Source organism: Micromonospora sp. NPDC050980, assembly GCF_040653835.1.
Lineage (GTDB): Bacteria > Actinomycetota > Actinomycetes > Mycobacteriales > Micromonosporaceae > Micromonospora.
The window spans coordinates 57152-114402 of sequence record NZ_JBFAGS010000013.1; the positions used below are offsets into that span (position 1 = coordinate 57152).

Annotated in this window: 50 protein-coding genes and 5 pseudogenes (2 of these 55 running past the window's edge); 33 read left to right on the plus strand and 22 right to left on the minus strand. The window is 71.6% G+C overall.

Annotated elements, in window-relative coordinates:
• The 7 genes from AB0H28_RS20055 to AB0H28_RS20085 form a co-directional block, all read left to right on the plus strand.
• Positions 1-670 carry the final stretch of a Na+/H+ antiporter subunit D gene (locus tag AB0H28_RS20055; protein WP_358042033.1) on the plus strand. Its footprint begins 836 nt before the window's first position, so only the last 670 of its 1506 coding nucleotides appear in the window; its start codon lies beyond the left edge, outside the window; the stop codon is at positions 668-670.
• A 5-nt stretch (positions 671-675) separates the two neighbouring features.
• Entirely contained in the window at positions 676-1290 is a 615-nt protein-coding gene (locus tag AB0H28_RS20060; protein ID WP_358042036.1) for a Na+/H+ antiporter subunit E, read from the plus strand.
• Positions 1287-1550 carry a monovalent cation/H+ antiporter complex subunit F gene (locus tag AB0H28_RS20065; RefSeq protein ID WP_358042039.1) on the plus strand — a complete coding sequence of 88 codons (264 nt, stop codon included), beginning with the start codon at positions 1287-1289 and terminating at the stop codon, positions 1548-1550. The genes AB0H28_RS20060 and AB0H28_RS20065 overlap by 4 nt, the downstream gene beginning before the upstream one ends.
• 180 nt (positions 1551-1730) lie before the next feature.
• Positions 1731-2066 carry a monovalent cation/H(+) antiporter subunit G gene (mnhG, locus tag AB0H28_RS20070; RefSeq protein WP_358042042.1) on the plus strand — a complete coding sequence of 112 codons (336 nt, stop codon included), beginning with the start codon at positions 1731-1733 and terminating at the stop codon, positions 2064-2066.
• Between the two features lie 163 nt (positions 2067-2229).
• Positions 2230-3585, plus strand: coding sequence for a hemolysin family protein (locus AB0H28_RS20075; protein WP_358042045.1), 1356 nt, complete (start codon positions 2230-2232; stop codon positions 3583-3585).
• Positions 3582-4646, plus strand: coding sequence for a hemolysin family protein (locus tag AB0H28_RS20080; protein ID WP_358042047.1), 1065 nt, complete (start codon positions 3582-3584; stop codon positions 4644-4646). The genes AB0H28_RS20075 and AB0H28_RS20080 overlap by 4 nt, the downstream gene beginning before the upstream one ends.
• A gap of 151 nt (positions 4647-4797) precedes the next feature.
• Entirely contained in the window at positions 4798-5721 is a 924-nt protein-coding gene (locus AB0H28_RS20085; protein WP_358042050.1) for a sporulation protein, read from the plus strand.
• An 83-nt stretch (positions 5722-5804) separates the two neighbouring features.
• On the opposite strand, the gene AB0H28_RS20090 is transcribed toward AB0H28_RS20085, so the two are convergent.
• A complete protein-coding gene (locus tag AB0H28_RS20090; protein ID WP_358042052.1) occupies positions 5805-7043 on the minus strand; it encodes a bifunctional pyridoxamine 5'-phosphate oxidase family protein/GNAT family N-acetyltransferase in 1239 nt (412 codons plus the stop codon).
• A 38-nt stretch (positions 7044-7081) separates the two neighbouring features.
• On the opposite strand from AB0H28_RS20090, the gene AB0H28_RS20095 reads away from it, so the two are divergent.
• Entirely contained in the window at positions 7082-8419 is a 1338-nt protein-coding gene (locus tag AB0H28_RS20095) for an aminotransferase class I/II-fold pyridoxal phosphate-dependent enzyme (RefSeq protein WP_358042054.1), read from the plus strand.
• A gap of 85 nt (positions 8420-8504) precedes the next feature.
• Complete coding sequence (locus AB0H28_RS20100) at positions 8505-9203, plus strand: UdgX family uracil-DNA binding protein (protein ID WP_358042057.1); 699 nt, start codon at positions 8505-8507, stop codon at positions 9201-9203.
• 227 nt (positions 9204-9430) lie between these two features.
• Here the strand turns inward: AB0H28_RS20100 and AB0H28_RS20105 are convergent, their stop codons facing one another.
• Positions 9431-10078: a 4a-hydroxytetrahydrobiopterin dehydratase gene (locus AB0H28_RS20105; protein ID WP_358042060.1), complete on the minus strand. Its 648-nt coding sequence runs from the start codon at positions 10076-10078 to the stop codon at positions 9431-9433.
• Positions 10079-10160: 82 nt separating this feature from the next.
• Here AB0H28_RS20105 and AB0H28_RS20110 point away from each other — a divergent pair, with 82 nt between their 5' ends.
• The 10 genes and pseudogenes from AB0H28_RS20110 to rny all read left to right on the plus strand — a co-directional run bounded on the left by AB0H28_RS20110 (position 10161) and on the right by rny (position 20080).
• Positions 10161-10688, plus strand: a complete 528-nt coding sequence (locus AB0H28_RS20110; RefSeq protein ID WP_358042063.1) for a hypothetical protein — start codon at positions 10161-10163, stop codon at positions 10686-10688.
• 92 nt (positions 10689-10780) lie between these two features.
• Positions 10781-11923 carry an acyl-CoA dehydrogenase family protein gene (locus AB0H28_RS20115; RefSeq protein ID WP_358042066.1) on the plus strand — a complete coding sequence of 381 codons (1143 nt, stop codon included), beginning with the start codon at positions 10781-10783 and terminating at the stop codon, positions 11921-11923.
• Between the two features lie 67 nt (positions 11924-11990).
• Positions 11991-13295: an MFS transporter gene (locus AB0H28_RS20120; protein ID WP_358042069.1), complete on the plus strand. Its 1305-nt coding sequence runs from the start codon at positions 11991-11993 to the stop codon at positions 13293-13295.
• Positions 13296-13299: 4 nt separating this feature from the next.
• Complete coding sequence (locus tag AB0H28_RS20125; RefSeq protein WP_091072521.1) at positions 13300-13500, plus strand: DUF3046 domain-containing protein; 201 nt, start codon at positions 13300-13302, stop codon at positions 13498-13500.
• A 185-nt stretch (positions 13501-13685) separates the two neighbouring features.
• Positions 13686-14300 (plus strand): annotated as a pseudogene (gene recA, locus AB0H28_RS20130) (recombinase RecA); the annotation flags it as partial.
• Positions 14301-14303: 3 nt separating this feature from the next.
• Positions 14304-15152 (plus strand): annotated as a pseudogene (locus tag AB0H28_RS20135) (recombinase RecA); the annotation flags it as partial.
• A 171-nt stretch (positions 15153-15323) separates the two neighbouring features.
• Entirely contained in the window at positions 15324-15827 is a 504-nt protein-coding gene (locus AB0H28_RS20140; protein WP_358042290.1) for a hypothetical protein, read from the plus strand.
• Positions 15828-15838: 11 nt separating this feature from the next.
• Positions 15839-16525, plus strand: coding sequence for a regulatory protein RecX (locus AB0H28_RS20145; protein ID WP_358042071.1), 687 nt, complete (start codon positions 15839-15841; stop codon positions 16523-16525).
• 194 nt (positions 16526-16719) lie between these two features.
• Complete coding sequence (locus AB0H28_RS20150) at positions 16720-17424, plus strand: 3-keto-5-aminohexanoate cleavage protein (protein WP_358042073.1); 705 nt, start codon at positions 16720-16722, stop codon at positions 17422-17424.
• An 889-nt stretch (positions 17425-18313) separates the two neighbouring features.
• Positions 18314-20080 carry a ribonuclease Y gene (gene rny / locus AB0H28_RS20155; RefSeq protein WP_358042075.1) on the plus strand — a complete coding sequence of 589 codons (1767 nt, stop codon included), beginning with the start codon at positions 18314-18316 and terminating at the stop codon, positions 20078-20080.
• A gap of 118 nt (positions 20081-20198) precedes the next feature.
• Here the strand turns inward: rny and AB0H28_RS20160 are convergent, their stop codons facing one another.
• The 12 genes from AB0H28_RS20160 to AB0H28_RS20215 form a co-directional block, all read right to left on the minus strand.
• Positions 20199-20726: a hypothetical protein gene (locus AB0H28_RS20160; protein WP_358042078.1), complete on the minus strand. Its 528-nt coding sequence runs from the start codon at positions 20724-20726 to the stop codon at positions 20199-20201.
• Positions 20727-20881: 155 nt separating this feature from the next.
• Positions 20882-21226: a hypothetical protein gene (locus AB0H28_RS20165; RefSeq protein WP_358042081.1), complete on the minus strand. Its 345-nt coding sequence runs from the start codon at positions 21224-21226 to the stop codon at positions 20882-20884.
• Between the two features lie 4 nt (positions 21227-21230).
• A complete protein-coding gene (locus tag AB0H28_RS20170) occupies positions 21231-23603 on the minus strand; it encodes a glycoside hydrolase domain-containing protein (RefSeq protein ID WP_358042084.1) in 2373 nt (790 codons plus the stop codon).
• Positions 23604-23658: 55 nt separating this feature from the next.
• Positions 23659-24834 carry an ABC transporter permease gene (locus AB0H28_RS20175; RefSeq protein ID WP_358042087.1) on the minus strand — a complete coding sequence of 392 codons (1176 nt, stop codon included), beginning with the start codon at positions 24832-24834 and terminating at the stop codon, positions 23659-23661.
• Positions 24835-24893: 59 nt separating this feature from the next.
• Positions 24894-25556 carry an ATP-binding cassette domain-containing protein gene (locus AB0H28_RS20180; RefSeq protein WP_358042090.1) on the minus strand — a complete coding sequence of 221 codons (663 nt, stop codon included), beginning with the start codon at positions 25554-25556 and terminating at the stop codon, positions 24894-24896.
• Positions 25557-25558: 2 nt separating this feature from the next.
• Complete coding sequence (locus tag AB0H28_RS20185; RefSeq protein WP_358042093.1) at positions 25559-26767, minus strand: hypothetical protein; 1209 nt, start codon at positions 26765-26767, stop codon at positions 25559-25561.
• The gene (locus AB0H28_RS20190; protein ID WP_358042096.1) at positions 26764-27648 is read right to left on the minus strand and encodes a hypothetical protein; all 885 of its coding nucleotides are present in this window, start codon (positions 27646-27648) and stop codon (positions 26764-26766) included. The genes AB0H28_RS20185 and AB0H28_RS20190 overlap by 4 nt, the downstream gene beginning before the upstream one ends.
• Before the next feature lie 119 nt (positions 27649-27767).
• Entirely contained in the window at positions 27768-28166 is a 399-nt protein-coding gene (locus AB0H28_RS20195) for a hypothetical protein (RefSeq protein WP_358042099.1), read from the minus strand.
• Between the two features lie 670 nt (positions 28167-28836).
• A complete protein-coding gene (locus tag AB0H28_RS20200; protein WP_358042102.1) occupies positions 28837-29712 on the minus strand; it encodes an amino acid ABC transporter permease in 876 nt (291 codons plus the stop codon).
• On the minus strand, positions 29712-30386 hold the full coding sequence (locus AB0H28_RS20205; protein WP_358042105.1) for an amino acid ABC transporter permease: 675 nt from the start codon (positions 30384-30386) through the stop codon (positions 29712-29714). Before AB0H28_RS20205 ends, AB0H28_RS20200 begins: the two co-directional genes overlap by 1 nt.
• Before the next feature lie 81 nt (positions 30387-30467).
• Entirely contained in the window at positions 30468-31331 is an 864-nt protein-coding gene (locus AB0H28_RS20210) for a glutamate ABC transporter substrate-binding protein (protein WP_358042108.1), read from the minus strand.
• A gap of 59 nt (positions 31332-31390) precedes the next feature.
• The gene (locus AB0H28_RS20215) at positions 31391-32137 is read right to left on the minus strand and encodes an amino acid ABC transporter ATP-binding protein (RefSeq protein ID WP_358042111.1); all 747 of its coding nucleotides are present in this window, start codon (positions 32135-32137) and stop codon (positions 31391-31393) included.
• A 182-nt stretch (positions 32138-32319) separates the two neighbouring features.
• Here AB0H28_RS20215 and selD point away from each other — a divergent pair, with 182 nt between their 5' ends.
• From selD to miaB, 3 genes are all read left to right on the plus strand, one after another.
• Entirely contained in the window at positions 32320-33309 is a 990-nt protein-coding gene (selD, locus tag AB0H28_RS20220) for a selenide, water dikinase SelD (protein WP_358042114.1), read from the plus strand.
• Between the two features lie 202 nt (positions 33310-33511).
• Positions 33512-33991: a hypothetical protein gene (locus tag AB0H28_RS20225; protein ID WP_358042118.1), complete on the plus strand. Its 480-nt coding sequence runs from the start codon at positions 33512-33514 to the stop codon at positions 33989-33991.
• A 52-nt stretch (positions 33992-34043) separates the two neighbouring features.
• Entirely contained in the window at positions 34044-35576 is a 1533-nt protein-coding gene (miaB, locus tag AB0H28_RS20230; RefSeq protein WP_358042121.1) for a tRNA (N6-isopentenyl adenosine(37)-C2)-methylthiotransferase MiaB, read from the plus strand.
• Positions 35577-35671: 95 nt separating this feature from the next.
• Here miaB and AB0H28_RS20235 read toward each other — a convergent pair whose 3' ends face one another.
• Both AB0H28_RS20235 and AB0H28_RS20240 read right to left on the minus strand, forming a co-directional pair.
• A complete protein-coding gene (locus AB0H28_RS20235; RefSeq protein ID WP_358042124.1) occupies positions 35672-37306 on the minus strand; it encodes a cellulase family glycosylhydrolase in 1635 nt (544 codons plus the stop codon).
• A gap of 362 nt (positions 37307-37668) precedes the next feature.
• Complete coding sequence (locus tag AB0H28_RS20240) at positions 37669-38877, minus strand: DUF349 domain-containing protein (RefSeq protein ID WP_358042127.1); 1209 nt, start codon at positions 38875-38877, stop codon at positions 37669-37671.
• A 201-nt stretch (positions 38878-39078) separates the two neighbouring features.
• Between AB0H28_RS20240 and AB0H28_RS20245 the strand changes: the two genes are divergently transcribed.
• From AB0H28_RS20245 to dapF, 3 genes are read left to right on the plus strand one after another with little or no spacing between them, the layout of a single operon-like run.
• Entirely contained in the window at positions 39079-39798 is a 720-nt protein-coding gene (locus AB0H28_RS20245) for a hypothetical protein (protein WP_358042130.1), read from the plus strand.
• Between the two features lie 52 nt (positions 39799-39850).
• Complete coding sequence (miaA, locus tag AB0H28_RS20250; RefSeq protein ID WP_358042133.1) at positions 39851-40792, plus strand: tRNA (adenosine(37)-N6)-dimethylallyltransferase MiaA; 942 nt, start codon at positions 39851-39853, stop codon at positions 40790-40792.
• A gap of 7 nt (positions 40793-40799) precedes the next feature.
• Entirely contained in the window at positions 40800-41645 is an 846-nt protein-coding gene (gene dapF / locus AB0H28_RS20255; RefSeq protein ID WP_358042136.1) for a diaminopimelate epimerase, read from the plus strand.
• A gap of 331 nt (positions 41646-41976) precedes the next feature.
• Here dapF and AB0H28_RS20260 read toward each other — a convergent pair whose 3' ends face one another.
• Complete coding sequence (locus AB0H28_RS20260; RefSeq protein ID WP_358042139.1) at positions 41977-43449, minus strand: NAD-dependent malic enzyme; 1473 nt, start codon at positions 43447-43449, stop codon at positions 41977-41979.
• Positions 43450-43648: 199 nt separating this feature from the next.
• Here AB0H28_RS20260 and hflX point away from each other — a divergent pair, with 199 nt between their 5' ends.
• Positions 43649-45112 carry a GTPase HflX gene (gene hflX, locus AB0H28_RS20265; protein WP_358042142.1) on the plus strand — a complete coding sequence of 488 codons (1464 nt, stop codon included), beginning with the start codon at positions 43649-43651 and terminating at the stop codon, positions 45110-45112.
• 50 nt (positions 45113-45162) lie between these two features.
• Positions 45163-46932: a hypothetical protein gene (locus AB0H28_RS20270; RefSeq protein WP_358042146.1), complete on the plus strand. Its 1770-nt coding sequence runs from the start codon at positions 45163-45165 to the stop codon at positions 46930-46932.
• Between the two features lie 55 nt (positions 46933-46987).
• Here the strand turns inward: AB0H28_RS20270 and lexA are convergent, their stop codons facing one another.
• Together lexA and AB0H28_RS20280 are read right to left on the minus strand one after the other, a co-directional pair.
• Positions 46988-47770, minus strand: coding sequence for a transcriptional repressor LexA (gene lexA / locus AB0H28_RS20275; protein ID WP_358042149.1), 783 nt, complete (start codon positions 47768-47770; stop codon positions 46988-46990).
• A gap of 203 nt (positions 47771-47973) precedes the next feature.
• Complete coding sequence (locus tag AB0H28_RS20280) at positions 47974-48969, minus strand: aminoglycoside phosphotransferase family protein (RefSeq protein WP_358042152.1); 996 nt, start codon at positions 48967-48969, stop codon at positions 47974-47976.
• 344 nt (positions 48970-49313) lie between these two features.
• Here AB0H28_RS20280 and nrdR point away from each other — a divergent pair, with 344 nt between their 5' ends.
• The 4 genes and pseudogenes from nrdR to AB0H28_RS20300 all read left to right on the plus strand — a co-directional run.
• Complete coding sequence (gene nrdR / locus AB0H28_RS20285; RefSeq protein ID WP_358042155.1) at positions 49314-49814, plus strand: transcriptional regulator NrdR; 501 nt, start codon at positions 49314-49316, stop codon at positions 49812-49814.
• Positions 49815-49847: 33 nt separating this feature from the next.
• Positions 49848-50333 (plus strand): annotated as a pseudogene (locus AB0H28_RS20290) (vitamin B12-dependent ribonucleotide reductase); the annotation flags it as partial.
• Between the two features lie 9 nt (positions 50334-50342).
• A pseudogene (locus AB0H28_RS20295) lies at positions 50343-51212 on the plus strand (LAGLIDADG family homing endonuclease); the annotation flags it as partial.
• A gap of 189 nt (positions 51213-51401) precedes the next feature.
• Positions 51402-53828: pseudogene (locus tag AB0H28_RS20300) on the plus strand (vitamin B12-dependent ribonucleotide reductase); the annotation flags it as partial.
• A gap of 123 nt (positions 53829-53951) precedes the next feature.
• On the opposite strand, the gene AB0H28_RS20305 reads toward AB0H28_RS20300, so the two are convergent.
• Positions 53952-54134, minus strand: coding sequence for a DUF397 domain-containing protein (locus tag AB0H28_RS20305; RefSeq protein ID WP_358042158.1), 183 nt, complete (start codon positions 54132-54134; stop codon positions 53952-53954).
• A gap of 18 nt (positions 54135-54152) precedes the next feature.
• Entirely contained in the window at positions 54153-55004 is an 852-nt protein-coding gene (locus AB0H28_RS20310) for a DUF5753 domain-containing protein (protein ID WP_358042161.1), read from the minus strand.
• Positions 55005-55307: 303 nt separating this feature from the next.
• Here AB0H28_RS20310 and AB0H28_RS20315 point away from each other — a divergent pair, with 303 nt between their 5' ends.
• Together AB0H28_RS20315 and AB0H28_RS20320 are read left to right on the plus strand one after the other, a co-directional pair.
• Positions 55308-55487, plus strand: coding sequence for a hypothetical protein (locus AB0H28_RS20315; RefSeq protein ID WP_358042163.1), 180 nt, complete (start codon positions 55308-55310; stop codon positions 55485-55487).
• 439 nt (positions 55488-55926) lie between these two features.
• A complete protein-coding gene (locus tag AB0H28_RS20320) occupies positions 55927-56862 on the plus strand; it encodes a DUF2332 domain-containing protein (RefSeq protein WP_358042293.1) in 936 nt (311 codons plus the stop codon).
• A 4-nt stretch (positions 56863-56866) separates the two neighbouring features.
• On the opposite strand, the gene AB0H28_RS20325 is transcribed toward AB0H28_RS20320, so the two are convergent.
• Positions 56867-57251: the 3' portion of a hypothetical protein gene (locus AB0H28_RS20325; protein ID WP_358042166.1), read on the minus strand. It continues 149 nt past the right edge of the window; 385 of the gene's 534 nt are visible here — the last part of the coding sequence; its start codon lies beyond the right edge, outside the window; its stop codon occupies positions 56867-56869.

Below are 57251 nucleotides of genomic sequence, written 5' to 3' on the forward strand. Positions count from 1 at the left end.
GGCCGGTCTGACCATGGTGGTGGGGATCCTCGGCGCGGTGGCCCAGTCGGACATGAAGCGGCTGTTCTCCTTCACCCTGGTCAGCCACATCGGCTACATGATCTTCGGGGTGGCGTTGAGCAGCGTCGCCGGGCTGTCCGGGTCGATCTTCTACGTGGTGCACCACATCACCGTCCAGACCACCCTCTTCCTGGTCGCCGGCCTGGTGGAGGAGCGGGCCGGCAGCACCGACCTGCGCCGGCTCGGCGGGCTGGCGCGGGTCACCCCGGTGATCGCCGTGCTCTTCTTCGTCCCGGCGATGAACCTGGCCGGCATCCCGCCGTTCTCCGGCTTCCTGGGCAAGCTCGGCCTGCTCCAGGCCGGTGTGGCGGCCGGCGGCACCCTGCCCGCCGTGCTGGTCGCCGCGGGCACGGCGACCAGCCTGCTCACCCTCTACGTCGCGTCCCGGGTGTGGAACATCGCGTTCTGGCGGGCGCCGAGACTGGCCACCACCACCCCGGTCGCCCGGCTGCCCGGCCTGATGGTCGGCGCCACCGCCGCGCTGGTGGCGCTCGGCGTGCTGCTCACACTGGTGGCGGGCCCGCTGTTCCAGGTCACCGCGGACGCCGCCGCCGACCTGCGCCAGCGCACCCCGTACGTCCGGGCGGTCCTGCCGCGGGACATGCCGTGACCGGCGTGCCGCCCCCGGACCGGGGCGCCACCGAACGGCCGCCGGCGGGCGGGCCGCCGTGGGTGGGTCGGGGCGGGCGGTGGCGCGACCAGGCGATCGCGCTCGGCTGGTTGCTCGTCGCCTGGCTGCTGCTCTGGGGCGAGGTGTCCTGGGGCAACCTGCTCGGCGGGCTGGTGATCGGCGCGGCGGTGCTGTTCTTCTTCCCGCTGCCGCCGGTCACCTTCGGCGGCCGGCTGCGACCGGGTCCGCTGCTGGTGCTCGCCGGCAGGTTCGTCGCGGAGCTGGTCAGCGCCAGCGTGCACGTCGCCGCCGTGGCGTTGCGTCCCGGCTACCGGCCGCGCGGCGCGATCATCGCGGTTCCGCTGCGGGTCCGCACCGACCTGAACCTGGCGCTCACCGCCGAGGTGATCTCGCTGGTGCCGGGCACCCTGATCCTCGACATCGACCGCGCGCGGGGCGTGCTGTTCGTGCACCTGCTCGACGTGCGCGCCCCGGCGGACCTGGCCGGCGGGCGCGACCGCGTGCTCGCCGTCGAACGGCGCATCGTCCGCGCCGTCGGCTCGCCCACCGAGGTACGCCAGCTCGACCTCGAACCCGTCGAACGGAGGAACGACCCGTGACCGTCCTGCTCGCCCTCGCGCTGACCCTGCTGCTCTCGGCCACCGCGCTGCTCGCCCTGCTGCGGATCTACCGGGGCCCGTCGCTGCTCGACCGCGTCGTCGGCGCCGACCTGCTGCTGTCGGCCATGCTCGCCGCCGTGGCCACGGAGGCCGCGGTGAGCCGGCACGCCACCACGTTGCCGGTCCTGGTGGTGCTCTCGATGCTCGGCTTCGTCGGCTCGGTCTCCCTGGTCCGCTTCGCCGTCCGGGCCGAATCGTGAGCGCGAGGAGTGAGCCGGGGTTGCGAGCCCCGCAGTCGGGAACCGACACCAGCTTCGTGAGCGCGAGGAGTGAGCCGGGGTTGCGAGCCCCGCAGTCGCGAACGAGAGGGGGCTCAGCGTGAGCGCGAGGAGTGAGCCGGGGTTGCGAGCCCCGCAGTCGCGAACGAGAGGGGGCTCAGCGTGAGCGCGGGTGCGGTGGCGGACTGGGCGGGTGGTTTCCTGCTGTTGGGTGGGGCGTTGCTGAGCCTGGTCGCCGGCATCGGGCTGGTGCGTTTCCCGGACACCCTGGCCCGGATGCACGCCGCCACCAAACCGCAGGTGCTCGGCATGCTGCTGCTCCTGGCCGGGCTGGCGTTGCGCCTGCGTACCGGGTCGGACCTGGGCATGCTGGTGCTGGTGGCGATCTTCCAGCTCGCCACCGCGCCGGTCGCCGCGCAGATGATCGGGCGGGCCGCCTACCGGGCCGGGCGGGTGGACCGTTCGCTGCTCGACGTCGACGAGCTGGCCGAGCCGTGAAACGGGACGTGGGGGAGGGTTCCCGGCACCTTCAGCGGGCGTCCAGCGAGCACCGATAAAATGGCGGCATGATCGACTCTCCTGCCCCGGAGGGCAGCAGTAGCCGGCCGGGTCGTACCCGGCATCTTTCCTTCCCGACGACCCCGGGAGCCCTGAACCTCCCGTGTTGATCCTCGTCGGTCTCCTTCTCATCACCGTGCTCACCGCCGCCACCGGCTACTTCGTGGCGCAGGAGTTCGGCTACGTCGCGGTGGACCGCGGCAAGCTCAAACACCTCGCCGACGGTGGCGACCGGGCCGCCGCCCGGGCCCTGGAGGTGACCGGGCGGCTCTCCTTCATGCTCTCCGGCGCCCAGCTCGGCATCACCGTGACCGCCCTGCTGGTCGGTTACGTCGCCGAGCCCTACCTGGGCGCCGGGCTGGCCGACCTGCTCGGCCTCGCCGGGGTGTCCGGCGCGGTCGCGCTGCCGCTGTCGGTGGCGCTGGCCCTGGTCATCGCCACAGTGGTGCAGATGGTCCTGGGTGAGCTGGCCCCGAAGAACCTGGCCATCGCCCGGGCCGAGCCGCTCGCCCGGGCGCTGTCCCGGTCCACCCTGATCTACCTGCGAGTCGCCGGCCCGCTGATCACGCTCTTCGACCGGGCCGCCGTGCGGCTGCTCCGCCGCGTCGGCATCGAGCCGATCGAGGAACTGCCCAGCGGCGCCACCCCGGCCGACCTGGAACAGATCATCGCCGAGTCCCGCGAGGAGGGGCACCTCGACGCGGAGATGTCCGACCTGCTGGACCGGGGGCTCGACTTCCGGGAACTGACCGCGGGCGAGGCCATGGTGCCCCGGGTGGACGTGCACACCGTCCGCGCCGACGAGCCGGTCAGCCGGGTCGTCGAGATGCTCGACACCGGCCACTCCCGCTTCCCGGTGCGCGGGGCCGAGGGCGTCGACGACCTGATCGGCGTGGTCGGCATCGCCGACGTGCTGGGGGTGCCGCCGGCCGAGCGCTCGCGTACCCGGATCGGCGCGGTCGCCGTACCCCCGTTGCTGGTGCCGGAGACGCTGCCGCTGCCGACGGTGCTGGACCGGCTCCGGTCCGGGCACCGGCAACTGGCCTGCGTGGTCGACGAGTACGGCGGGTTCGCCGGCGTGATCACGTTGGAGGATCTCGCCGAGGAACTGGTCGGCCCGATCCGCGACGAGGACGACCCGCCGGAACGCGCGCCGGCCCGGCAGGAGGACGGCTCCTGGGTGGTGCCGGCCCGCTGGCGGATCGACGAGGTCGCCGACAGCACCGGCATCGAGCTGCCCGAAGCGCCCGAGTACGACACGCTCTCCGGCCTGGTGATGCGGGAGCTGGGCCGGGTCCCCGAGGTCGGGGACCGGCTGGAGATCGCGCCGGCCGGTGACGGTGACGAGCCGTCCACCGGCCCACGGGTGCTGGTCGAGGTGCTGGCGGTGGACCGGCACGTGGCCGACTCGGTCCGGCTGCGGTCGACCGCCGACGTGGCCGGGGAGGGTGCGGCATGAGCCCCGGGTTCGCGCTCATCTTTTCCGTGGTGCTGCTGGCGCTCAACGGGTTCTTCGTGGCGGCCGAGTTCGCCCTGGTCGCGGCGAAGCGTTACCGGTTGGAGCAGTCGGCCGCCGGTGGTGGCCGGGCGGCCCGCGCGGCGCTGGACGGCGTCCGCGAGCTGAGCCTGATGCTGGCCGGCGCGCAGCTCGGCATCACGCTGTGCACGCTGGGTCTGGGCGCGCTGGCCGAGCCGGCCATCGAGCACCTGCTCAGCCCGCTGCTGCACGCGGTCGGCCTGCCCGACGCGGCGAGCCACGTGGTCGCGCTGGTGTTCGCGCTGGGTCTGGTGACGTTCCTGCACCTGGTGGTCGGTGAGATGGCGCCGAAGTCCTGGGCGATCACCGACGCGGAGCGTTCGGCGATGCTGCTGGCGCTGCCGTTCCGGGCGTTCGCCCGGATCGCCCGCCCGGTGCTGTCGCTGCTCAACGGCCTGGCCAACGCGATGCTGCGGCTGGTCGGGGTGCAGCAGCAGGACCAGCTCGCCCAGGTGCACGGCCCGGACGAGCTGCGCATCCTGCTGGAGCAGTCCCGGGAGCACGGGCTGCTCGGCGCCGAACAGCACCAGTTGCTGACCAGCATGCTGGAGTTGCAGGGCACCACCGTGGCGCAGGTGATGGAGCCGTTCGACCGGATCGTCACGGTGCGCCGGGACGACACGGCCGACCGGATCGAGCACGTGTCCCGCGACAGCGGCCGGTCCCGGCTCGCCGTGGTCGATGCCGGTGGCGAGGTGTGCGGCCTGGTGCACGTACGCGAGGCGGTGCGCGCAGTCACCACCGGCCGGCCGGCGACAGCCGGTGAGTTGATGACGAGCGCGTTCACGCTGCCCGCCGAGGCATCGGTGACCGAGGCGGTGGCCGCCATGCGGGGCCGGCAGGCGCAGCTCGCGCTGGTGCGCAACGGCGGCGGCCCGACCCGCCCGATCGGCTTCGTCGCCCTCGAAGACCTGCTGGAGGAGGTCATCGGCGAGTTCGACGACGAAACCGACCCGGTCCCGCGGGGCCGCCGCCTGCGCTGACCCACCCACCCACCCACCCACCCACCCCCCTTCGCCGCAGATTCACGGAAACAGGGGCTGTCCGAGCTCGGACAGCCCCTGTTTCCGTGAAACAGGCGTGCGATCGGGGGGCGGGGGGGCATGCGGCGGCGGGGAAGGGGAATGTCGCGATATGCGGGTGACGGGGGTGTCGAGGGGACCGGCCTGGACCGGGCTCTCGGTGAGCACCACCCTGCCCAACCCGAGCACCCGCCCGGGCCTGCGCCTGCCGGGACGGGTGACGCTGCGCGCCGACGGCGAGGACATCGTGGTCCGGCACATCCGGCTGGGACTTGTCGCGCAGGTCGAGCCGGAGGATCCGGGAGCGTCACGCCGGCTCGTGCAGTATCACCAGTGGCCGATCGCGGGCCGGTTCGTGGTGCCGGCGGGTCGGCGGCGGGCGGTCGACTTCGCCGTGCCGCTGCCCTGGGAGACGCCGGTGACGGTGTTCGGCGGGGTGCCGTTGCTGACCCTGCGCACCGGCTTGCGGACCGAGGTGTCCGTCGATCCGGACCTGGACCAGGGCGAGATGGTGCCGGTCCTGGTCCACCCGTTGCCCACCCAGCAGCACCTGCTCGCCGCGCTGGACACGCTCGGCTTCGTGATGCGGCAGGCCGGGCTCCAGCAGGGCCGGCTGCCGCAGGTGGCGCAGACGCTGCCGTTCCAGCAGCGGCTCGGCTTCTGGGCCGCGCCGCTCTACGCCGGGCCGATGACCGAGCTGGAAGTGATCATGTGGACGGACCCGGCCGGCATGGAGGTGCTGTTCTGGCTGGACCGGCGGCTCTCCCTGGCCGGGGTGACCCACCAGAGCATCAGCCGGTTCCGGGTCTGGCACGCCGGGGCGGACCGGCGGGACTGGGTGTCGACGGTGGACGGCTGGCTGCGGCACGCCATCGACCGGCACGCCGCCGCCGCCGCGCATGCGGACTGGTCGGCCACGGTCCGGGAGTCGGCGCACGTCAGCCGCCATCCCGACCAACCCGTCGCACCCGGGTACGGGCTCGGCGGCACGGCCGGCAGCGGCGGCGTCGGTGGCGGTGGCGGCGACGGCACCTGAGCACCGCGCTGCCCACCACACGGGGCGGTGAGAGGGGGCCCCTTCTCTACCGGAGGCGTTAACCGGGGGCCCCTCCTTACCCCTCAGCCGGCGGCGAGCTTGAGGCGCTCCCGGAGCTTGAGCTGGGCGGTCGGCCACTCGTCGGCGAGCATCGAATAGAGCGCGGACTGCCGCCAGGTGCCGTCGGCACGCCGCCGGTTGGACCGCAGCGTCCCCTCCCGCACCGCGCCGAGCCGCTCGACGGCCCGCTGGGAGCGTTCGTTGAGCGTGCTGGTCTGCCAGGTGACCCGCACCGCGTCCAACTCCTCGAACGCGCGGGTGAGCAGCAGCAGCTTCGCCTCGGTGTTGATGCCGGTGCGCCACCAGGCCCGGCCGAGCTGGGTGTGGCCGATCTCCACCGCCCGCAGGTCGGCGTCCGGCTCATGGTAGGACGTGGTGCCGACCACCGCCCCGGTGGCCGCGCAGCGCTGCACCCAGGGCGTCCGCACGCCCCGCGACCAAGCGTCCAGGGCCGCGCGGATCAGCGCGGCGGTGTCGTCCACGCTGGTCGGGCGACGGCTGCCCACGTGCCGCCAGACCTCCTCGTCGTCGAGTGCGGCGTGCAGCTCCTCGGCGTGGGCGAGGTCCAGCGGCTCCAGCAGCACGTGCTCGCCGCGCAGCACCACCGGGTCCAGCCAGGGGGACCGCGTCGGCCGCAGGTACGCCGGGACCGGCGCGGTGACGCCCGGGGCCGGCTCGGGCAGCCCGGGCGTGAGCCGCAGCGGCAGCACCCCGGCCCAGTGGGGCAGCCTCTCGTCCGCCGGCTCGTCGTTGACCCCGCCGGTCCGGGTGCGAACCGAGACCTCGCGCAGCGGCAGCGCCAGCACGGCGGTCTCGGCCAGCTCGCGGCGGTTCGGCGGCCGGCTCTCGGCGGACCGGCCGCTCGCCACCTTCTCCACCAGCGCGGTCAGCGCCCGGGCCTTCTCGTCGGGGTCGTCGACCAGCCGGGCGGTGCCGTGGGCGACCACCGAGCGGTAGTTGGCGCTGTGGTGGAACTGGGAGCGGGCGTAGACCAGCCCGTCGAGGTGGGTGACCGCGACGCAGACCGGCAGCCCGGCCTCGCCCCGGGCGGCCAGCATCGGCCGGCTGCCGGTGGAGCCGTGCAGGTAGAGCGTGTCGTCGACGCGGAGGTGCAGGGTCGGCAGGATCCGTGGCTCACCGTCCACCACGAACGTTAGCGCGCAGTGGTACGCCTCGTCCAGCAGCGCGTGGACGGTGGCCCGGTCGTAGCGCATCCGGTCCCGGGTGCGGGTGGCGGTGGTGCGTGCGGTCGCGGGGTACATCCGGCATCCCACCTTTGTTCTAGTACAATCCGTAAATTGTGGCAGCACGTTATCAGGTCAGCGGGTCCACCTCGGCGGCCATTTCGACGAGCGTGGAATCCGGCATCCGCGCCGGCACGCTCGTCCCCGGCGACGCCCTGCCGGCGGTCCGGGCGCTCGCCGGCGAGCTGGGCGTCAGCCCGGCCACGGTCGCGAAGGCGTACCAGGACCTGCGGCACCGCGGCCTCGTCGCCACCGCCGGCCGGCACGGCACGAGGGTCCGGCCCCGCCCGCCGGTGGCCACCCGCCGCGCCGCGCTCGCGCCCCCGCCACGACCCGGCACCCGCGACCTCTCCGCCGGGCACCCCGACCGGCGGCTGCTGCCCCCGCTCGGGCCGCACCTGGCCGCGCTCGCCGCCGAGTTCGGGTCCCCGACCGGGTACGCGGACGCCGCCGTCCTGCCCGAGCTGGCCGCGGTGGCCCGGGAACGCCTCACCGCCGACGGCGTGCCGGCCGCCGAGCTGACCGTCACCGGCGGCGCGCTCGACGGCATCGAGCGGCTGCTCGCCGCGCACCTGCGCCCCGGCGACGCGGTCGCGGTGGAGGACCCGGGCTGGGCCAACCTGCTCGACCTGGTCGCCGCGCTCGGGCTGCGTACCGTCGGGGTGCCGGTGGACGACGACGGCCCGAGCGTGGCCGGGGTGCGGGCCGCGCTGGCCGCCGGGGTCCGCGCGCTGGTGGTGACCAGCCGGGCGCAGAACCCGACCGGCGCGGCGGTCTCCGCCGAGCGGGCCGCCGCGCTGCGCACGCTGCTCGCCGGCCGGGCCGACCTGCTGCTGATCGAGGACGACCACGCCGCCGAGCTGGCCCGCGTACCCCTGCACCCGCTCGCCGGAGCGACCCCGGCGTGGGCCTTCGTCCGGTCGGTGAGCAAGCCCTACGGACCCGACCTGCGGCTCGCCGTGCTCGCCGGGGACGAGGCCACGGTGGCCCGGGTGGCCGGCCGGGCCCGGGTGGGCGCCGGCTGGGTGTCCACCGTGCTGCAACGGCTGGTCCTGTCGCTGTGGCGCGACCCGGCCACCGCGAAGCTGGTGCGGCGCGCGGCGGACGGCTACGACCGGCGGCGCGACGGGCTGGTCGCGGCGTTGGCCGCGCGCGGGGTGGTCGCGCACGGCCGCACCGGGATCAACGTCTGGGTGCCGGTGCCCGACGAGACGGTCGCGGTCACCGCGCTGCGCGACGCCGGCTGGTCGGTGGCGCCCGGCAGCCTTTACCGGATCGCCGCCGCCCCCGCGATCCGCCTGACCGTGAGCTCCCTCGACGAGCCCGACCTCCCCGCTCTCGCCGACGCCGTCGCCCGCGCCACCCACCCGGTGCAAGGCCGGGCCCCCTATTAACGCCTCCGGTATAGGAGGGAGCCCCGCTTAACACGCGCCGGGGAGATGCCGCGTGCCGGACGGCGGACGGGGTAGAACGGTCCGCATGGCCGAAACCGAGAGCGCCCCCGGAGCGCAGGAGTTCATCCCGCCGGAGGCGGACACCATCGACGCGCTGCGCGCCGCGGCGGCCGGTTGCCGGGGCTGCGAGCTCTATCGGGACGCGTCGCAGACGGTCTTCGGCCGGGGCGACGAGAGCGCGAGGGTGGTCTTCGTCGGCGAGCAGCCCGGCGACGTGGAGGACCAGCAGGGGCCGCCGTTCGTCGGCCCGGCCGGGCGGCTGCTGCGCAAAGCGGTCGACGACGCCGGCCTCGACCCCGGCCAGATCTACCTGACCAACGCGGTCAAGCACTTCCGCTTCGAACTACGCGGCAAACGACGCATCCACCAGACCCCCGACCGGGTGCACATCACCGCCTGCCGGCCCTGGCTGGTCGCCGAGTTCGCCCGGCTGCGCCCACAGGTCGTGGTGGTGCTCGGCGCCACCGCCGCCAAGGCGCTGCTCGGCCCGACGTTCCGGGTGACGAGACAACGCGGCGACCTGCTGCCCTGGCCGGCCGCCGCGCAGCATCCGGAGGACTTCGCGCGGGTCCCGGTGGACCGCGCCGGCGCGGTCGCGGACGCGCCGGACACCCGGCTGCTGGCCACCATCCACCCGTCCGCCGTGCTCCGCGCGGACAACCAGGACATCGCGTACGAGGGCCTGGTCGCCGACCTCAAAGTGGCGGCCGGCGCGCTGCGCTGAGTCGGCCCCTCCTTGGTCGCGGCAAGGAAACGTCTCGCCGGCCCCCGCTTGTGTCCTTGCGGTCTCGCCGTCAGCCGACCCTCCGGCGGGTGTCAGCGGCGCCCTGACGCACCCATGGTGTTCCACTCGTGAGCTGGGTGAGGCGTGGGTGGAACGCTATGGGTGTCTTCGGCGCCTTGAGGCACCCATGGTGTTCCACTCGTGGCGACGGCTCCCGGCCCGCTGGCTCAGCCGCGCCCCTGCCAGGTGCAGAGGCAGACCCGGTTGCCGTCCGGGTCGGCGAGCACCCAGAAGTTCGGGGCCTCCGCGTCGCTGACCAGTGTGCCACCGGCCGCCAGCGCGGCCTCCAGCCGGGGCTGGACCTCGGCCGGGTCGACCCAGACGTCCGGGTGCCAGTGCTGCCGGGGCTCGTCGCGCCCCGAGCCCTGGAACCAGATCGTCGGCAGCGCCCCGGCCGGGTCGCGCACCTCGTCGTCGCCGGGTCGTGCCTGGTCCCCGGCCAGCACCGCCCGCCAGAACGGCGCCACGGCGGCGTGCTCCGGGCTGTCCAGCGCCAGCTCCAGGCGGGACAGTCCGGCGTACGACGGGGTGAGCCCGGCCTCGGCGGCGAGCGCCGTGACGGCCCGGGCCAGCCGCAGGTCCCGCCCGGTGACGCCGCCGACGTCGTGCGACCACAGCCGCACGTCCACGAACGTGTAGCGCAGGTCCAGGTCGGGATGGTGGTCGACCCGCTCGGCCTCCGCGCCGACGGCGGCCACCAGCGCCAGGCCGGTCGCGAAATCCGGGGTACGGATGCGGGTGTGCAACGCGCCGAGCAGGAACGTCCACCCGTCCAACCCGGCGTCGGCGATCTGCTCTCCGGTCAACGTGCCCATCCGGCCATCCTGACGTGTCCCGGCCCGGCCGGCCAGCGTCCACACCGGATTGCCGAGCGACCCGCCCGGGTACGGTCCCGGCATGTCCGCCGACGACCGCTCCGCGTCCCTGGTGCGGCTCGGCCCGCCCGGACCGTACGTGATCTTCATGATCGTCGCCACGCTGTGCTGGCTGCCGCTGCGGCTCTGGGAGGAGCGGGACGGCTCCGTTTCGGTCGCGGTCGTCCGGGCCGGCCTGGGCGGCGTGATCTGGGGGATCTTCCTCCTGGTGCTGAGCCGGACCGGCTGGATGAGCCGGAAGCGGCGTACGCCGGCCGAGTCGGAGCGGACCGCCGGCTGGCGGATCACCGAGGTCGCCCTGCGGCGGGGCGCGGCGCCCACCGACGAGGCCGGCCGCACGGCGGTCACCGACGACCTGCCGGCGGTACACCGGGGAGCGCTGGGCGCAGCGGTCGCGGCCACGCTGTTCCTCGGTCCGCTGATCGCGCTCGCCGTTGGCGTCGGCCGGACATCCACCGCGATCGGGTTCGGGATCGTCCTGGTCGCGGTGCTGGCCGCCGCCGCGCTGACCGCGCGCCGGGAGCGCCGGTTGCGAGCGCGGCTGTACTGACCGGGCATGCGCTCACGGCCCTCGCTCCGCTCGGTGCGTTCGCTCATGCCGCCCCTGTCCAGGCCCGGGTGAGCGGTGCCAGACTGGCCGCCATGGAGCAGCATCTCTACCAGCCCGTCCACGAAGAGTTCCGGGACCTGTGCCGCCGGTTCCTCGCCCGGGAGGCGGTGCCGCACCACGAGCGGTGGGAGGCCGAGGGCATCGTCGACCGGGAGGTGTGGCGGGCCGCCGGCGCGGCCGGGCTGCTCGGCCCCGACGTCGACCCGGCGTACGGCGGTGGCGGGCAGCGCGACTTCCGGTTCAACGCGGTGCTCGACGAAGAGATCGTCGCGAGCGGCTGCACCGGTCTCGGGTTCGGGCTGCACAACGACGTGGTGGCGCCGTACCTGACCGAGCTGACCACCGACGACCAGCGCAAGCGCTGGCTGCCGGGCTTCTGCTCCGGGGATCTGGTCACCGCCATCGCGATGAGCGAGCCGGGCGCGGGCAGTGACCTGGCCGGTATCCGCACCACAGCGGTCCGCGACGGCGACACGCTCGTGCTCAACGGCCAGAAGACGTTCATCACCAACGGTGAGCTGGCCGACCTCGTGGTGGTGGTGGTCAAGACCGCTCCGGAGCAGGGCGCGCACGGGGTGAGCCTGGTGGCGGTGGAGCGCGGCACCCCGGGGTTCGACCGGGGACGCCGGCTGGCGAAGGTCGGTCTGAAGGCCAACGACACCGCCGAGCTGTTCTTCGACGACTGCCGGGTGCCGGCGGAGAACCTGGTCGGCGTCGAGAACCAGGGCTTCTACCACCTGATGGCGAACCTGCCCCGGGAGCGGCTGAGCATCGCGGTCGGCGCGGTGGCGGCCTGCGAGAAGCTGCTCGCGCTCACGCTGGAGCACGCCCGGTCCCGGGAGGCGTTCGGTCGGCCGATCGGCCGGTTCCAGCACAACCGGTTCCTCCTGGCCGAGCTGGACACCGAGGTCACCATCGCCCGGACGTTCGTGAACCACTGCGTCGAAGAGTACGACGCGGGCCGGTTGTCGGTGACCGACGCGGCGAAGGCCAAGTGGTGGACCACCGAGTTGCAGAACAAGGTCGCCGACCGGTGCGTGCAGTTGCACGGCGGCTACGGCTTCATGCTGGAGCACCCGGTGGCGAAGGCGTGGTTGGACAGCCGGGTGCAGACCATCTACGGCGGCACCACCGAGATCATGAAGGAGATCATCGGCCGCGGGCTCGGCCTGTAGCGAAACCGGTTGCGGGGCGGCCGGCCCGGTGCGCGACGATGAGGCACCCGTCCTCACCAGGAGCACCATGGCCACCGATCTGACCGCGCCGGCCCCGCCCCGGCCCGACGTCGCCGACCTCCAGCGGCGCACCCTCCGGCTGCTCTTCCTCACCCAGATCGTCGGCGGCGTCGGCGTCGCCATCGGCATCTCGGTCGGTGCGCTGCTCGCCGCCCGGGTCGCCGGCACCGCCCTGGCCGGGCTGGCGCAGAGCGCCGGCGTGGTCGGCGCCGCGCTGCTCGCCGTACCGGTGACCCGGCTGATGGCGGCGCGCGGACGGCGACCCGGTCTGGTCCTGGCCTATCTGGTCGGCGCGGTCGGCGGCGCGCTGGTGGTGGTCGCCGTCGTGGCCGACCGGGTGCCGCTGCTCTTCGCCGGCATGCTGCTGTTCGGCGGCGGCACGGCGGCCAACCTCCAGGCCCGCTACACAGCCGTCGACCTGGCCGAGCCGGCGCGCCGGGGCCGGCAGTTGTCGCTGGTGGTCTGGGCCACCACGATCGGCTCGGTGGCCGCGCCGAACTTCGCCGCGCTCGCCGACGGCGTCACCCACGGCTGGGGCCTGCCGCTGCTGGCCGGCCCGTTCCTGGTCAGCGCCGTCGCGTTCACGCTGGCCGCCGGCGTACTCCTGGTCCTGCTCCGGCCGGACCCGCTGCTCACCGCGCGCCGGCTGGCGGCGGCCGAGTCGGTCCGCACCGCCGGCTCCGGCCCGCAGGTCACCCACCGCGGGGGGATGGCCGCCGCGTGGCGCACGGTACGCCGCCGGCCGGCCGCCCGGCTCGGCATCGCCGCGGTCGCGGTGGGGCATCTGGTGATGGTCGCGGTGATGTCGATGACGCCGGTGCACCTCGACGAGTGGCACTCCGACGCGGACCTGCTGCGCGTGGTCGGCGTCGTGCTCAGCCTGCACATCGCCGGCATGTACGCGTTCTCACCGGTGACGGGCTGGCTCACCGACCGGCTGGGCCGGCGGCCGGTGATCCTCGGCGGCGTGGCGTTGCTGCTGGCCGCGTGCGCGGTCGCCGGCACGGCCGGGCACCGCACCCCGGCGCTCTCGGTGGGGCTGGCGCTGCTCGGGCTGGGTTGGTCGGGCACCATGGTGGCGGGCTCGACGCTGCTGTCGGAGTCGGTGCCCACCGCCGACCGGCCCGGCGTGCAGGGCCTGTCCGACCTGCTCATGGGGCTGGCCGGGGCGGGTGCGGCGGCGGTGAGCGGGTTCGTCATGGGGGCCGTGGGGTACCCGACGCTCACCCTGCTGGCGGCGATCGCGGTGGTGCCGCTGGTGGCGCTCGCGCTGCGGCGTCCCGGTGCGGAACCACTCGACGAGGAGGAGTGAACAGGTGCGGCTGACCGACTTCTGGGCGCGGCTGGAGGAGGCGTTCGGGCCGGGGTACGCGGCCAGCATCGCCAGCGACCAGGTGCTGTCCCAGCTCGGCGGGCGGACCGTCGAGCAGGCGCTCGCGGCCGGTGAGGAGACGCACGTGGTGTGGCGCGCGGTGGTCGCCGCGTATCCCGACCGGGTGCCTGCCCGACTACGCTGAGCAGCCTTTTCGTCGGCCCCGCGTGTCGCTTGCCCAGTCGTACACCTGTTCGGCTATTGTCCACAGCGGGGTGCTCGTCCACAGTTCGCGGCCCGTCGGCTGGTTTTCTGTCGGACCCAGCGCCTAGCGTGTCCCGCGTGACGCGAAGCTCAGGAAAGACGCCGGCGAAGGCAGGGGTGGCAACGATGGCGGCAGGTCCTGACCGGGAGAAGGCGCTCGACCTTGCTCTCGCTCAGATCGACAAGCAGTTCGGCAAGGGTTCGGTGATGCGGCTGGGGGAGCGGCCCGTCGTGCAGACGGCGGTCACGCCGACCGGTTCCATCGCGCTCGACGTGGCGCTCGGCGTGGGCGGGCTGCCCCGCGGCCGGGTCGTCGAGATCTACGGTCCGGAGTCCAGCGGTAAGACCACTGTCGCCCTGCACGCGGTGGCCAACGCCCAGCGGGCGGGCGGCATCGCCGCGTTCATCGACGCGGAGCACGCGCTCGACCCGGAATACGCCAAGGCGCTCGGCGTCGACACCGACGCCCTGCTGGTCTCCCAGCCGGACACCGGCGAGCAGGCGCTGGAGATCACCGACATGCTGGTCCGCTCCGGCGCGATCGACATCATCGTGATCGACTCGGTCGCCGCGCTCGTGCCGCGCGCCGAGATCGAGGGTGAGATGGGCGACAGCCACGTCGGTCTCCAGGCCCGGCTGATGAGCCAGGCGCTGCGGAAGATCACCGGCGTGCTCAACAACACCGGCACCACCGCGATCTTCATCAACCAGCTCCGCGAGAAGATCGGCGTGATGTTCGGCTGCATGTCGTATTCGACCAGGGTCACCCTGGCCGACGGCACGCAGGAGAAGATCGGCAAGATCGTCAACCAGCGGATGGATGTCGAGGTCCTCTCCTACAACCCGGACACCGACCGGGTGGAGCCCAAGCGGATCACCAACTGGTTCAACAACGGGCCGGCGGAGCAGTTCCTCCAGTTCACCGTCGCCAAGTCCGGCGGCAACGGTCGTGCCCAATTCGCCGCGACCGCCAATCACATGATCCGGACGCCCGGCGGCTGGCGGGAGGCGGGCGAGTTGATCGCCGGTGACCGGGTCATGTTGGCCGAGTCTCGTCGTCTCAGCGAGCAGCAGTGGCAGGTCGTGCTCGGTTCGCTGATGGGCGACGGGGCGCTTTCGCCGAACCGGCGAGACCGCTCCGGCGTCCGCTTCCGGCTGGGGCACGGTGCCCAGCAGGTCGCCTACCTCGACTGGAAGGTCTCCCTGCTGGGCAACATCAGCCATGCCCGCCGCACCGACGCCCGTGGCGCGAGCTTCGTCGACTTCACGCCGCTGCCCGAGTTGGACGAACTGCGTCGCGCGGTCTACCTCGGTGACGGCAAGAAGCATCTCAACTGGGACTACCTCAAGGCGCTCACCCCGCTGGCGCTCGCCGTGTGGTTCATGGACGACGGCTGCTTCACGCTGCGTTCCAAGGGCCTGCAGGAGCGAACGGCCGGTGGTTCGGGTCGGATCGAGATCTGCGTCGAGGCGATGGCGGAGGGGACCAGGACCCGTCTGGTCGACCACCTGCGCGACGCGTACGGCCTGGACGTGAAGCTGGCGGCCCGTGGCGCGCGGCGGACCGCGTCGATCGTCTTCACCACCGATGCGTCGGCGAGGTTTCAGGCGCTCGTCGCGCCCTACGTGCCGGTCGCCATGGAGTCGAAGCTCCTGGCCAGATTCCGCGGGCAGTGCGCGGTGGAGCCGCAGTTCGTGCCGGAGGAGCTCACGCCGGTGCCGGCGCGGGTCATCGACGTGCGGGTCAAGCCCCGGACCCGATCGATGAACCGGTTTGACATCGAGGTGGAGGGCAACCACAACTACTTCGTCGATGGCGTCATGGTGCACAACAGCCCGGAGACCACGACCGGTGGTCGGGCGCTGAAGTTCTACGCCTCGGTCCGGCTCGACGTGCGCCGCATCGAGAGCCTGAAGGACGGCACCGACGTGGTCGGCAACCGCACCCGGGTCAAGGTCGTGAAGAACAAGGTCGCGGCGCCGTTCAAGCAGGCCGAGTTCGACATCATGTACGGCAAGGGCATCTCCCGTGAGGGCTCGCTGATCGACGTCGGCGTGGAGCAGGCGATCATCCGCAAGTCCGGCGCCTGGTACACCTACGACGGCGACCAGCTCGGTCAGGGCAAGGAGAAGGCTCGCGAGTTCCTCCGCGAGAACCCGGACGTCGCGGCCGAGATCGAGAAGAAGATCCTGGAGAAGCTCGGCGTCGGCACCGGTGGTGCGGGCGACGCCACCGGCGGCCCGGAGTTGCCGCCGGTCGACTTCTGATCCGCTGACCTGTGGCAGGACGACGCGCCCGCACGGGGCGGGGCTGGGATGCCGGCCCGCCCCGTGCGGGTGACGCTACCGGCACGCCCCAGCCCCGCCGTGGCCGTCGCGCTGCGGAGCCCGACCCGGGGGAGGCTCCGGCCCCGCCGCGCGACGAGGCCGAGCTGGCCCGGGAGATCTGCCTGCGGCAGCTCGCCACCCGGCCGCGCACCCGGGCCGAGCTGGCCGGCGCGCTGGCCCGGCGAGGCATCTCCGAAGAGGTGGCCGAGCAGGTGCTCGACCGCTACGACGAGGTCGGCATCGTCGACGACGCGGCCTTCGCCCGGGCCTGGGTGAGCAGCCGGCACAACGGCCGCGGGCTGGCCCGCCGGGCGCTCGCCAACGAGCTGCGCCAGAAGGGTGTGGACGGCGAGGTGGCCGGCGCCGCCCTCGACGGGCTCGACGAGGAGACCGAGGCGGAGACGGCCCGGGCCCTGGTGGACCGGAAGCTGCGCACCGCCCGCGGCGAGCCCGACGCGGTGTTCCGGCGTCTGGTCGGCATGCTGGCGCGCAAGGGCTACCCGGCGGGCGTGGCGATCCGTGCGGTCAAGGACGCGCTCGCCGCGCAGAGCGCCGAGGCGGCCGAGTTCGCCGAGCACATCGACGCCGACGCCCTGGCCGACGCCGAGAACGACCTGGACGCCCGCCGGCACGACTGACCCGTCGCGGCCCGCCCGCTGTCCCGGTCGTCCTCTGTCGTGGCCGGCCCTCGTCGCGGTCGGCCCCTGTCGCGGTCGGCCCCTGTCGTGGCCGGCCCTCGTTGCGGCCAGCCCCTGTCGCGGTCGGCCGCTGTTCTGGGCCGCCCGGTTCGGTCCGTCGTCGTCGCGGACGGCGTTGAGGAGGGTGCACACCGATGCTCAAGGCGTGTCTCAACGGTGGCCGGCGGCGGGACGAGCACCCGGCCGTGCCGCTCACCGCGGCCGAGCTGGCTGCCGACGCCGTCCGCTGCGCGAACGCCGGGGCGACGGCGGTGCACGTGCACCCGCGTGACGACGGCGGCGCCGAATCGCTCGACCCGGCCGTGGTCGCGGCCGCGGTGGCCGCCGTCCGGGCCGCCTGTCCCGCCCTGCCGGTCGGGGTGAGCACCGGAGCGTGGATCGTCCCCGACCCGGCCGAGCGGGTGGCCGCCGTCCGCGCCTGGCCGGTGCTGCCCGACTTCGCCTCCGTCAACGCCCACGAACCCGGCGCTGCGGCGGTCGCCGCGGCCCTGCACGAGCGCGGCGTCATGGTGGAGGCGGGCCTCTGGACGGAGGCGGCGGTCGACGCCTGGCGCCGCTGGTCGACGCCCGCCGGGCGGGTCCTCATCGAGTGCATGGCCGAGGCGGCCGAGGCGGCGCTCGCCGACGCCGCCGCGATCCTCGCCGCGCTGCCCGACCGACGCCCGCCGGTGCTGCTGCACGGCGAGGGCCCGGCGACCTGGCCGGTGTTCGCCGAGGCGGTGCGCCGCGGCCTGCCCGTCCGGATCGGCCTGGAGGACACGCTGCTGCTGCCGGACGGCGCCACCGCGCCGGACAACGCCACCCTGGTCGCCGCCGCGCTGGCCCTGGGCGCCCGCTGATCGAGGTGTTCTGGACGCCCGCTGAACGTGGCCGCCCGGTTGCCGGTTGCCCGTGGCCGCCCCGGTCGCCCGCTGACCGAGGTGTTCGGGTCGCCCGCTGAACGTGGTCCTCCCGGCCGGGCCCGGCGGCCACGCCTGCGGCGTGATCGACACCAGTTCGGGGGAGCGGTGGGGTCGCGGGTCGTCGGATGCCACCACTTCGACGAAGTGGAGTGGATCATTCGTGCGTGGCCCCGGCGCAATGCCGTGCTCGTGCGATGGCAGGGCACCTGAGCAGGCCGAGAAGGTCACGCTGCGGTGAAGGCCGGCGAGGTTTGTCCAAGCCTGTCCGGCATATTCTCACCACTGCGTGACGGAGCAACTTCTCTCCGTCCGGGTGGTTTGATCATGACTCCTTGACCGAACGGTCCCTCGCGACCTAGCCTCGCCATACAGGCTCACTTTGCCCGACCAACGCAGGCTAAGCGCACAACATAGATCTCGTAACAGAACAGCATCACTTTGGCCAGCTTCACCGGCCCTTGACGGTCGCTCCGGCCCTGTCCGGCGCGTCCGACAACTGCAACCGGCCGCCGGCGGTGCCCAACGAGGGGCCACCGCCGACGGAAAGCTGCCCACAGCCAGCCGCTCCGGTCGGGCGTCCAGAGCCGCAGGCGCGTGCCCTTCGCGCGTCCTGCGGCGCCGACGTTTCAGGGGAGGCGGCCATGGCGGGGCGGCACAGGTTCACCGGCGGTCTGCCACACGGTCCCGGCCGCTCCTCGCCGGGCGGCGGCGCGGCATCGGCCGGTGGGGCGCGGGCCGGCGCGGCGTCGGCCGGTGCGGCGTCGGCCGGTGCGGCGTCCGCCGGTTCGGCGCGGCCGGTCGGCACCTACCGGTGCGGAGCGGTGGCATGAGCGCCTTCGACGTCGTCCTCGTCGTGGTGGTGCTGCTGCTCGTCGCGGTGGTGGTCGGGGCCGTGCTGTTCGGCGTACGGACGCTCAAGCGCCTCAGCCTGGCCCCCGCGCCGGAGGACCCGGCCTTCATCGCGGAGAAGGACCGGCAGGAGCAGTCCCTGGCCGCGCTGCGCACCGCGGCCGACGAGGTGAACAGCACCATCGACGTGGCCAAGTCGGCCGCCTCCGCGGCCCGTGCGGAGGCGGCCGCCGCGAAGGCCGAGGCGAAGGCCGCCCGGGCGGAGGCGCGGCGGGTGCTCGACGACGCCCGCGCCGAGGCGGACACCGTGCTGGAACGGGCGCACAAGCAGGCCGAGGCGGACGCCGAGCAGCTCCGGGCGACCGCGCGGCGCAGCGGCGAGCGCGAGGTGGCGGTGCTCGCCGCCACCACCCGGGAGCAGGCCGCCGAGGTCGAGCGGCGGGCGGCCCGGATGGACGAGCGGGAGCGGTTGCACACCGAGGAGGTGGAGCGGCTCGCCGAGCGGGAGCGGCAGCTCACCGCCGCCACCGCCGCGCTCGCCGCCCGGGAGGCCGCGCTGGTCGAGCGGGAGCGGGAGCTGACCGAGGTGGAGGAGCGGCGTCGCCGCGAGCTGGAGCGGGTGGCCGGGCTGACCGCCGACGCCGCCCGCGCGGAGCTTGTCGAGTCGATCGAGAGCCAGGCCAAGCGGGAGGCCGCGCTGCTGGTCCGGGAGATCGAGTCGGAGGCGCGGGGCACCGCCGAGCAGCGGGCCCGGCACATCGTCGTGGACGCCATCCAGCGGGTCGCCAGCGAGCAGACCGCGGAGAGCGTGGTCAGCGTCCTGCACCTGCCCGGCGACGAGATGAAGGGCCGGATCATCGGCCGGGAGGGGCGCAACATCCGCGCCTTCGAGTCGGTCACCGGCGTCAACCTGATCATCGACGACACCCCCGAGGCGGTGCTGCTCTCCTGTTTCGACCCGGTACGCCGGGAGGTCGGCCGGCTCACCCTGGAGAAGCTGGTGCTGGACGGCCGGATCCACCCGCACCGGATCGAGGAGGTCTACGACCTGGCCCGCCACGAGGTGGAGGAGCTGTGCCACCGGGCCGCCGAGGACGCCCTGGTCGAGGTGGGGATCACCGAGATCCACCCGGAGCTGGTCACCCTGCTGGGCCGGCTGCGCTACCGGACGTCGTACGGGCAGAACGTGCTCAAGCACCTGGTCGAGACCGCGCACATCGCCGGCACCATGGCCGCGGAGCTGCGGCTGGACGTGCCGACCATCAAGCGGTGCGCGTTCCTGCACGACATCGGCAAGGCGCTCACCCACGAGGTGGAGGGCAGCCACGCGATCATCGGCGCCGACCTGGCCCGCAAGTACGGCGAGGCCGAGGACGTGGTGCACGCCATCGAGGCGCACCACAACGAGGTGCCGCCGCAGACCATCGAGGCGGTCCTCACCCAGGCGTCGGACGCCTGCTCGGGCGGGCGGCCCGGGGCGCGGCGGGAGAGCCTGGAGGCGTACGTCAAGCGGCTGGAGCGGATCGAGGAGATCGCGGCCGGCAAGCTCGGCGTGGAGAAGGTCTTCGCCATGCAGGCCGGCCGGGAGATCCGGGTGATGGTGAAGCCGGACGACGTGGACGACATCGGCGCGGCGGTGCTGGCCCGGGACGTGGCCAAGCAGATCGAGGAGGAGCTGACCTACCCGGGTCAGATCCGGGTCACGGTGGTGCGCGAGTCCCGGGTCACCGAGATCGCCCGCTGACCGTCGGACGTGCGGAGCTCAGTGCGGCTCTGCCTGGTAGGACGTGGAGCAACAGCCACCTCTACCGGGTGGGCGGGACGGGGACGAGGCACTCGGTCTGTCCCCGTCGCGCCCTCTGTCAGAACGGCCGCTGCCGCGCCTGCAGTGCCCGGGCGGCGGACCTACGAGAGCTGTCGAGAAGGTCGACCGGAGTCCCCGCCCCCCGGCCCGGTCGGGTGCGCCAGCCCTCGAGAGTGCGCACCAGTCGGTCGAGATGCGGGTCCCCCGGCGGTACGTCGATCTGGAAATGCCCCTCCTTTGGGCGGCTTCGGTCGTCGCCGCCCCAGCGCACGACGCCGTTACATTCGGCGAGGATGTCGCGGATGACCGTCATTTCCCGCGGAAAGAGGTTGCCCGCGGAACCGGCCGGATAGAGGCTGGGCCGGATGGCGACGGCAGTACCGGACAGATAGTTCGACTCGAAGTGCGCCGCTACGGCCCGGTTCGTGCGGTGTCCGCTCAGGTCGCCGCGTCCGAGAGCGTCGACCTCGTAGTGGAAGCGGCGTACGACGTGCAGCAGTACGGTGGCCGCGGCTCCGGTGGCCAGGGTGACTCTCGCGTCGCTACCCTCGATCCGGTAGCTCTCGACCTCGTCGCGGTTCGCCACGGGCCAGCCGTTCTGAGTTCTCGCCCCCCGCCATCTGCGCGAGTTGGGCGCCGCCTCCGCCCGGTGGACGGGAGCGACGGTTCCGATGACCGTGGCACCGGCCGCCACACCGGCAGCTGCCAGAAGTTGTCGACGGGATAGACCCGTGGTGTTGCTCATTGCGGAGGCTCCAATGCTGTCGGGTCGGCTCTGCCCTGGCGGCGGGCGGATCGCAGGGCGAGTGCCGTGCAGACCACCCCCATGGCCAGGCAGAGAAACACGATCGGATTGACGTATGCGGGGACCAGATTGGTGTTGGTGCCGTCGGCATAGCGGCAGAGGTGCCGCAGTGGCAGCCAGTCGAAGCTGGTCGACGTGGGAGCTGACGACCTGGCGGGGCAGTACTCGCTGGCGGCACGGAGGTCGAGGAAGTGACCCGCCCACAGTCCGTGCAGGTAGACGACGACGGCCGCGAATGGCGCCACCACTGTTCCGATGACGACCCGGACGACATTGTTCATTGACTCAGATCTTGCCCTGCGCACGGAACGCCGCGACACGGGCGTTCTCCTGCCCGACCCGGTCCAGGAGCATGTCGGCGAAGCCCTGACAGAACTCGTCGAGCTTGCTGTTCGGCAATACGTTGGGCATGATCGTTGGAATCCCGCCGGTCGTCTGGATGAGGTACGCCCGGCCAGTGGAGATGATCGGGTCGGCCGTCGTCAGTAGCATGTCCCGGCTGATCGCCTTGGCGCCTGAGGCGCTACCGAAACGGCCCTCGAAAAACCGCTTCATACGTGACAGGTGGCCACCGCCGGAGTAGTTCCCATACATCGCGGCCCAGATGCTCGTTCCGTTCCGGATTTCCTTGGCGAGGTTGTACGCGTCCGCGTCCTCGATCAGATCGCGCAACTTGAACGTGCCGTTGCCGTCCACCTTGGCCAGTTTCTCACGACAGTAGGTGAGCCCGGACGAGTAGCTTTCGCTGTCCCTGCGCCACTCACCGTAGAAGGTCATCCAGTCGCCGCCCCAGCCGCCGACGTCCCCCCGGTTTGTGAGCGTGCCACCCGGCTGCGCCTGCAAGTATGCCGCGTTGAGGGACGCGCCGAGGTGGGAGACCTTGATGTCCACGCCGTAGAACGTGTCCCTGAAATCCCTGATCATCAGGCTGCCGGACTGGCGGAGCCGCTCGAGCGCGTGGTTCTTGAAGCCCTCGTCGATGCCGCCGATCATGAGTTGCCACTGGGCGTTGTTGTAGTCCTCATGGCGCAGAAACTCCATCACCAGCTGGTCCGCTGGACGGTTGCCACCGTAGTCGCGCGCCCACGTCAGTAGCGTGTTGATGTACGACACGAACGTGTCGACCTCCGAGATGGGGTCTTTCACGGAGGAGACGGCGGGGTCCGATTTGGGTTTGTAGATGTCCTTGTCGACCTCGATCCTTCCATCACCGGTCCCCATCCAGAGGGTCTGGATCTGGTTGAACGACCAGTTCTCGGGCAACGGGAAGCCCATGTTGCCGGAGAAGCCGGCGGACATGCCTGACACGAATGACCAGCGGGCGTAGGTGTGGGTGGTTACCTGGGCGCAGACGTTGCGCGAGGCGTAGACGCCGTGGACGTATTTCTTGCCCCGGTCGGCCAAGCCGGCGACGACACCCCGAAAATACGGCAGGATGTTGGAGTCGATCTCGTCCTGCGTCGCGTCGTAGTCCACGGCGAAGTAGATGACGGTGCCGGTGTTGAAGCCGTATCGGACTGCGGCGGCATGCGCGTCGGCCGCGTCCAGGAAGCCCTGGGAGTAGGTGAAGTAGGCAACCTCCTCACCGTAGTACTGGGAAATCGGAAACACCTTCAGCCCGTTGGCGAAGATGGTGTCCAACTCGCCCGGCTGGATCTCCTTGTTGAGCGTTCCCCATGACTTCTCGTCCAGGTACCGGCCGACGAACCGGTATCCGTTCCCGTACAGCGTCTTCGCTCGGGCATCGGTGATGGTCGTGATGCAGTCCACCGCAGTGCCGGCGCGGTTCGGATCACCGGTGGACACCAGCAGTTGACACCAAGTGGCGAAATCGCCCCTACTCGTCTTGGGTAGCGCCGAGAACTCCTGGAAGTCGCCGACGGCGGTGGCGACACTCGAGCTGAAGGTGCCGGTGAAATTGACGTAGATGCTGCCGTCGTCGGCGAGTCGGAACCGGTTGAACACCATCGCTGCCGTGAAGATGTTGACGAAGATTCCCGACGAGCCCTGCGCCAGTTGGTGGTTTTTCAGCCCCGCCTGAGTGCCCGGTCCGAACACACCGGTGGCCTGGTCGTCGGTCATGCCGAGTTCGAACTGGATGGCCAGGAACAGCGCCTTCTGCACGTCGCGAGAGAAGATTCCGTCGCAGGGGACGAGGAAGAAGTCCCGGCGGCCGAAGTAGCGGCTGTTCAGCCACTGCTGGATGGACCGGATCGTCGCGGTTCCGCCAGCGAGCACCACGTACGCGTCCATGGTTAGCAGGGCCTTGAAGATCTTGGGCTGGACATCGGTGTCCGAGCCGTCCAACCCGGCGTTGTACTTGATTTCGGCGACGGCAGAGGCGGTGTCCACGCCGTAGATTCCGTCGCCCGGCCCGCCCCAGTATCCCTTGCAGAACAGGGCGTGCTGGACGATGTTGACGATGTTCTGGTTGGTGGTGTCTGGGCCGATCGCACCTGTCGCCGAGAGCCGGGAGAGAGTGGTCGGCCCGAAGGCGTCCGACAGGCTGGTGATGCCGAGTTCGTGCTGAAGGGCCCGGGTCAGGGAGTACATGGTCGACCAGCCGGTCAATCCGTTCTCGGGGCAGCGGTTGTACCCGGGTACCGCGCCGTAGGTGGAATTGACCCATTGCTGGGCTTCGAGAACCTTCTGATCCACCGTGCCTCCATCGTTGTCCGGGAACATGTGGTTGTGGTTCGACGCGCGAACGGCTTCATCGCTGCAGCGCCTGCACCGGGGGAACGCGGGCTGCCCGGGCTGCCGGAACGAGCCCGGCGAGCAGACCGGCGACGGTGCTGATCGTGCAGGCGACCGCGGCGGACCGGATCTCGATGACCGGCGTCCAACCGTTGACGACGGACACGATCGACGTGGCCAGCACGCCGAGCAGCGTGCCAATCGCTCCGCCCAGACCACCCAGCACCGTGGTCTCGAGCAACAACTGGCCGAAGACGTGCCGCCGCCGGGCACCGACCGCCCGCCGTAGTCCGATCTCACCGGTGCGCACGGCAATGCCGGCGGTTGCGGCGTTGCCGATCGAGACGGTCCCCATCAGCAGGGCGACACCGCTGATCAGGAGGGTGGACCTGGTGGTGCTGCTCTCAATCTCCCGGCGCAGCGTACGGGGATCTGGCGGTGCCACGACACGCAGCTCGGCCGGCGCCTCGGGACGGAGCGCGAGTGGCGCCTGACGTCCGATGAGCTGCGCCGCTCCGGGGGCGGTCTCCACCAGCACATCTCGTTTCACGGGCTGGCCCCCGGCCGTCAGGCGGAGGCTGCTGCCCACGGAGTACGGCACGATGGCCGCTGACATGGCCTCGGGTCTGCGAAGGACGTCGCTATAGATCCCAACCACGGTGTAGGCGCTGTCCGCCACGAAGATCGCGACGCCGGTCCGATGGATCCCGAGCTGGCGAGCCACCGTGGCGGAGAGCATGACCACCGGCGTGGCGTGGCGCTCGTGGAACTCTCCGAAGTTTCGTCCGGCGCTCAGTTGGGGCGCCATCACCCGCAGGGCCGCCGGATCCGCTCCGATCAGGGGCACCCCGGTCGGGGGCCGCCGGGAGCCGATCGTCCGACGCATTGGTTGCTCGCCGAGACTGATCCGCCGCCCGGCCGCCACCACGCCGTTGAGCTGGTTGAGTCGGCCGATGGCACCGTCGTCGAGCCAGCTGCCAGTGATGTCGTGGTCCTCGGGCTGCACCAGCACTTCGGTCGCCCGTCGAACGTCGAAGGCGGCGGAAACCTGCTGGTTGAGGGTGGAGCCCAGACCGAGGCTCGCGACGAAAGCGGTCGCGCCGAGAATTGTGCCGATGACCGTGACGAGCGAGCGGCCAGGGTGACTGAGGACGGAGAGCGACGCTTCCCAGAACAGGTCCCGGACGTTCATCTGGGAGCTTTGGATCCCCAGCTGTCCGAATTCCTGACTGGAGTGTCTCCTGCTCGTCCTCACGTTTCGTCCACGACGCCGTCGGTGACGCGCAGTTTCCGGCGGGCCTTTGCGGCGACCTCCGGGTCGTGGGTCACCATGATCAGGGTCAGTCCATCCTGGTTGAGCTGGCGCAACACCGTGAGCACGACAGCAGTGTTCGCGGTGTCGAGGTTGCCCGTCGGCTCGTCACAGAAGAGCACCCGGGGCCGTGCCGCGACCGCACGAGCGATCGCCACTCTCTGCTTCTCACCGCCGGACAACTGGCGGGGATCGGCCTGCATACGGGTGGCCAGACCCATGCGCTCCAACGCCTCGGTCGCCATCAGCCGGCGCTGCCTTCGACCATGCGGGCCGTACAGCATCCCGAGCTCGACGTTTTCCAACGCGGTGCGCCCAGGCAGCAGGTGGAACGCCTGGAAGACGAAGCCGAAGAGCTGGCCCCGGATCGCCCCGCGCATAGCAGGCCCGCAGTCGGCGGTCTCCACCGCACCGACCCGGTACGAGCCGGCTGTCGGTACGTCGAGCAGGCCGAGAAGATTCAGTAGGGTCGACTTGCCGGAGCCGGACGGGCCGGTGACCGAGATGTAGTCGCCGGTCTCGATGTGCAGGTTCGTGGCGCGTAGCGCGTGCACGGGTTGGCCGTCCTGATAGGTACGCGATACGTCCCGCAGACTGAGCATGATCAGCCGCCCGCCGTCTGCTCGCCGACCATCACCGCGGTTCCGGGGGCTATCGGCGACGGGACGGGCTCCCGAAGTTCGACCCAGCCGCCTGCCGTCTGTCCGGTCATAACGGCCACGTCTGCCACGGCACCCTTCTCGGGTACCACGGTGACGAACGTGGAGCCGTCCGGGCGGGAGTAGATGGCAGAGACGGGCACCGCGATCACCTCCACCGCTGCGGCCGTCCGCACGTCGAGCCGAACGGATCTGTTCGTTGCCTCGCTCAGTGCCGTTTGGGTGAACTCGAACCGCACCTCGATGCCGGTCTGGCCGTCCGGTCCGGTGACCGCCTGCTCGCCCACCGCGCGCACGGTGGCCTTCGTCCGGGTTCCGGTGACGTCATCGGTGACGTCGACCTGCTGGCCGGGCCGGATCAGCGCCGCCTGGTCCACTGCGGCAGTCGTGACGATGGTGGGGGCCTGACCGTCCAGTTCCAGCAGCGACTCTTTCGGGTCGGCCAGGGTCTGCCCGACGCGGACATGGACCTTGCTGATCCGACGGCCGGTCCGGTCGATCACCACGACGGCGGACTGCGGCAGTTGCACGCCGCCCGTTGGCGGTGCCGCGCCGAGGTCGTCCGCGGTCTCGTCGCCGCCGCGCTCCGCGGCAGCCCCCGAGCCGACACGGTAGCCGCGGTCGCGGTAGAACGCGGCCAGTTGTCGTTGGGTCGCGCGGTCGAGCACCCCGGAGCCGGGCACGGGATACCCCATTCGGCGCATCGCCCGCTGCACCTCGACGACGTCCGGTCCTCGCGCGCCGATCGTCAGGTCACGGTAGAGGGGGAACGGCAGTGCCAGAGCGAACAGCGGCTCCCCGGAACGCTCGATCAGCACCTGACCCTCCCGCGCCCGGTCGCCGGTCCGGACCAGCACCTTGGTCACCACACTCTGCGGACCCACCGCCGCAGCCGGGGTGAGTAGCCGCACGCTGGCGCCCGGCTCGACACGTCCGCGGAGCACGACGGGCTCGACGAGCTTGCGGCGTTCCACCACGGCGGTGACCGGCAAAGGCTGAGGCGGCGCCGCGTCGGCAGCCAGTTGATCCGGCGACCGCAGGGTCGGACCGATCAGGACCGCCCCGGCGGTCACCAGCAGGACGGTCGCCAGGAAGAGCACGACGACGATGACGGATCGCCGTCGCCTATTGATGAGGGCGTTGACGTGAGTCACGGGGCACCAATTAGTTGAGCGGCCTGCTTCGCGAGCCGAGTGACCTGTGGATTGAGTTCGATGAAGGAGGACTCGTACTTCGCGACGAGTTCCCGTTGGACCTGCACCGCCGTCTCGAGCTGCTTTTTGTCAATGCCGGTGGCGCGGCGGCATTCGAACCAGGCCAGCGCAAGTGCGCTCTCCGCCGGTCCAGCGTGGTATGGAGCCGCTGGCACCGCAGGCCCTACCTCGATCGTTCCAGGCACCTGCTTGGGCTTCCACCGGTCGCGGCCTTCATTGGCATCCACACCGACCGGCACGCCGAAAAACCCGGGATTAGGGTTCTGCAGGAACTCCTGCTCGTTCTGCGGCCGATGACCCTTGTCGCCCAGGCAGGACAGCAGTTTCCGCCAGGCGGTGTCACCCATCCGCTCGTTGACCGTTGGGGAGAGCGGTTGACTAAGATTGTTGCCCAGGTCGAAGTAGCCGTAGTAGACCTTCTTGGCGTCGTCCGACAACTCTTTCCATGCGATGTCGGTGCACCGGTCGTACGCCTTGTCGTAACTTGGGTCGAAGCTGATGACCGAAGGCGGTGCCGACAGCGAATCCCGGCCGAAACCGACACGCTTGGCTTCCTCTGCGGAAGTGGGGCCAAAACTGCGAGCGGTGATGAGGAGATGGCGGAACGGGTTCCTGGGCTGTTCCAGCATCGTGTTCAGGTTCTGCGGATATCCCGCCTTCGCTAGACATTTGTTCCGAACCTTCAGCTGCGCGTAGTCGATTTGCCCGAGCTCTTCGCCGAGGAAGAGCGAAAATGGCTGATCGGACTTCGCTGCCGCCAGGTCGGCAGGCAGATCCGCCGTCGCGCTGGAGCACGCGCCTACGGGCAACAACGCGCTCACCAGGGCTGCCAATCCCGCTGCCCTCAGGTGCCTACGAAGTTTCACTCACGCTCTCCTCAAGGTGATGCCTCCTGGGCGTGGCGGGCACGCTTCTCGCGAGGTGTGCCCGCCATCGGTGCTCAGGCGCAGCGCTTGTGTGAGTTGTTGCGAGGGCTGATCGAGTATTTGAAGTCACGCGGGAAGGTGGTGTAGGGGGTGACGTAGTTGGACAGGTCGTACACCGTGACTGCGCAGCTGCTGTCGCGGTTCCAGAGACCTTCCGCTTCGTTGTGCATCAGGAGGGCGGGGTACAGGTCAGGGATGTTCGACCAGTAGTCGTTGGCATGGTTGGAGTCGCTGTACCAGAAGTGTCGCTGGTAAGAGCTGGTCGAGAAGTTGTCGTAGCTCCACTGGAAGCAGATTTCGCCCGAGTTGCAGGCTGTCTTCGAGTCACCCCTGTCGGCGTGGGCGGGTGTGCCGCCGACCGCGAATGCGGCGGCACCCACCATGGTGGCAACGATGGCGTGGCGTACTCGCATGACTTCTCCTCGCTTGCTTGGAGGACCCTCTACGGCATAGTGGCAGGAACGGCTGAATTGCCAGAAGTCGTTGGAGTCCTGTCTGATCAAGCCCTCAGAGTGCGCATAAACGTTACGGCGATTGAGGCTTGCCGCGCATCTTCCGGTGGCTCGGAAATGCCACATCGGGAGCACCAAGCAGGTTAGATCTGACAGCAAGGGCTGCCAGTGCTGAAGCAAGTTTCCCCGTGTGGTCCAGAGGTGTATGTCCTCTTGGACGTCAATATCATCGCCGATGTCTTGCTACTTGGCAAGAGCCGATGACGGAATGGCGCGGCACTGTCCCACGGTGTCTGGCTGAGACGGTTTTGCGGGCGCTCCTATGTCATTCGTCACGTTTGCCTGGTAATGGGTTCGGGCCGTGGGGGCAAGGATGGTCAGAACGGCGCGACCGAGCACACGCCCCTCTTCAGGTCCCCGCCAGCCACTGCATCGCCTGCGCATCACCACGACCCGCCCGCTCCGCGCGCGACCAACAGCCAATGTGGCGGACTCGCTGGCCGGGCCACGGCCACGCCACCCCCGTCCGAAGGCGGGCGAGGTGGTGTGGACGTGCCAGAGCGCCGCGAGGCATCGCACCGCCGCCGTTGCTCGCCTGCCCGGGTGCCTGCTTCGGGCCGGTGGCAGTCGGTCAGCCCTGCGGCTCGGCGACGGTGGGGTCGGCCGCGACGGTCCGGTTCTGCCGCGGCCTGCGGGCCCGTCGGGTACCGGTACGCCGGTCGAGCCAACCCGCGAGGGCGGTGAGCAGCGAGTTAGTGATGATGTAGATGGCGGCGGCGACCATCGCGGCGGCGATGATGTTGCCGTAGTTGGCACTGAGGTCGTTGACCCCGCGCTGGAGCAGTTCAGGGTAGGCCACGATGTAGCCGAGCGCGGTGTCCTTGAGCAGCACCACGAGCTGGCTGACGATGATCGGGAGCATCGCCCGGGCGGCCTGCGGGATGAGGATGAGCCGCATCACCTGGCTCTTGCGCAAGCCGACCGCGTACGCGGCCTCGGACTGGCCGCCGGGCACCGAGCGGATGCCGGCGCGGAACGCCTCGGCCAGCACCGAGCCGTTGTAGAGGGTCAGACCGATGACCACGGCCCAGAATGCGCTCACCGGACCCTTGATGAGGAACGGCACGCCGTAGAAGACGAAGAAGATCATCAGCAGCAGCGGGACGGCGCGGAAGAACTCCACCACCGCTCCGGCCGGGACGCTGATCCACCAGCGGTCGGAGAGCCGCCCGACGGCGAAGACGAGGCCGAAGGCGAGCGAGAGCACCATCCCGACCGCCGCGGCCTTCAGCGTGGCCCAGAGGCCGGGCAGGATGAACTGGGTCCAGGTCGCCGGCTCGGTGAAGGGCTCCCAGAGCCGGGCCTCCCACTGGCCCGCCTGGTCGAACTTGGAGTAGATCCACCAAAGCAGGCCGACCACGCCGACGCCGAGGACGACGCTGAGCACCGTGTTGCGGATCTTGGCTCGGGGGCCCGGGTGGTCGTAGAGGACGGAGCTGGTGCTCATCAGCGCTTCACCGCCAGACGGTTGGCCAGCCAGCCGAAGAAGTAGCCGGTGGGGATGAGGAACGCGGCGAAGGTGCCGGCGAAGACCAGGAAGATCGGGATGACCGCGTTGCCGTAGCTGTTGATCAGGTCCTTCATCACGGTGGACGCCTCGATCAGGCCGATCGTGCCGACGATGGTGGCGTTCTTGCACAGCGCGATGAGGATGCTGCCGAACGGCGCGACCACCGCGCGGGTGGCTTGTGGCAGCACCACGATCCGCAGTGTCTGGGCGAAGCTCAGCCCGATCGCCCGCGCCGCCTCGGCCTGTCCGGTGGGCACGGTGTTGATGCCGGATCGGATGGCCTCACAGACGAACGCGGCGGTGTAGACGGAGAGCCCGACCACGCCGAGCCAGAAGTTGTTCAGGTTCAGGTCGTCGGCGAGGCTCAGGCCCAGCGTGGAGTAGAGCCCGAAGTAGCAGAAGAAGATCACCAGGGTGAGCGGGGTGTTGCGGAAGATGTTGACCCACGCCGTCCCGAAGCCGCGCAGCACCGGTACGGGTGAGACCCGCATCGCGGCGAGCAGCACGCCGAGCAACAGCGCGCAGACGGCGGACGCGCCGGTCAGCTTGAGGATCCAGAGGAATCCCGACACGTACGCGTCGATGTTCGTGGGATCGGTGAAGACGTCCATGCTTCGGCTCCCGGGACAGGGCGAGGCGGCCGGTGACAGACCGGGGCCGGCACCCGAACGGATGCCGGCCCTCGGAACAGGTCAGACGCTGCCGCAGTTGGTCAGCTTGGTGGTGTCCAGCTCGGGCGCGGCCTTGCCACTTGAGCCGAGGGTCTTGTCCCAGGCGGCCTTGTAGGTGCCGTCGGACGCGGCGGCCTTCAGGATCTCGTTGACCTTCTCGCAGCCGGCCTTGTCGTCCTTCTTCAGGCCGATGCCGTACGGCTCCTCGGAGAAGGTCTTGCCGACGACTTTGAACTTGCCGGCGTACTGCGACTGCGCGGCGTAGCCGGCGAGGATGATGTCGTCGGTGGTCACCGCGTCGACCTGGCCGTTCGCCAGCAGCGGCAGGCACTTGGAGTACGAGTCGAACTGCTGGAGCTTTGCCTTCGGGTAGTCGGACTGGATCCGCTTGGCCGGGGTGGACGCGGAAACCGAGCAGACGGTCTTGCCGTCGAGCTGCTCCGGGCCGGCGATCGTGGAGTCGGCCTTGACCAGCAGGTCCTGGCCGGCGATGAAGTACGGGCCCGCGAAGTTGATCTTCTGCTTGCGCTCGTCGTTGATGGTGTAGGTGGCCACCACCAGGTCGACGGTGCCCTGCTGGATGAAGGGCTCACGGTTCGGAGTGGTGGTGGTCTTCCACTCGATGCCGCTCTCCTCGACGCCCAGGCCCTTGGCGATGATCTTGGCTATCTCGATGTCGAAGCCCTCGTACTGGCTGCCGGTCTGCAGACCCAGGCCCGGCTGGTCGGCCTTGACGCCCACGACCAGCTTCTTCTGGCTCTCCGCCTTGCCCACGATTCCGGTGGCGCCCGAACCGCCGGAGCCGGTCTCGTCGCTGCCGCAGGCGGTCATCGCGAACGAGAGGGCGCCGACCGCGGCGATCGCCGCCACGCGCTTGATACGCATACTGTTCTCCTTCTTCGACGGAACCCGCCGGCGGGCGGCGCGCTCCACTACCGGTACGCCTAGTGCGTGAGGATCTTGGAGAGGAAGTCCTTGGCCCGCTCGCTGCGCGGGTTCGCGAAGAACTCGTTCGGCGGGGCGTCCTCGACCAACTGCCCGTCGGCCATGAAGACCACCCGGTTCGCCGCGTGCCGGGCGAAGCCCATCTCGTGGGTGACCACCACCATGGTCATGCCGTCGCGGGCCAGCGAGGTCATCACGTCCAGCACCTCGCCGACCATCTCCGGGTCGAGCGCGCTGGTCGGCTCGTCGAAGAGCATCGCCTTGGGCTGCATGGCCAGCGCGCGGGCGATCGCCGCCCGCTGCTGCTGGCCGCCGGAGAGCTGGGCCGGGTACTTGTCCGCCTGGTTGGCGATGCCGACGCGGTCGAGCAGGGCCAGGCCGCGCTCGCGGGCGGCGGCCGGCTTCTCCTTACGGACCTTCACCGGCCCGAGCGTGACGTTCTCCAGAATGGTCTTGTGCGCGAACAGGTTGAACGACTGGAACACCATGCCGACCTCGCTGCGCAGCTTGGCCAGGGGCTTGCCCTCGGCCGGCAGCGGCTGCCCGTCGAACGTGATGGTGCCGTCGTTGATCGGCTCCAGCCGGTTGATGGCGCGGCACAGCGTCGACTTGCCGGAACCGGACGGGCCGATCACCACGACCACCTCGCCCCGGCCGACGGAGAGGGACACGTCGTCGAGCACGTGCAGCGGCCCGAACCACTTGTTGACCCCGTCGAGCACGATCAGCGGGTCGCCCGTCGTCACGATCGTCCACCGTCCCTGTCGTCCGTGCCGGAACGGGGGTCGGTCGACCCCCCGGTTGGGCAACTGTAGGCGGCCTGATGTGGCAGAACGCAACCCAGATGGTCACGGAGCGGTAACACCGGTCACCGGTGTGCCGGCGCGTCCGGGTGGCGGTCGGGTCCGGCCGCGGAGATCATGAGGCGATGACCGACACGTTCCGGCTGACCGACCATGCCCGCGGCGGCGGTTGTGCCTGCAAGATCCCGCCGGGCGAGCTGGAGGCGATGGTCGCCGGTCTCGGCCCCAGCGGCGGCACCGCCGACCTCCTGGTCGGCCTGGAGAACGGCGACGACGCCGCGGTGGTCCGGCTGGACGAACGCACCGGCCTGGTCACCACCGCCGACTTCTTCACCCCGGTGGTCGACGACGCCTACGACTGGGGCCGCATCGCCGCCGCCAACGCGCTCTCCGACGTGTACGCGATGGGCGGCACCCCGCTGGTCGCGCTCAACCTGCTCTGCTGGCCGCGCGAGGTGCTGCCGCTGGAACTGGCCCGCGAGGTGCTGCGCGGCGGCCAGGACGTGGCCCGGGAGGCCGGCTGTCACCTGGCCGGCGGGCACAGCGTGGACGACGACGGCCCGAAGTACGGCCTGGCGGTCACCGGGGTGGTCCGTCCGGAGGAGTTGATCACCCTGGACGCCGGCCGGGCCGGGCTGCCACTGTCGCTGACCAAGCCGCTCGGCGTCGGCGTGCTCAACACCCGGCACAAGCAGACCGGCGAGCGGTTTTCCGAGGCGGTCGCGTCGATGGCCCGGCTCAACCGGGACGCCGCCCGCGCCGCGGTGGCCGCCGGCATCCGCTGCGGCACCGACGTGACCGGCTTCGGCCTGCTCGGGCACGCCTCGAAGCTGGCCCGGGCGAGCCGGCTCACGGTCGCGGTCGACGCCGCCGCGGTGCCGTACCTGCCGGGCGCGCGCCAGGCGCTGCGCGACGGGTACGTCAGCGGCGGCACCCGGCGCAACCTGGAGTGGGTGACGCCGTGGACCGACTTGGGCCGCGCCGACGAGGCCGAGCGGCTGCTGCTGGCCGACGCGCAGACCTCGGGTGGGCTGCTGGTCGCCGGCGAGGTGCCGGGCGGCACGGTGATCGGGGAACTGCTGCCCGCCTCCGACCACCTGATCCGGCTGCGCTGACCCGCGCGTGGCGCGAGCCGGCGCGGCACGATACCCGATAAACTGTCATCTTCCCGCTACTCAGGGCAACGTCGCCCGGGGAAATTTTGCCCGGAATGGTCACAGACCGGTAACTTGCCCCCGGTCGAGGTCAAATGCCCCCCACCATCGTCAGTAAGGCCCGATCCGGAGGCCGGTGGGACGAGCGCAGCGAGGAGGCGGCATGACCGAGCTGTGGAACTGGAGAATCGACGGCGGCACGCCGGTGGAGGTCTACCCGGCGATGGCCGAGGCGCTCGGCCGGGTGGTGATGCCCCTCGCCGTCGCCGACCCGGCCCGGCTCCCCGCGTACGCGGTGGTCTGCGACGTGTGGGAGGCGCCCGGGGCGTACGGCACCGTGGTCGACTGTTACGGCGTGCCCGAACGCGTGCCCGAGCTGCCCGCCATCGCGGCGCTGGCCCGGGTCCTGGGCCGCAACTGCGTGATGCGCGACGACACGCTCGACGCCGGGCGGCACCTGCTGGTCGCCCCGGACGGCACGATCCGCCCGGTGCACTTCGACGTGGTCGAGACCGACGACGGCGAGGTCCTCAGCGACCAGCGGCTCTGCACCCTGGCCGACCCCGGCTGCCGGGGCTGGTCGCGGTGCCACCGCTCCCGGTGGGCACCGGACTCGGTCGGGCCGGCGCTCGCCGCCGCCTGACCGGGGCCGCCCGTCGCCGCCGGCTGACCCACCCGGATACGCTGTCCGGGTCATGACTACCGCAGCCGCGGGCAGCCCGCGCACCTATCAGGTGCGCACGTACGGCTGCCAGATGAACGTGCACGACTCCGAGCGCATCTCCGGTCTCCTGGAGGATGCCGGCTACGTGCGCGCCCCCGAGGCCGGCGAGCAGCCCGACGTGGTGGTGTTCAACACCTGCGCGGTCCGGGAGAACGCCGACAACCGGCTCTACGGCAACCTCGGTCACCTGCGCCCGGTGAAGGCGAAGCACCCCGGGATGCAGATCGCCGTCGGTGGCTGCCTCGCCCAGAAGGACCGCGGCGAGATCGTCCGCAAGGCACCCTGGGTGGACGTGGTCTTCGGCACGCACAACATCGGCTCGCTGCCGGCGTTGCTGGACCGGGCCCGGCACAACGCCGCGGCCGAGGTGGAGATCCTGGAGTCGCTGGAGGTCTTCCCCTCCACGCTGCCGACCCGGCGCGAGTCGACGTACGCCGGTTGGGTCTCCATCTCCGTCGGCTGCAACAACACCTGCACCTTCTGCATCGTGCCGTCGCTGCGCGGCAAGGAGAAGGACCGCCGCCCCGGCGACGTGCTCTCCGAGGTGCGCGCACTCGTCGACTCCGGCGTGCTGGAGGTGACCCTGCTCGGGCAGAACGTCAACTCCTACGGCGTCGCGTTCGGCGAGCCTGGCGAGCCGAACCAACGGCGCGGTGGCGGCCGGTCCGCTTTTGCCGAGCTGCTGCGCGCCTGCGGCGACGTCGACGGGCTGGAGCGGGTCCGGTTCACCAGCCCGCACCCGAAGGACTTCACCGACGACGTGATCGAGGCGATGGCCGAGACGCCGAACGTCTGCCACTCGCTGCACATGCCGTTGCAGTCCGGCTCCGACGACGTGCTGCGCGCGATGCGCCGCTCGTACCGGTCGGAGCGCTACCTGGGGATCATCGAGAAGGTCCGGGCCGCGATGCCGGACGCGGCGATCACCACGGACATCATCGTCGGCTTCCCCGGCGAGACCGAGGCCGACTTCGCGCGCACCCTCGACGTGGTCCGGGAGGCCCGGTTCTCCTCGGCGTTCACGTTCCAATATTCGAAGCGCCCCGGCACCCCGGCCGCCACCATGGACGGGCAACTGCCGAAGCCCGTCGTGCAGGAGCGCTACGAGCGGCTGGTCGCCTGCGTCGAGGAGATCACCTGGGCGGAGAACCGCAAGCTGGTGGGCGAGACCGTCGAGGTGCTGGTCGCCGTCGGCGAGGGGCGCAAGGACGAGCGCACCGGCCGGATGTCCGGGCGGGCCCGCGACGGCCGGCTGGTGCACTTCGCGACCGGCGGGTTGGCCGGGCAGATCCGCCCCGGCGACATCGTGCACACCGTCGTCACGTACGCGGCCCCGCACCACCTGAACGCCGACGGGGCTCCGCTGGCGCACCGCCGCACCCGGGCCGGCGACGCCGCCGAGGCGGGGCGGGCCCCGCGTACTCCAGGGGTGCTGCTCGGGCTGCCGACGATCGGCGCGCCGGCCGTGCCGCCCGCCCCCACCGGCGGCTGCGCCCCCCGCTGACCCACCTGTAAGGAGGGGCCCCCTTTTAACATCTCGTGTTAAAAGGGGGCCCCTCCTCTACCGAATGCGTTAAGAGGGGGCCCCTCCTTACACCCTCAGCAGGTGGTGCCGTTGAGCTTCACCGCGGCGGGGTTCGCGGCGGTGCCGTTGGCGGTGAAGCCGACGGTCACCGAGGCCCCCGGTGCCAGCGACGACGCCCAGCCGGGCGCCGCGGCGGTCACCGTCGTGCCGGACTGGGTCACGGTGGCGTTCCAGCCGCTGGCCAGCGTCACCCCGGACGGCCAGGTCCAGGTGACCGACCACGGGTTCAGCGCACCGGTGCCGGTGTTCTTCACGGTCAGTTCGCCCTGGAAGCCGCCGGCCCAGGCGTTCACCTGCTTGTAGCTGGCGGTGCACCCGCCGCTCGGCGCCGGCGTGGTCGGCGTCGGGCCGGGCGTGGTCGGGTTCGGCGTCGGGGAGCCGGTGCCGGTCGGCGTCGGGTTCGGGTTGCCGCCACCGGACGGCGGGATCAGGTACGGCTGGAGGATCGCCTGCTTGGCCTGGTTGACGGTGGTCCAGTCGTCGTTCGCGATGCCGCCGGTGTCACCCGAGTTGGGGTTCCACGACCAGTAGGTGAACGACATGCCGTTGACCCCGGTGCCCGTGTAGGCCATCAGGTTCTCCAGCCAGACCTTGTCCTTCGGGTCCTGGAGCGTGGTGCCGAACTCGCCCATCATGATCGGCGCGATGTTCTGCTTGTAGAGGTAGCCCCAGTACTTGTCCCAGATCGCCGGCATGTTCGCCGGGTAGCTCGGGTCGTCGAACCATGCCTGGCGGTAGACCGAGGTGGCGTACTCGTGCGGCGAGTAGACCAGCCGGTTCGCCACGTTCAGCCGCACCGGGAACTGCCCGGCCTTGGACAGGTTGCCACCCCACCAGCCGCAGTCCTCGTCGTTGCTGGGGTCGTTGTCCCAGACGTTCGACAGCCCGCCGCTCGGGCAGCTCACCCCCTCCACGAAGATCAGCCAGTTCGGCTGCACGCCGAGGATCGCGTTGCCGGCCCGCTCGGCGGCCAGCCGCCAGTCCCGGGCGGTGTCGCCGCAGCCCCAGCACGCGCCGGTGGCGGCCGGGTTGGTGCCCTCGGCGTGCGGCTCGTTGTGCAGGTCCGCGCCGATCACCGTGGGGTTGTTCGCGTACCGCTGGGCCATCGTCTTCCAGTCGTTGATCCAGGTCGCCTCGGAGACGCCCGAGGTGTACCAGAGCGGCGACTGCCCGGCCGAGGTCGGCCGGTGCCGGTCCAGGATGACCCGCATCCCCTTGCTGCCCGCGTAGTCGATGACCTTGTCCAGGATCTGCAACGGGGAGAGCCCGATCAGGTCCGGGTTGACGAAGTCGTTGATCCCGGTCGCGGTGGCGCCGGGCTTGATGGCGTCGTTCGAGTACGGGATCCGCAGCGTGTTGTAGCCGAGCCGGGCCATGGTGTCGAGCTGGCCGCGCCACGGGTTGCTCGACCACAGGCCGTGGAACGTCTTGTTGTCGGTCTCCATACCGAACCAGTTGATGCCGGTGAGCCGGACGGTCGCGCCCGTACTGTCGACGATCTTGTTGCCGCTGGTGTGCAGGTAGCCGGTGCCGGTGCCGCCGGCCGCGGCGGCGGCCGGGGTGGTGCTGACGGCCGCGGCGACGAGGATGCCGGCCGCGGCGGTGGCGAGCGCCGTGAGGGCGCCGCCGAGGGCGGTGCGTCGGTGCATGGAAGCTCCACTTCGGATGCCCGCGCCGCGAAGGGCGCCGCGGGCGGCAGGACCAGGAGACACGGCACGCTCGTCATCGAGTACGCGGACAGCGTCCACCGGGCCGTGACGCGGACGGCCACCTGCGGGGAGGCACCGGCGATCCCCGACGGCGATGATCAGCCGTCGACGCCCTCGCGCCGGTGTCGGAACCTGACTCCGCCGCCCATTCTGATCACCCCACCCCAACGCGTCAACCCACCACCCCCCACCCCACCCCCACCCCCGGACGCGGCTGATTCACGGAAAGAGTGCCTATCCCGAGTGGAATAGGCACTCTTTCCGTGAATCAGCGTGCGATGGGGTGGGGGTGGGGGTGGGGGTTAGTTGGCTTGTTCGGCGAGTTGGAGGAACTGGCGCTTCGAGGTGAGGGCCTGCTCGGCTTCCTTGATCCGGCGCGCGTCGCCGGCCGCCTGGGCCCGGGCCAGCCGGTCCTCGGCCTCGGCGACCTGGGCGCGCATCTGCGCCAGCAGCGGATTGTCCTCCTTGGAGGTGCGCCGCCACGCCGAGTCCATCACCTCGCGGACCTTGTCGTCCACGGCCCGCAACCGCCGATCCAGCCCGGCGGCCGCCTCGCGCGGCACCCGGCCGGCCTCGTGCCACTGCGCCTGGATCTCCCGCAGCTTCGCCTGCGCGCCCTTCGGGTCGCCGTCGACGTCGAGCGCCTCCGCCTCGGCCAGCAGCGCCTGCTTACGCTCCAGGTTGGCCCGCTGCTCGTTGTCGCGCGCGGAGAAGACCTCGCTGCGCCGGGTGAAGAACTCGTCCTGAGCGGCGCGGAACCGTTCCCAGAGCTTCTGCTCGGTCTCCTTGGCGGCGCGCGGCGCGGCCTTCCACTGGGCCATCAGATCCTTGAGCTGGCCGGCGGTGACGCCCCAGTCGGTCGAATCCTTGAGCTTCTCGGCCTCGGCGACCAACTCCTCCTTGACCGTCTGCGCCTGCTTGCGCTGCTGGTCCAGGGAGGCGAAGTGGGCGCCCCGGCGGCGGGTGAAGCCGTCGCGCGCGGCGGCGAACCGCTTCCACAGCTCGCCGTCGGACTTCTTGTCGACGCCGCGGATGGTCTTCCACTCGTCGAGGATCTCCTTGAGCCGGTCGCCGGCGGTCTTCCAGCCGGTCGACTCGGCGGCCAGCTTCTCGGCCTCCTCGACCAGGGCGGTCTTGCGGACCAGCGCCTCGCCCCGGGCGGCCTCGCGGGCCGCCTTGGCCTCGCCGGCCTTCTCCTCCGCGACGGTGGCCAGCTTGTCCAGCCGGGCGGCAAGGGCGTCGATGTCGCCGACCACGTGCGCCTCGGGCAGCGACGCCCGGATCCGCCGGATCGTGGTCAGCGAGTGGCCCGCGTCGGCCGCGCCCGAGTTGAGCCGCGCCTCGGTCAGGTCGACCTCCGTCACCAGGTCGGAGAAGCGCCGGGCGAAGTGGGCGAGCCCTTCCTCCGGGGCCCCCGCCTGCCAGGATCCGACCACCCGCTCGCCCTCGGCGGTCTTGACGTAGACGGTGCCGTCCTCGTCCACCCGTCCGAAGGCAGTCCAGTCGCTCATGTGCCCATCCTCGTTCTCCCGGCGTCGGGGGAACAGCCCCCGGTCGCCGCCACGGCGCAGCAAACTTTCTCCCGGCATTGTCACAGGTCCGCCCCCGTCCGTGTCGAGCGCCTGTCGTCGACCGTGACCATACGGTGTCGTACGCCCTCGATGACCGGATCGGCGCGGGGACGCACCGGGCGTCGGCGATAGGTTGGAGCCGTGCCCCTGGTCGCCGCCGCCGTCTGCCCCCACCCGCCTTTGCTCGTGCCCGAGTTGGCCGGCGCCGCCGCGCCCGAGCTGGACGACCTGCGCGCCGCGGCCGACGCGGCGGTCGCCCGGCTGTTCGCCGCCGCGCCCGAGGTGCTCCTGCTGGTCGGCGGCGGGCCGGCGAGCCGGACCTTCCACTCCGCCGACTCGGGTTCCCTGCGTCGCTACGGGCTCGACCGGCCGGTGCGGCTGTGGAAGACCTCCTGCGCCGGCGCGGAGGTGCTGCCGTTGAGCCTGACCATCGGCGCCTGGCTGCTGCACCGTGCCGGCACCGAACTGCCCCGCCTCGCCCGGTCGGTCGCCGTCGACGCCACTTCGGCCGAGGCGGGCGGGCTGGGCGCGACGCTGCTTGCGGACGGCGATCCCCGGTGCGCGTTGCTGGTGCTCGGCGACGGCTCGGCCTGCCGGGGCGTCACCGCACCGGGATACGACGATCCGCGCGCCGAGGCGTACGACGAGGGGGTCGCCGCGGCCCTGGCCGGCGCGGACGCCGACGCGCTGCGCGGCCTGGACCCGGTGCTCTCCGCCGAGCTGCGGGTTGCCGGGCGGGCGCCCTGGCAGGTGCTGGCCGGCGCGGTCGGCGCCGCCGGGGGCGGCTGGCGCGGCGAGCTGACCTACCACCGGGCGCCGTACGGCGTCGCCTACTTCGTCGCGAACTGGGAGCGGGCGTGAGCGCGAGGAGTGAGCTTGCGAGCCCCGCAGTCGCGAACCGGGAGGAACGGTGGTGAGCGCGAGGAGTGAGCTTGCGAGCCCCGCGGGCGGCGGCGTGGTCGCGGTGGTCGGTCCGACCGCGGCCGGGAAGTCGGCGCTGAGCATCGCGCTCGCGCACGCCCTCGACGGTGAGGTGGTCAACGCCGACTCGATGCAGCTCTACCGGGGGATGGACGTCGGCACCGCCAAGCTGACTCCGGCCGAGCGCGAGGGCGTGCCGCACCACCTCCTCGACGTCTGGCCGGTGACCGAGCCGGCCAGCGTGGCGGAATATCAGAAACTGGCCCGCGCGGCGGTCGACGACATCCTGGCCCGGGGGCGGGTGCCGCTGCTGGTCGGCGGCTCCGGGCTCTACGTGCGGGCGGTGCTGGAGCAGTTCGAGTTTCCCGGCACCGACCCGGCGCTGCGGGAGCGGCTGGAGGCGGAGCTGGCCGAGGTGGGGCCGGCACCGCTGCATGCCCGCCTGGCCGCGGCGGACCCGGTGGCGGCGGCCGGCATCCTGCCCGGCAACGGCCGCCGGATCGTCCGGGCGCTGGAGGTGATCGAGTTGACCGGCGCGCCGTTCACCGCGTCGCTGCCGGCACCCACGCCCTATTACCGGTCGGTGCAGCTCGGGGTCGACCTGGACACCGCCCGGCTGGACGAGCGGATCGCGCTGCGGGTGGACCGGATGTGGGCCGACGGCCTGGTGGACGAGGTGCGCGCACTCGTCGGTGAGGGGCTGCCCGCCGGGCGTACGGCCAGCCGGGCGCTCGGCTACCAGCAGGTGCTGCGTTTTCTGGCCGGCGAACTGACCGAAACCGAGGCGTACGAGGAGACGATCCGGGCGACGAGGCGCTTCGTCCGCCGGCAGCGCTCGTGGTTCCGGCGGGACCCCCGGGTGCGCTGGCTCGACTCCGCCGCCGGTGACGTCGTCGACACGGCACTGCGGGTGACCGCCGGGCATCGGGAATGATGGGGGCGTGGAGTTCACCAAGGGGCACGGCACCGGCAACGACTTCGTCATCCTGCCCGACCCGGACGGCGCGCTGGATCTGACACCCGCCCTGGTCGCCGCGCTCTGCGACCGGCGGCGCGGGCTCGGCGGCGACGGCGTGCTGCGCGTGGTACGCGCCGCGAAGCACCCCGACGGCGCCGCGCTGGCCGGCGAGGCCGAGTGGTTCATGGACTACTGGAACTCCGACGGCTCGTTCGCCGAGATGTGCGGCAACGGGGCCCGGGTGTTCGTGCGCTATCTGCTGGAGGCCGGGCTGGCCGCCCCGTCGGGCGGGACGCTGCCGGTGGCCACCCGGGCCGGTCTGGTGCGGGCGCGGGTCGAGGGCGCGGAGGTGGCGGTCGAGATGCGCCGCCCCCGCCTGCACCACGCGGCCACCGCCACCCTGGGCGGGCTGACCCTGACCGGTGCGGCGGTGGACGTCGGCAACCCGCACCTGGTGTGCGCGCTGCCCGCCGCGCTGGACCTGGCCGGTCTGGATCTCACCCGCGCCCCCGAGATCGACACCGCGGTCTTCCCGACCGGGGTGAACGTCGAGTTCACCACGCCGGGCGGGCCGGTCGACGGCACCGACGCGCACGTGCTGATGCGGGTCCACGAGCGGGGCTCGGCCGAGACGCTCTCCTGCGGCACCGGCGCGTGCGCGGTGGCGGCGGTGGCGTTGCGCGACACCGGTCGGGACACCGGGATCGTGGCGGTGGACGTCCCCGGCGGTCGCCTCACCGTCACGGTGACCGCCGACGCGTGCTGGCTCGCCGGCCCGGCCGTGCTGGTCGCGACCGGAACCCTCACCCCGGACGTCATGCGCCCCTGACGATCCGCCGTGCCACCCCGCCCCGCCCCGACCGGGTATCGGCACAGGTGCGCGGACCGAGGGGCCGGCGGTAGCGTCCCAGCGATCGCACCGGGATCACCACACTGCGTGACGACCTTCGGAGGACGTCCACTTTTATGCGCTATACCTCACGGTCATAAATATGACTGCGAGGTATAGCGCCCTCTGCGCTGCTGTCTTTCTCCCGCGACACGCCCGAGGCTCGCCGGCGCCGCCGAGGGACCGAGCACCGTGGGACCCGCCCCGTCGAACGGCAGTGCCGGCGTGGACCAGGACGGCCCCGCGGGCCGAAAGGCGGGACGCGCGGGCGTCAGGGGGTGGCGCTGGCGTTGGCGGCGATCTCGGGGAGGTCGGCGGGGCCCGGGTCGGCGGCCGGCGGGGGCGTGACGGTGGGGTTCTGTGCGGCGGCGCGCACCGCGGCGGCCACCGCGGGGGCGACCCGGGCGTCGAACACGCTGGGCACGATCACGGTCGGGTTGATCTTGTCCTCACCGACCACGTCGGCGATGGCGCGGGCCGCCGCGATCGCCATCTCCTCGGTGAACTCCTCGGCGTGCGCGTCGAGCATGCCGCGGAACACGCCCGGGAAGGCGAGCACGTTGTTGATCTGGTTCGGCTGGTCGGAACGGCCGGTGGCCACCACGGCGGCGTGCTTGCGCGCCTCCCGCGGGTCCACCTCCGGGTCCGGGTTGGCCAGCGCGAAGACGATCGCGTCCTTCGCCATCGCGGCGACGTCCTCGCCGGTGAGCAGGTTCGGCGCGCTCACCCCGATGAACACGTCCGCGCCGCGCACCGCCCCGGCCAGGTCGCCGGCGTAGTTGTCCTTGTTGGTGTTCTCGGCCAGCCACCGCCAGGCCGGGTTCAGGTCGGTCAGCCCGCGATGCAGGGCGCCCTGCCGGTCGTACGCGATGATGTCGCCCACGCCCTGGCGCAGCAGCAGCTTCATGATCGCGGTGCCGGCGGCGCCGGCGCCGGAGACCACGACCCGCACGTCCGGGAGCTGCTTGCCCACGACACGCAGCGCGTTGGTCAGCGCGGCCAGCACGCAGATCGCGGTGCCGTGCTGGTCGTCGTGGAAGACCGGGATGTCCAGCGCCTCGCGCAGCCGGGCCTCGATCTCGAAGCAGCGCGGCGCGGCGATGTCCTCCAGGTTGATCCCGCCGTACGCCGGCGCGATCGCCTTGACGATCGACACGATCTCGTCGGTGTCCTGGGTGTCCAGCACCACCGGCCAGGCGTCCACCCCGCCGAAGCGCTTGAACAGCGCCGCCTTGCCCTCCATCACCGGCAGCGAGGCGGCCGGGCCGAGGTTGCCCAGGCCGAGCACGGCCGAGCCGTCGCTGACCACGGCCACCGTGTTGCGCTTGATGGTGAGCCGGCGGGCGTCGGCCGGGTTCTCGGCGATCGCCTGGCAGACCCGGGCCACCCCCGGGGTGTACGCGCGGGACAGCTCGTCCCGGTTGCGCAGGGCGACCTTGGAACTCACTTCGATCTTGCCGCCGAGGTGCAGCAGGAACGTCCGGTCGGAGACCTTGCGCACGTCGACCCCGTCGAGCCCGGTGAGCGCGTCGACGACCTGGTCGGCGTGGCCGGCGTCGGCGGTGTCGCAGGTGAGGTCGACGACCACGTTCGTCGGGTCGGAGTCGACCACGTCCAGCGCGGTCACGATGGCGCCGGCCTCGCCCGCCGCGGTGGTCAACCGGCCGATGGAGGAGGCGTCCGCGGGTACCGCGATCCGGATCGTGATCGAGAATCCGGCACTCGGCAGTCGGGTGATGGCCACGAGAAAACACTCCTCCGTCGGCGCTGAGCGGCTCGACTGGCATTTCTACTCGCAGGTCGGCGCGGACCGGCAGCCGGCCCCGCTACCGGTGGGTAGCGCCACGGGCATAACACGGGTGCGTGTGGCGTTGTCTCATGTCAGGATTGCGGTCACGCGCCGAAAACTCTCGGCGCTGCACATAACGGACAGGAGACGCAGTTTGCGCGAGCAGGAGACCTTCCACCCCTACGAGAACGACGAGCTCGACGCCACCACCGGTGAGTACGAGCTGTCGGAGCGACAGGCGCTGCGGCGGGTCCCCGGCCTCTCCACCGAGCTGACCGACATCACCGAGGTCGAATACCGCCAGCTCCGACTGGAGCGGGTCGTCCTGGTGGGGGTCTGGACCGAGGGCAACCAGTCCGACGCGGAGAACAGCCTCACCGAGCTGGCGGCGCTGGCCGAGACGGCCGGCTCGCAGGTGCTCGAAGGTCTGATCCAGCGCCGCAACCGGCCGGACCCGGCCACCTACATCGGCCGGGGTAAGGTCGACGACCTGGGCGCGGTGGTGCTCTCCACCGGCGCCGACACGGTCATCTGCGACGGCGAGCTGTCCCCGTCGCAGCTTCGCAACCTCGAGCAGCGCACCAAGGTCAAGGTGGTCGACCGGACCGCGCTGATCCTCGACATCTTCGCCCAGCACGCCAAGAGCAAGGAGGGCAAGGCGCAGGTCGAGCTGGCCCAGCTCGAATACCTGCTGCCGCGCCTGCGCGGTTGGGGTGAGAGCCTGTCCCGGCAGACCGGTGGTAGCGGTCGCGGCGGCGGCGCCGGCGGTGGCGTGGGCCTGCGTGGCCCGGGTGAGACCAAGCTGGAGACCGACCGGCGTCGGATCCGGCACCGCATCGCGCGGCTGCGCCGCGAGATCAAGGGCATGACCACGGTACGCCAGACCAAGCGTGCCCGGCGGTCCCGCAACGCGGTGCCCGCGGTGGCCATCGCCGGCTACACCAACGCCGGCAAGTCGAGCCTGCTCAACCGCCTCACCGGCGCGGGCGTGCTGGTGGAGGACGCGCTGTTCGCCACGCTGGACCCGACCACCCGCCGGGCGACGACCGCCGACGGTCGGCTCTACACACTGTCCGACACGGTCGGTTTCGTCCGGCACCTGCCGCACCAGATCGTCGAGGCGTTCCGCTCGACGCTGGAGGAGGTCGGCGACGCCGACCTGGTGGTGCACGTGGTCGACGGCACCCACCCGGATCCGGAGGAGCAGGTCCGGGCGGTCCGTGAGGTGCTCGCCGAGGTGGGCGCCGACCGGCTGCCGGAGCTGCTGGTGGTGAACAAGACCGACGCCACCGACGAGGAGACGATGCTGCGGCTCAAGCGGCTCTGGCCGGACGCGGTGTTCGTCTCCGCGCACAGCGGTCGGGGGGTCGACGAGCTGCGCGAGGCGGTCGAGCACCGGCTGCCGCGCCCGGCCGTCGAGGTCCGCGCGGTGCTCCCGTACGACCGGGGTGACCTGGTGGCCCGGGTGCACCGGCAGGGCGAGGTGTTGAGCACCGCGCACCTGCCCGAGGGCACGTTGCTGCACGTGCGGGTGGGCCAGGCGCTCGCCGCCGAGCTGGCGCCCTACCGCGCGGGTGACCGGCTCACCACCGAGGAGCGGGTGGGCGTCGGGCGGTGACCCGTCCGGCGTCACCCGGCGGAAACCCGGGGCGTGCGACACTGAGCGCCATGCGGCACGTTGTCTCCTCGGTCACGCTCGCGCTCGGCCTGACCGGCGCGGTCGTGGCGCCGGCCGGGCCGGTCTCGGCGGCTCCCGCCGCGGCCCCGGTGCTGGCCGCGGCTCCCAAGAAGAAGTGCACCGTCACCGACGATCGGCTGCGTGAGTTGTCCGGGTTGGTCGCCACCAGTGGTGGCTACGTCGTCATCAACGACGGGTCCGACGATCCCGGCCGTAAGCGGGTCTTCTACCTGGACGCCAAGTGCAAGGTCGACAAGGAGGTCCGTTACTCGGGTGACGGGCCCCTCGACACCGAGGATCTGGCGCTGGGGCCGGACCGCAAGACGCTCTGGATCGCCGACACCGGCGACAACGTCGAGAAGAAGACCCGGCGGGAGCGCGTCGCGGTCTGGACGATGCCGCTGAGCGGGTCGAAGCAACCGGTGCTGCACCGGCTCAGCTATCCGGCCAAGGAGCCGCACGACGCCGAGGCGCTGCTGGTCGGCGACGACGACCTGCCACTTGTGATCACGAAGGAACTCTCCGGCAAGTCGGAGATCTTCACCCCGACCGCGAAGCTGAAGACCAGCGGCGACTCCGAGCCGATCCCGATGAGGAAGGTCGGCGAGTTCACGCTGCCCCGGACCAACACCGAGAACAAGCTCGGCACGCCGGGCCGACTGCTGGTCACCGGCGCGGCCCGGTCGCCCGACGGCGCGAAGGTCGTGGTGCGCACCTACGCGGACGCGTTCGAGTTCGACGTGGCCGGCGGCGACCTGGTCAAGGCGCTCACCTCCGGCAAGCCCCGGGTCACGCCGCTGGCCGACCCGTTTGGTGAGGCGATCTCCTACACGGCGGACGGCAAGTCGTTCGTCACCGTCTCCGACGGCGGCTCGCTGGATCCCGAGGACCCGATCGAGATTCTCGGCTACCCGCCGTCGACCACCGGCGTCGAGGCGTTGCCCAACGGCGGCAAGGTCGCGACCAAGCCCGCCGCCCAGAAGTCCTGGCTCGAAGGGCTTTCGCTCGACGAGATCACGTACCTGATCGCCGCGGTCGGGGTGCTCGGCGCGCTGCTTGTCGGCGCGGGGGTGTTCGGCATCCTGCGGGCCCGGCGCAAGCCGACGCCGGTCGAGCCGGCCGCCGGGTCCGAGCGCGGCGGCGAGTTCCCGGTGAACGGCGGCTTCCCGCCGGGCGGTCGGCCCGACGCGCCGCCACGCGGTGGGGTCTACGGCGGCGGTCAGCCCGGCGGCGTCCACGGCGGGGCGGCGAGCGGCGAGCGGCCGGAGGGTGGGGTCTACGGCGGCGGCCGGCCCCCGGGCGGCGCGGTGTACGGCGGCGCGGCGATGGGCGGTGGCGGCGCCCCGAGCGGCCGTCCCCCGGGCGGCCGTCCGGCGGGCGGCGGCGGTCCCCAGGGCGGCGTCTACGGCGGCGGGGAGCGGGCCGGTCAGGGCGGCGTCTACGGCGGCGGGGAGCGGGCCGGTCAGGGCGGCGTCTACGGCGGCGGGGAGCGGGCCGGTCAGGGCGGCGCCTACGGCGGCGGGGAGCGAGCGGGTCGGGGCGGTGCCTACGGCGGCCCGGGGGTCGCGCGTCCGGGCGGCGCCCCGGGTGGGGCGGGACATCGCGGGCAGCCGGGCGGGGGTGGCCGGCGGGGTGACGGCGGACGGGCCGAGCCGCCCCGTCGTGACCCGCGTGGCGCCCGCCGGGACGACGGCTACGGCGAACCCGGCCGGTACGGGCCGGTTCCCGGCGGCCGGGAGCCGCGCGGGGACCGCTACTGAGCCGACACGCAGCAGGGGTGACCGGGTGCCCGGTCACCCCTGCTGCGTCGTGCGCTCAGATCCGGCGCAGCACCGCGACCACGCGACCCATGATGGTGGCGTCGTCGCCGGGGATCGGGTCGAAGGCCGGGTTCTGCGGCATCAGCCAGACGTGCCCGTCGCGTCGCCGGTAGGTCTTCACGGTCGCCTCGCCGTCGAGCATGGCCGCCACGATGTCGCCGACCTCGGCGTTGGGCTGCTGGCGCACCACGACCCAGTCGCCGTCGCAGATCGCCGCGTCGAGCATCGAGTCGCCCTTGACCTGGAGCATGAAGACCTCGCCCTCACCGACCAGCTCGCGGGGGAGGGGGAAGATGTCCTCCACCGCCTGCTCGGCGAGGATCGGACCACCGGCGGCGATCCGGCCCAGCATGGGCACGTAGGCCGGGGCGGGGCGTTGCGCGCGGGCGGCCTCGTCGTCGGCGTCGCTAGGGGCCCGGACGTCGACCGCGCGCGGCCGGTTCGGGTCGCGGCGCAGGAAGCCCTTCTTCTCCAGCTCCTTGAGCTGGTAGGCGACGCTGGACGGGGAGACCAGGCCGACGGCCTCGCCGATCTCGCGGACGCTCGGCGGATAGCCGTGGCGCTCGACCCAGGTGCGGATGAACTCCAGGATCCGGCGCTGCCGGGCGGTGAGGTCGACCGTCGCCGGGTCGGGGAAGCTGCTGACCACCGGCGTGACCGGACGCACCGCGGGCTGGGCGGCCCGGCTGCGCGCGGTGCGGGGGCGGCGGGACGCCGGCGGGCCCGCCCCGTCGATCGGCTGCGGGTTCTTCGGCCGGCTGGCCCGGTCCTCGGTCACGTCCGTCCTCCCTGGTCGGCGCTGGGTGCTTCGTCGGCTCGTGGTGCGTGTGGTCTGACCGTATAGGTGAGATCGGTCATTTTCAAACATCTGTACGACGTCGTGTCGGCGTGTCGCGCCGAAATCCTGGATTTCCGAACTGCTGTTCTGATAAATGGTACGGCCCTTCGAACGGGTGTTCCATCCCGCGTGCCGCTGCCGGATCAGACCAGGGCGGGTGCGAACAGCTCCTCCAGCCAGCCGGGAACGGCGGCGGCGTACTCGGCGCGAGCCGGGTCGGCGGCCGGCAGCGCCCGCCGCCAGGCCAACGAGCGGCTGACAGTGGTGACGGTGGTGGCCAGGGCCGCCGCCTCCCGCAGGACGGCGCGGTCGTGCCGGTCGCTCCACGCCTCCAGGTACGCGTCCCGCAGGCGGAGCAGCGCCGGGTCGCCGGCGGGCAGCTCGAAGGCGTGCGCGACCGAGCGCAACGTCACCAGCAGGGTGCCGAACGGGTGGGCGAGCGAGGCGTCCCCCCAGTCGAAGAAGCGTGGGCCGTCGGCCGTGACGAAGACGTTGCCGTCGTGCAGGTCGTCGTGCTGCACGGTGGGCTCGATCCCGAGGTCGGCGAGCCGCCGGCAGTCTCGCGCGTACCGGTCGGCGTGGACGCGCAGCCGGGCGTGCGTCTCGGGCGTGAGCCCGCCCTCCCGGCCGAGCAGCAGCGCGTCGGTGTCGTCCAGCAGGTCGGTGAACAGCCTCGGCAGCGCCTCGGGCCGGTGGTCGGGCAGGCCGAGCGCGAGCAGCTCGCCGGCGTGCGCCGCGCTCGCCCGCTGGAGCTCGGCGTACACCGGGAGGATCCGCTCCCAGCGGCCCGGGTCGGGCGCGACGGCGAGCGCGTCGCGGAGGGTCCGGCCGCCCTCCGGAAGCAGGGACCAGCCCCGGCCGGCGTCCACCGCCAACGGGTCCGGCACCCGGCCGGGCGCCAGGCGGGCCAGCGCGGCCAGCACGCCGGCCTCGTGCCGGGTGTCGTCGCTGTTGGCCTTGAACCAGGCGTCGTCGTCGCCGGTGGGCACGCGCCACACCAGTGACCACGGGCGTATCCGCTCCTGCACGGGCCCGGTGACCCGGCGGCCGTACCGGCCGAGCTGCTCCGCCACCCAGTGCGAGGCGGACTCCCGCCACGCCGGCGCGTCCCACCCGGCACCCACCACCTCTGCGCTCATGCCGGCAACCTAGCCTCTGGGCGTCGGTCGGGCGAGGTGGTTTCCGGCGTCCCGTGACCCGCCGCGGTGACGCGGCGTTGGGCTCCTCGGTGAGGTCGTCGCGGACGTGATCCTGATGACGCGCCGGACACGCCCACCAACTTGACCTCGCTAGGGGGACGGCATACGGTCAACCCCTAGATGTAGTAGTCACATGGGCGTAAGTTGCCTACAGGTTGGGTTCAACTACCGAACGCACTCCCACGCGGCGCAGCCGGCGACGGTCATCCAAGGGTGACTCCGCCGGGTCGAACCGTGCCCGGGAGCCGGTCGGGGTGCCCGTGGTCGATCGAGGAGGTCGGGCGATGCGGTGTCCGTACTGCCGGCACGCCGACTCCCGGGTGGTCGACTCGCGGGAGGCCGACGACGGCCAGCTCATCCGGCGGCGACGGTCCTGCCCGGAGTGCGGCAAGCGGTTCACCACCGTCGAGGAGGCGGTGCTCGCGGTGGTCAAGCGCAGCGGGGTGACGGAGCCGTTCAGCCGCACCAAGATCATCGGCGGGGTGCGCAAGGCGTGCCAGGGCCGGCCGGTCGACGACGACTCGATCGCGCTGCTGGCACAGAAGGTCGAGGAGACCGTACGCGCCAAGGGGGCGGCCGAGATCCCCAGCCACGACGTGGGGCTGGCCATCCTCGGCCCGCTGCGTGACCTCGACGAAGTGGCCTACCTGCGGTTCGCCAGCGTCTACCGGTCGTTCGACTCGCTCGCCGACTTCGAGCAGGAGATCGAGACGCTGCGGGCCGCCGCGCGCGCCCGGGAGGGCGCCGGTGCCGGCGCGGCGGAAGCCGCCGGCGCGAACAGCTGACATTTCTGATTTTCGACAGTGTGACCAGGCGCGGTGGGTGACCGTGCCGACGAGGGGGGCGAGGGCGTGACGACCAGCAAGTCACGGAACAAGGCCGGGGCGGGGCTGAAGATCGAGCGCGTCTGGACGACCGAGGGGGTGCATCCCTACGACGAGGTCGCCTGGGAGCGCCGCGACGTCGTCATGACGAACTGGCGGGACGGCTCGATCAACTTCGAGCAGCGCGGGGTGGAGTTCCCCGAGTCCTGGTCGGTGAACGCGGCGAACATCGTGACCACCAAATACTTCCGGGGCGCGGTGGGGACCCCGGAGCGGGAGTGGTCGCTCAAGCAGCTCATCGACCGGGTGGTCGACACCTACCGCACCGCCGGTGAGGAGTACGGCTACTTCGCGACCCCGGCCGACGCCGAGGTGTTCGCGCACGAGCTGACCTGGATGCTGCTGCACCAGGTGTTCAGCTTCAACTCGCCGGTCTGGTTCAACGTCGGCACGCCGTCGCCGCAGCAGGTCAGCGCCTGCCTCCCGTACGACTCGCTGGTCAGCACGCCGGCCGGTCTGGTCCCGATCGGGAAGCTTGTCGAGGACGGGGCCGTCGGCACCAAGGTGTACGACGCCAACGGTCTGACCAGCATCGTGGCCGTCAAGGCCAACGGGGTGCGCGAGGTTCTCCGACTGCACACCAAGGCGGGTTACACCCTCGATGTCACTCCGGACCACGTGGTGTGGAAGAGCACCGGCGCCGGCACCGGGGCCTGGGTGGAGGCCGGCACGCTGGAGCCGGGCGACCAGCTCGAGTGGCACCGCACGTACGCCTACGGCGAGAGCGAGATCGACCTACGGGAGATCCGTGAGGCCTCGCTGGCCGGCTGGCTGCAGTCGGACGGGTTCGTCCGCCAGCACGACAAGGGCACGAACCGGTCGCTGACCATCGAGGCGATGACCGTCAACGACGACGAGCTGGACTGGGTCACCGGCACCCTCGACGAGGTCTTCGCCGACGTCCGGCACGAGCGCACCGTGCAGACGCAGAGCGACGAGCCGGACTGCCGGCGTACCCGCCTCTACGGCGAGCACCTGCGCCCGTTCGTGGACAAGTGGGATCTGCTCACCCGTGGTGTCGACATGAGCGTGCCGGAGCGGCTGTTCACCGCGCCGCTGCCGGTCGTCGCCGGTTACCTGCGCAGCATCTTCCAGGCCGAGGGTTACGTGTCGGCCCGGGAGAGCTCGACGCTCGTCGCGGTGGACATGGTCTCGGAGAAGCTGATCCGTGGCGTACAGAGCCTGCTGCTGCGATTTGGGATCTTCTCCCGCGTCTCGCGCAAGCGGGACCCGCGTCCGGACCGCAACGACTGCTGGACGGTCCGGATCCAGAACGACGGCGACCGGGACCTGTTCGCCACTCACATCGGGTTCGTCGGCGCGGAGAAGATGGCCAAGCTCGAACAGAGCTTCGGCAAGCCGGGCCGGCCGGCCAATGGCGTCAAGCGGTTGGAGATCGACCACATCGAGCCGATCGGCGCGATGGAGGTCTACGACATCCAGACGGAGAGCGGCGAGTTCCTGGCCGGCAACCTCCGGGTGCACAACTGCTTCATCCTGTCCGTCGACGACTCGATGGACTCCATCCTCGACTGGTACAAGGAGGAGGGGCGGATCTTCCAGGGCGGCTCGGGCGCCGGGGTGAACCTCTCCCGCATCCGGTCCTCGAAGGAGTTGCTCTCCTCCGGCGGCACCGCCTCCGGCCCGGTCAGCTTCATGCGCGGCGCGGACGCCTCCGCCGGCACCATCAAGTCCGGTGGCGCCACCCGGCGCGCGGCCAAGATGGTCATCCTCGACGTGGACCACCCGGACATCGAGGAGTTCGTGGCGACCAAGGCGCGCGAGGAGGACAAGATCCGCGCGCTGCGGGACGCCGGGTTCGACATGGATCTGGGCGGCGCCGACATCGTCAGCGTGCAATACCAGAACGCCAACAACTCGGTCCGCGTCTCCGACGAGTTCATGACCGCGGTGGAGAACGGCGGCGGCTTCGACCTGCGCGGCCGGCTCGACGGGCAGACCATCGAGACGATCGACGCCAAGAACCTGTTCCGCACCATCTCCCGGGCCGCCTGGGAGTGCGCCGACCCGGGCCTGCAGTACGACGACACCATCAACGACTGGCACACCTGCCCGGAGACCGGGCGGATCACCGCGTCGAACCCGTGCTCGGAATACCTGCACCTGGACAACTCCTCGTGCAACCTGGCGTCGCTGAACCTGATGAAGTTCCTCCGCGCCGACGGCGGCTTCGAGGTGGAGAAGTTCGTCCGGTCGGTCGAGTTCGTCATCACCGCGATGGACATCTCGATCTGCTTCGCCGACTTCCCGACCGAGAAGATCGGCGAGACCACCCGCGCCTACCGGCAGCTCGGCATCGGGTACGCCAACCTGGGCGCCCTGCTGATGGCCTCCGGCCTGCCGTACGACTCGGAGCAGGGCCGGGAGGTGTCGGCGGCGATCACCTCGCTGATGACCGGCACCGCCTACCGCCGCTCCGCCGAGCTGGCCGGCATCGTCGGCCCGTACGACGGCTATGCCCGCAACGCCGAGCCGCACAAGCGGGTCATGCGCAAGCACGCCGCCGCCAACGACAGCATCAAGCCGATCGGCACGGTGGGCACCGCCGTGCAGCGCGAGGCGACCAGGCAGTGGACGCTCGGCAACAAGCTGGGCGACAAGTTCGGTTGGCGCAACTCGCAGGCCAGCGTGCTCGCCCCGACCGGCACCATCGGCCTGATGATGGACTGCGACACCACAGGTGTCGAGCCGGACCTGGCGCTGGTGAAGTTCAAGAAGCTGGTCGGCGGCGGCTCGATGCAGATCGTCAACCAGACCGTGCCGCGCGCCCTGCGCAGCCTCGGCTACCCCGAGGAGCAGGTCGAGGCGATCGTCGAGCACATCGCCGACCACGGGCACGTGGTGGACGCCCCCGGCCTGAAGCCGGAGCACTACCCGGTGTTCGACTGCGCCATGGGCGAGCGGTCCATCGCGCCGATGGGCCACGTGCGGATGATGGCGGCGGTCCAGCCGTTCATCTCCGGCGCCATCTCCAAGACGGTCAACATGCCGGAGCAGGCCACCGTCGAGGACGTCGAGAAGATCTACTTCGAGGGCTGGAAGCTCGGCCTGAAGGCGCTGGCGATCTATCGGGACAACTGCAAGGTGGGCCAGCCGCTGTCGGTCGCCAAGCCGAACAAGGCCGTCGTCGAGGCGGCCGTGGAGGCCGCGGTCGAGGCCGCCGTCGCCGAGAAGGTCGTGGAGAAGGTCGTCGAGTACCGCCCGGTGCGCAAGCGGCTGCCGAAGAAGCGTCCGTCGCAGACGGTCTCCTTCTCGGTCGGCGGCGCGGAGGGTTACCTCACCGCGTCGTCCTACCCGGACGACGGCCTCGGCGAGGTCTTCCTGAAGATGTCGAAGCAGGGCTCGACCCTGGCCGGCGTGATGGACGCCTTCTCGGTGGCCATCTCCATCGGTCTTCAGTACGGCGTCCCGCTGGAGACGTACGTCAGCAAGTTCACCAACATGCGCTTCGAGCCGGCCGGCATGACCGACGACCCCGACGTGCGGATGGCCGCCTCGGTGATGGACTACATCTTCCGTCGCCTGGCGCTTGACTTCCTGCCGTACGAGCGCCGCGCGGAGCTGGGCATCTTCACCGCCAAGGAGCGGGCCGCCCAGCTCCGGGCCGAGGCGGAGGCGGAGGCGAGCGGTGCGGACCTCACCGCGATGGCCGCCTCCGCCCCGGTCGAGGCGCCCGAGCCGAAGACCGGCCCGGTCGCCCAGCCGGCGCAGGAACTGACCGACGCCGCGGCGGTCAAGCCCGCGCCGGAGGTGGGCTCCAGCACCGAGCTGCTGGAGGCCGTGATCGGCAAGGCCGCGGACGCGCCGCTCTGCTTCACCTGCGGCACCAAGATGCGCCCGGCCGGCAGCTGCTACGTCTGCGAGGGCTGCGGCTCCACCAGCGGCTGTAGCTGACACAAGCAACGAGCCCCGGGCGTTGACGCGCCCGGGGCTCGTGAGCCGGGACGGAGCCCGACCTGCTTCTTGCAGAGCCAGATCTTCGCTCCTGCCGGCTCGGTCGACCCGCTGGGCGTGGGGTTAGCCCACCATGCGGAGGAACGCCTGCCACCGCAGCCGGTCGAAGCGAAGAAGGGAACCGTCAGGGTCCTTGCTGTCGCGGATCAGGACGCCATCCTGGTAGCGGGCCACTTCGACGCACGCGCCGCCGTTGTTGTCGCTGCGACTCGATTTGCGCCACACGAGGCGATCCGGCCCTTTCACCGCCACCCCCAGGTGCCATCAGCGCGCCATGTCATCCAACAGGCGAAGGATGAGCTTGCGCGACTCTACCGGCCCGAGCGCCGCCGCCCGGAGTCGGTCCCACAGACGAGTGTAGGCGCGAACCGCATCGGGTCGGTCGAGGTAGTCCGCGTCCGTGAACGTCTCCGCGTAGATCACGTCCGAGGACGCATCGTCGCCGAAGCGGAGGATGATGAAGCTGAAGGACGCCGTCTCGTAGGTCTGCGCGTCGAAGGGGAAGACCTGAAGCGAGACATTGGCCTGACTGCCCACCTCCACCAGGTGGCGAAGTTGGGCGCTCATGGTTGCGGCGTCTCCGATGCTTCTGCGAAGCGCGGACTCACTGAGGATGAAGCTCAGCTCAGTGCCACCACCTGGGCGCAGGACGGCTTGCCGTTCGAGCCGGACGGCCACGGTCCGGTCCAGGTCTTCGCCGTTCGGCCGCGGGTCAGCGGTGGCGTTCATTGCACGGATGTAGGGCTCGACCTGAAGAACGCCGGGGATGACCTCGGGCTGGTACCAGCGGATCTCCGAGGCGTCGCCCTCCAGGTCGAGGTACTGGCGGAACCAGTCCGGCACGGCGTTCCGGTACGTGCTCCAGCGTCCTCGTTGCCGTCCGGCGCGCGCGAGTTCGCGCAGCGACTCCGCCTCGCCGCCGGTGATGTCGTACAGGTCCAAAAGTAGGTTCAGGTCCGTCAACTTCAAGCCCGACTGTCCCAGCTCAAGGCGACTGATCTTGCTCGCTGCGGCATCGATGACGGCGGCAGCCTCATCCTGCGTCCTGCCGGCGCTTTCCCGGGCGCGCTTCAGCGCGAGTCCGAGCCGCCGTCGCTGGATCGTCGGGTTGACCATCGACTGATTATCACCTCTCGACCGTCTCGGCCCCGACACGCCTCGCAGGCTTCCAAAACAGGAGTCCAACTTCTACTGTGAGTGGGTTCCTGAAATAGGAGTCCAATTGAAGGATGCCATGCGGTCACGCGTGTCGTACGAGGAGTACCTGCTGGCGGTCGCCATGACGCTCGCCAGGCGGCACCGCCCGGTGTGGTGCTGGCGGCGGTGGCGGCGCGTCTGCCGGTGTGGTGCCGACCTGCCCTGTCGCGCCCGTCACCGCATCCCGATCCGTCGCGGCCACTGGCCCGGGGAGGAAGAGACGTGACCGACCTCCAGATCCGTCAGATCCTGTCGGTGCACCTGCCGAACGGCGACGGTTTCTGTTCGGGATGCCGCCGGTGGTGGGCGCGGCTGGTTCCGTACCCGTGCCCTCAGACGGAGTGGGCCGCGCGCCAGCAGGCGCGGACGGCTGTCCGGCGGTTTCTGGACGGACGGCCGTGACCACCCACGGGCCGGTGTTGCCGGTGTGGAGCTGCGGCGGCTGCGGGGCACCTTGGCCCTGCGCGACCCGACGCCGCGAGCTGCGGGCGGAGTTCCACGGAGCGCCCGTGTCGCTGGCCCTCTACATGGGCTCGTACCTGGTCTGGGCGGCCGAGGATCTGACCTGGGTGCCGGCCGGGCTGTTGCATCGTCGGTTCCTGGGTTGGGTGCGATGAGCGCCATCCGACCGGGCGACGAGCGCTTCCACTACTGCGACGGCTCGCACCGCTGGGTCCCGCCCGATCCCGACTTCGACCAGGAGGTCTGGGAGGCGATGGTCCGCGAGCACCAGCAGTGTCATCTGGAGCAGATTTCTCGCGGCCTCCGTCGACGCCGTCCGAACCGACTTAGGTGGGCACGGTCACAGACCAGGGCGTGCTGGGGCTGGGATGCTCGGGCGATGAGCACGGCAGACATCTATCGGGCGTTCGCCGACCGCGAGGCGCGCGACGTCTCCCCGGCGTACGACAGGTTGTCGAGGGCCGTGGCCCGCGACCCGGAGCTGCTCGCGCTGCTCGACACGCTCCCGCCGGCCAAGCGCCAGCCGAACCTGCTCTTCGCTGTGGTCCGGCTGCGCGGCGGCCCGGTGGGCGACCCGACGGCGTTCCGCGCCCACGTGCTGGCGCACTGGCCGGACGTCGCGGCGCAGATGCGGGCCCGGGCCACTCAGACCAACGAGGCCGGGCGGTGCGCGGTGCTGCTGCCGGTGCTCGCCGCGCTGCCGCAGCCGCTGGCGTTGCTGGAGGTCGGCGCGTCCGCCGGCCTGTGCCTCTACCCCGACCGGTACGGCTACCGCTACGGCGACCGGCGGGTCGGCGACGGTGAGCCGGTGCTCGACTGCGTGCTCGCCGGCACCGCCGCGCCGGACCGGCGGCCGGAGGTGGTGTGGCGGGCCGGGCTGGACGTGAACCCGCTCGACGTCACCGACCCGGCCGACCTGGCCTGGCTGGACGCGCTGATCTGGCCGGAGCACACCCACCGCCGCGACCGGCTGCGCGCCGCGGCGGCGGTCGCGGCGGCCGACCCGCCACTGCTGGTCCGGGGCGACCTGGTCGACGACCTGCCGGCGCTGGCGGCGCGGGCCCCGGCCGGCGCGACGCTGGTGGTGTTCCACAGCTCGGTGCTCTACCAGGTGCCGGCGGCACGCCGGGCCGCCTTCACCGAGCTGGTGCGCATGCTGCCCGGGCACTGGCTCGCCAACGAGGACCCCGCCGTGCTGCCGCACGCGGTAACACCCGCGCCGCCGGCCGGCGGGTTCCACAACGTGCTCGCGCTCGACGGCCGCCCGCTCGCCTGGACCCGGGGCCACGGGCAGGCCGCCACCTGGTTCGGCTGACGGCCTACTCCGGCAGCGCGTCGACCGCCGAGGCGAGCACCCCGCGCAGGTCGGCCTCCGCGCCGGCCGGCAGCGTCTCGGGCTTGACCACCTGGTACGCCACGCGCACCTCGTAGTGCTCGCCACGCCAGGCCCAGCCGTCGAACCGGGTCTCCCCGCCGTCCCAGGGTTGCACCGCCACGCAGGAGTTGTCGCCGGGTCCGGCGCCGCTCTGTTCGGCGCCGATGCGGGTGCAGCGGTCCCGCCGCCACGTCTCGTCGTACATGCCCTCGGCGTCGACGGCGACGGTGACGACCAGGTCGCCGCGCATGGAGGTGCCGCTGGTCAGGTCGACCGCGCACTCCCGGGAGCCGCTGCGGTCGCCGAGGTTCGCCGACGCGGTGGGCTGC

Coding starts and splice junctions, on each gene's coding strand:
- AB0H28_RS20080 (WP_358042047.1), top strand. CDS start 3,582: ATGAGCCCCGGGTTCGCGCTCATCTTTTCCGTGGTGCTGCTGGCGCTC.
- AB0H28_RS20085 (WP_358042050.1), top strand. CDS start 4,798: ATGCGGGTGACGGGGGTGTCGAGGGGACCGGCCTGGACCGGGCTCTCG.
- AB0H28_RS20090 (WP_358042052.1), bottom strand. CDS start 7,043: ATGTACCCCGCGACCGCACGCACCACCGCCACCCGCACCCGGGACCGG.
- AB0H28_RS20100 (WP_358042057.1), top strand. CDS start 8,505: ATGGCCGAAACCGAGAGCGCCCCCGGAGCGCAGGAGTTCATCCCGCCG.
- AB0H28_RS20105 (WP_358042060.1), bottom strand. CDS start 10,078: ATGGGCACGTTGACCGGAGAGCAGATCGCCGACGCCGGGTTGGACGGG.
- AB0H28_RS20110 (WP_358042063.1), top strand. CDS start 10,161: ATGTCCGCCGACGACCGCTCCGCGTCCCTGGTGCGGCTCGGCCCGCCC.
- AB0H28_RS20115 (WP_358042066.1), top strand. CDS start 10,781: ATGGAGCAGCATCTCTACCAGCCCGTCCACGAAGAGTTCCGGGACCTG.
- AB0H28_RS20120 (WP_358042069.1), top strand. CDS start 11,991: ATGGCCACCGATCTGACCGCGCCGGCCCCGCCCCGGCCCGACGTCGCC.
- AB0H28_RS20140 (WP_358042290.1), top strand. CDS start 15,324: ATGAACCGGTTTGACATCGAGGTGGAGGGCAACCACAACTACTTCGTC.
- AB0H28_RS20150 (WP_358042073.1), top strand. CDS start 16,720: ATGCTCAAGGCGTGTCTCAACGGTGGCCGGCGGCGGGACGAGCACCCG.
- rny (WP_358042075.1), top strand. CDS start 18,314: ATGAGCGCCTTCGACGTCGTCCTCGTCGTGGTGGTGCTGCTGCTCGTC.
- AB0H28_RS20165 (WP_358042081.1), bottom strand. CDS start 21,226: ATGAACAATGTCGTCCGGGTCGTCATCGGAACAGTGGTGGCGCCATTC.
- AB0H28_RS20175 (WP_358042087.1), bottom strand. CDS start 24,834: ATGAACGTCCGGGACCTGTTCTGGGAAGCGTCGCTCTCCGTCCTCAGT.
- AB0H28_RS20180 (WP_358042090.1), bottom strand. CDS start 25,556: ATGCTCAGTCTGCGGGACGTATCGCGTACCTATCAGGACGGCCAACCC.
- AB0H28_RS20195 (WP_358042099.1), bottom strand. CDS start 28,166: ATGCGAGTACGCCACGCCATCGTTGCCACCATGGTGGGTGCCGCCGCA.
- AB0H28_RS20200 (WP_358042102.1), bottom strand. CDS start 29,712: ATGAGCACCAGCTCCGTCCTCTACGACCACCCGGGCCCCCGAGCCAAG.
- AB0H28_RS20205 (WP_358042105.1), bottom strand. CDS start 30,386: ATGGACGTCTTCACCGATCCCACGAACATCGACGCGTACGTGTCGGGA.
- AB0H28_RS20210 (WP_358042108.1), bottom strand. CDS start 31,331: ATGCGTATCAAGCGCGTGGCGGCGATCGCCGCGGTCGGCGCCCTCTCG.
- selD (WP_358042114.1), top strand. CDS start 32,320: ATGACCGACACGTTCCGGCTGACCGACCATGCCCGCGGCGGCGGTTGT.
- AB0H28_RS20225 (WP_358042118.1), top strand. CDS start 33,512: ATGACCGAGCTGTGGAACTGGAGAATCGACGGCGGCACGCCGGTGGAG.
- miaB (WP_358042121.1), top strand. CDS start 34,044: ATGACTACCGCAGCCGCGGGCAGCCCGCGCACCTATCAGGTGCGCACG.
- AB0H28_RS20235 (WP_358042124.1), bottom strand. CDS start 37,306: ATGCACCGACGCACCGCCCTCGGCGGCGCCCTCACGGCGCTCGCCACC.
- AB0H28_RS20240 (WP_358042127.1), bottom strand. CDS start 38,877: ATGAGCGACTGGACTGCCTTCGGACGGGTGGACGAGGACGGCACCGTC.
- AB0H28_RS20270 (WP_358042146.1), top strand. CDS start 45,163: ATGCGGCACGTTGTCTCCTCGGTCACGCTCGCGCTCGGCCTGACCGGC.
- AB0H28_RS20280 (WP_358042152.1), bottom strand. CDS start 48,969: ATGAGCGCAGAGGTGGTGGGTGCCGGGTGGGACGCGCCGGCGTGGCGG.
- nrdR (WP_358042155.1), top strand. CDS start 49,314: ATGCGGTGTCCGTACTGCCGGCACGCCGACTCCCGGGTGGTCGACTCG.
- AB0H28_RS20310 (WP_358042161.1), bottom strand. CDS start 55,004: ATGGTCAACCCGACGATCCAGCGACGGCGGCTCGGACTCGCGCTGAAG.
- AB0H28_RS20320 (WP_358042293.1), top strand. CDS start 55,927: ATGAGCACGGCAGACATCTATCGGGCGTTCGCCGACCGCGAGGCGCGC.